Origin of the sequence: Caballeronia sp. LZ028, assembly GCF_031451415.1 — a bacterium.
Lineage (GTDB): Bacteria > Pseudomonadota > Gammaproteobacteria > Burkholderiales > Burkholderiaceae > Caballeronia > Caballeronia zhejiangensis.
In genome coordinates, this window is record NZ_JARUXN010000001.1 from 1,792,071 (window position 1) to 1,833,392 (window position 41,322).

Here is a 41,322-nt window from a genome sequence, read left to right on the forward strand (position 1 = left end):
ACGTGGATTCAAACCGTTGAAAACAGAGCCAATCACACATCAAAAACACGACATCTGTATTTAGCCGGTGGTACGACATTTCAATTTTGCTTTGACATTTGATGTTACGCCGAATTGGAATGTCGTGTTTTGGTCATCGCGCCGGGACCGACTCGAGCGAGTTTCCCCGCCGGCACGCCACCTATAATCGAACGAGACGCGCCGCTATTTTTCAAAAATTGTCGGATTATCAACGCATTAATCAAGAATCCGAAATTTTTGTGAAAAGGCTTGCCGCCTGCGCGCCCGACGCTTCGGCGCACGCAATAATGCCGCCACCTGACTCGGCAAGCTCCCATGATCGACAGTTACCAACAGTTCCATTCCAGCCTGTATGCAGGCGAAATCGAGGCATGTTTCCGTTTTCTCGATGGTCGCTTCGCCGCCGACGGACACACCTCGGAGTACCTGCACGCGCGCGCGCTCGCGCATCTGCGAGGGGGCGAATTTCTGCGCGCCGTCGATATCGGCTGCGAGCTCACGCGCCGATCGAACACCTTCGGCTTCCAGCTTCACAGCCTGTGCGACGCGTGCGCGCATCTCGGATTGAAGGAAGTCGCGCTCAGCATGATCGAGTACGTGGGATGCAAGCCCGATGTCGCACCGATCTTCGCATTCCTGTGGCGCGTCTACGGCTGGCATTATCTCGGCTGCGACGACCGGGTTCTGGAACTGAGCCCGGAAGGCGTCGACGAACATTCCGCCTATGTCCTCGGACATCATCAGGGACGCAGCGCGATGCGCCTGAACGGCATCGCGAGCGGCGTCGAACTGTTGCATCGCTATTGGTCATCGCACGAAGCGCGCCGCGTGCTGTTTCCCGATGTCGATATCGAGCATTACTGGTGCGGACAGCGGGTCCTGCCGGCGCATCTGACGATGACGTCGATCGCGTCGGGCCACGGCGATCAAGTCAACTGGGTGCGCTACGCCGGCGCGCTTCAGGCGCTGGGCGTGCAGATCGCCTACGCCGACGGCTCGGACCGGAACTATCGCTTCGCGATGCCCGACGCCGAATCCGCCCGAGACGCCGAAGCCATGCGCGAGGCCGGCTTCGCCGTCGCAACGGACGGCGCGCTGTGGACCGATCCTTTCGCGCTCTTTACCGCGCTTTTCCCGGTGCTCGGTTATGCGTCGTCGGCACGCTATATCGAGCCCGCCGATCCTTGCGCCGCCGATGCAATCGTCGATGAGATCCGCCAGCGCGCGCAGGGCCGGCGCTGCGTCGGCATTTTCTGGTCATCGTGCGAATCGGCGAACAATTTCGCCAGCCGCAGCCTCGCCCTGCCCGATCTCGTCCCGCTTTTCGACAGCACGCCCGACATCCACTGGGTCGTCATGCAGCGCGGCTTCGAGCGCAAGCGCTGGCTGAACGCCCCGCGTTCGAATGACCTCGACCGCTTCACCACCCTCGCCTCCGACGTCACGCTGACGCAAAGCGTGAGCATCATCGACAGGCTCGATGCGTTCGTCGGCAATGATGGCGCGCTGTCGCACATCGCGGGGGCGCTCGGCAAGCCGTGCTACTTGTTTCTCAATCAGGTCGCGGAATGGCGTTACGAGCGCGATCCGCATGTCACGCCCTGGTATGCCTCGATGCGCCTGGTTCGCGCCCGCGGCCTCGGCGACTGGAACGATGTCGTGCGCAACCTGCAGGCGCTTCTGACGGCGCAAGCGCGCTGACGCGCTACACGATACGCAGTGCGAGTGTCTGCGGAATCTCGCTACGCCGCGTGAGCGCGCACGTCGGTGCATCGTGGCGCGGGCCGCGCACATAGCTTTCGAGCTGGTCGATGGCGAACTGCTGCTCCTCGATCAGATGCCGCACCATATCGCCGATCGAAATCATCCCGACGAGCCGGCCGCCCTCGATCACCGGCAGATGGCGAATCCGCTGCCGCGTCATTAGCGTCATGCATTCGTCGGCGCTCGTTCCGAGGCTGACCGACATCACCGGCGCGGTCATGATCTCGCATACGGTGGTCGTCCGCGAGACTTTGTCCTGCAGGATCACCTTGCGCGCATAGTCGCGTTCGGTGACGATGCCGCACACCGCGTCGCCCACCACGACGACGAGCGCGCCCACTTCCGCCCGCGACATCAGCGCGATCGCTTCGTACACGCTCGCCTCCGCGTCGATGGTGTGAACCGTCGTGTCGCGCTTTGCCTTCAGGACTTGCTTAACCGTTGACATTTGCCGTTCTCCTTGCTGTTTTGCCGCCGAATTACTGCCGATGCGCGTGACGCTCGCCGATCAGTCGAAGTCGAACAGATCGCCGAGAAAGGATTTTTTGCGCCGCGCATGTTCGCGCTTGCCGCGCGAATCGCCGTAGTGGTAACCGTCCTGCCGATGCGTGCGGCGCTCGCGATCGTGTCCACGCTCGTCCCATTCGTCGCGCCCGGACGCTTGCGCCTCCGCGACCGACGCCTGCGCCGCGCGCCGGATGATCTGATCGAGCTCGCCGCGGTCGAGCCACACGCCGCGACAGTGCGGGCAATAGTCGATTTCGATGCCCTCGCGCACGGTCATCAGTAGTTCGGTCGCGGGACATACCGGGCATTTCATGTCGGTTCCTTTCTGATTGCTTTCAATGAAAACAATCTAGCGGAATGGTACGCGTCGAAAAATAGGAGATTTTGAGCGCGTCACTTCGGGAAAACCGAACCGGATGATGCCCTCGCACCGAATTGGTGCGCCCGTGAAGGTCTTGATCGGAGCGACTTGCGATCCATCTCAAAACCCCGCAAGCTTTCGCCTTGACGTGACGCGCACGCACGCGCGTCGGAACCGCACAACAAAGGCGACACCATGTCCGACAAATCGATGAGCGAAGAACGCCACGGCGCCGAAACCGGCGACCTGCTGTACCTGCTGCAAGGCGCCGACGACTTCAGCCGTTTCGTGTTCCCCGACAGCGAAGCGCTGTTCAAGAGCCTCGCGCGCCAGCAGGCGCCGCATACGCTCTTCATTACCTGCGCGGACTCGCGCGTATCGCCGGAAATGATCACGCAGACGCGCCCCGGCGAGCTTTTCGTGTGCCGCAACATCGGCAACATCGTGCCGGCTTATGGCGAGATGCTCGGCGGCGTGTCGGCGGTGGTGGAATTCGCGGTGCTCGCGCTCAACGTCCGGCAGATCGTGATTTGCGGCCACTCGGATTGCGGCGCGATGAAAGGTCTCGCGTCAGGCGCGGCCATCGCCGATGAAATGCCGACGGTTCACGCATGGCTGCGCAACGCCGAAGCCGCGCGCAGCGTCGTGATGGCGCGCAAGCTGGAAGAAGAACGCATCGTCCAGGCGATGGTCGAGGAGAACATCCGCCTGCAACTGACGCATCTGCGCACGCATCCGGCGGTCGCGGGCCGGCTCGCGCTCGGCAAGCTGCAGGTGCAGGGCTGGGTGTACGACATCGGGCGCGGCAAGGTGTCGATCTACGACGAGGCCGACAGCAAGTTCGAGTCGCTCGAAGAAGCGCGTCTGCGCCTGTTGCGCAAGGACGGGCGTTGACATCGGCACGCCCGGCTTCGCGGCGAGGCGTTGCATAGCGCTTGCTACCGTGATTGATGCCCTCTTTCTCCGAGTGAAAACGTCATGCCTGTCTACGATTACGAATGCGCGGATTGCGGCGCGTTCGAAGCCGTCCGCCGCATCGCCGAGCGCGACGATCCCGCGGCCTGTCCACAATGCGGCGCGACCGCTGCGCGCGTGACGATCGGCGCGCCGAGCGTGGGCGGTTCGAGCGCATCCGCCGGCGCCGCCGAAGAAGCCGGCAGTTACGGCATGAGGCATCGCGGCGGCTGCCTCTGCTGCGGATAGCGCGCTTTGTACCGCGCGCGGGCACGGTCATTGCAAAGTCACCTCCCGTACGCCCCGCGCAGCGCGGGCGTATCATGCAAGACGACGTGCGCGGCGCGCAAGGCCGCACGCAGTCGTAGGCATCGACATCGCGAGCGCGTCGTTGCAAGTCTCGCGATGATCGCGCTCAACCGTGTTCCGAACGAAAAACAGGAGGTGATAAGGATGACGATAGAGTTCAGCGGGCGCCGTCATGTCGTGGCGGCAGCGCGTGTCGCGTTCGAGGCGAAGGTGGACGGCCGCGAGGTGTGGTGCAGCATTTCCCTCGATGCGCTCAACGATCACTTCGGCAATAGCGGGACGTCGTCGCACGATCTCCTCTCCGCGTTCGAAGGCGGACGCGTGCAAATCGAAGACGCCGCCCGGCGCGCGCTCGAGCGCAACGGCGGCCAGTCGGTCGAACTGGAAACCAACGATTTCAAGGCATCGCGAGCGGTGTAGGTCTCAAGCGGCGGGCGGCGGCGCAGTGCACCGCCCGCATCAGTGGACGTAGAAACACTTCAATACGTCGAACATCCACCAGACCGGGCACGGCGTTCTGCAAAAGCCGTCGTAGCCCGCGGCGTGCAATGCATCGCGCGGATCCTGCTTGGCATCGGCGGCGAGCGCAATCAGCAACTCCACTTCGCCCTCCGTCCGATCGACGGTCAGCGCTTCGCGCAGCGTGCGCGCCGGCGCGTGGTCGTGCGCGTCGCCGATGAGCGTATCCACGAACAACACCTGCGGCCGCCAGTTGCGGATGAATTGCGACGCGGCCGCCGCATCGCCGATCTGCACGGCCTCGAAACCGCGCATCGCGAGGAGCAGCGCGAACGAATCGCCGACGTTCGATTCCGAATGCACGATCAAGACGCGCCGCGGACTGGCGAGCGCCATCGTCAGCGGATTCCAGATTTCGCACCGGTCGGTGCAGAGGTCGTACGATCGTTCTTCCATGTCGGTCCGGCACGGCGATAAGCCTCTGCCGATATCAGCAACCCAGCAAGGTTGAGGCCCGCCGCGCTTCAGCGTGCGGCCAGCAGACCGACGATGAGCCCGCCGACCGCCGCCAGCGCGATCGATTTCCAGGGATTGTCGTGCACGTAATCGTCCGTGCCCTCCTTCGCCTGCCTGTACTGCGTCGCGATGATGTCCTGCGCGCCCGCCAGCACGTCGCGCGCGCGCCGCGGCATCGGTCGCGACGGATGGTACTGACTGCCCTGTCCCGCGGCGTGCGTCGCGGCGGGCTGCGCGAGCACCGTCGGACTGTCGCCGCCTTCGAGCACATCGCCGTGCACGTGATACGGCGAATACCTTGCGGGCTTGTGCGCCTCGCCCGGCGTGAGCGGCGTCACGCTCGCGGCCTGTCCGTGCGCCATGCCGGGCGCGAGCGCCGCGTCCATCGCGCTCGCGACCGTGCGGCGCGAGAGCGGCGGATCGGCCGGATCGCCCCGGTCGCCGTTTTGCATCGACTGAATCGTGGATGCGTTGCCGTTTGCATTGTCCATGGCTTCTCTCCCGTTGACTGCGTCCATCGCGCTGCAAGAACCATCGTCCATCTTTCGATCATGCAAGAGTCGCACCGATCGGGCCTGCCAGCAACCTCGGCGTCGGCGGTCGGTCGAGCCGCGCGGCGCTTGGCAATTTTTCTCACATAACGGTGAGAAATGCTCGTTTGCGGCGGCATCGGCGCGCGCCTACGATGCGGGATTCCGGGAGCTGTGCGAGCGGGTGAATCGCGCCGCATCTTTCGTTTCACGCCGCGCCGAAACGTCGGCACGACGCACGCCGATACGATGGTTTCGCTCCCGACTTCTATCGCCAAGCCGCCATGAATCCCGTCAATCTCGCTCAACTGTTCGTTCTCGCCGCGCTCTGGGGCGGCTCGTTCCTGTTCATCCGCGTCGGCGTGACCGATCTCGGCGTCGCGCCGCTGATGGCGTTGCGCGTGGGCATCGGCGCGCTGTTTCTGCTTCTGATGCTCGCGCTGCGCGGCAAGGCGCGGCCAGCCTTCTCGACGATGCGCGAACGCGCGTGGCCGCTCCTCGTCGTCGGCGTCCTCAATTCCGCCGCGCCGTTTTGTCTCTTCGCGTATGCCGAGCTGACGCTGTCGGCGGGCGTCACGTCGGTCATCAACGCGACGACGCCGCTCTGGGGCGCGATCGTCGCGTATCTGTGGTTGAGCGACCGGCTGACGCGCATGCGCGTGGCGGGACTTGCGATCGGCTTCGCGGGCGTGCTCGCGCTCGTCTGGGATCAGATGTTCGCGCACGACGCGAGCGCCGCCGCCGCCTCCCCGATGGCGACCGCGCTGGCCGCACTCGCCGCGCTCGCCGCATCGGCTTCTTACGGCGTCGCCGCGAGTTACACGAAAAAGCATCTGATGGGCGTCGATTCGCTGACGGTCGCCGCCGGCACGATGAGCGCGGCGACGATCGTGCTTCTGCCCTTCGCGCTCTTTTTCTGGCCGGCCGGCGCCGTATCGTTGCACGCGTGGGGCGCGGTGCTCGGGCTGGGCGTCGCGTGCACGGGCCTCGCCTACATGATGTTCTTCCATCTGATCGCGGTCGCCGGGCCGGCACGCGCGATCACCGTCACGTTCCTGATTCCGATCTTCGGGATTCTGTGGGGCGCGCTCTTTCTCGCCGAGCGCGTGTCGATGGGCATGGCGGCCGCCTGCGCGATCGTGCTGGTCGGCACGGCGCTCGCGACGGGCGTGATCAAGCGCGTGCCGCTCGTCGGCGCGCGCCGGTCTCAATGCGTGAAGGAAAGCAAAGCGTGATCGGCTAATGCCAGTGACGCGCGAGCGGCCCTTCCTCTCCGGCGACGGGATCGCTTCGCGGGAACGGCAGTTCTTCCATCGCGATGCGTTCCTGCTCGCTGATCGCTTCGCGGCGGATATCCCATTGCTGCCCCGGCGGATAAGCCCCGACGACCTGAAAGCGCCGTCCGGCCGTCAGCAGGCAATGGCCGGTGCCGGCAGGCAGGACGAGCGCGTCGCCGGCGCTGACTGCGATCACGCGGCCATGCGGGCCGCCGAGAATCAGTTCGGCGTCGCCCGATGCGACACCGAGCGCCTCATGCGCGGTCGAATGGAAGTGATGATAGTCGAAGACACTGTCGCGCCACTGCGGCGGCCAGCCGTTCTGCGCGAAAAGCGCTTCGAAGCGCTCGGCGCAATCGGTGGCTTTGGGGTCGATCGCGCCGCGCCACACCAGGACGGGCAGCCGCGTGTTATTTGGCACCCAGCCGTTCGGCGGCAGCATGAAATGCTCGCAGCGGGCGTGTTGCGACAGCAAGCTTGCAGTTTGCTCGGTCATGTTGCGCTTTCTCCGAAAGAGTCAGAGAAATCGCAGCAACGCACGTTCCAGTCGGAATGGACCGCGCGTCAGCGGCCGTGCCAGTGACCGCCGCCGCCGCTCGAGAAGCCGATGCCGAGCGACACCGATGGCGCCGCGTAGTAGCCCGGTCCATACGCATAGCCATAGGCAGGCGCGTAGCCATAAGCGGGCGCGGGCGCATAGCCATAAGGCGGCGCATAAACGCAGCCGCCGAGCCCCGCCGCCGCCACGAGCGCGACGGGCACGATCAGCGAGCGCGCGAGGCGCGACCGGGTTCGAGTTCGAGTTGAATTTTTCATGATGATGCCCCGTTGCCGCCGGCTTCCGGCTTACCAGTGCCGATAGCCGTAATAGCCGCCGTGATGCGCGTACCAGTCGCGGCGTCCCCAGTAGCGATAGCCATCCCAGTAGCGGTCGCCGTGCCAACCCACGACGATCGCCGGCGCGGGCGCAACCATGACCGGCGCGGGCTGATAGGCGACGGGCGGAGGCGGCGGCGCGTACATGGGCGGCGGAGGCGGCGCATAGACGGGCGCGGGCGCGACGTACACCGGCGCCGCATAAACCGGCGCAACCGGAACCCCTAGATTGATGCCCAGGCTCACGCCCGCCACGGCGGCTTCGCAAGCGAGTCCCGCCGACAACGCGATACCGATCCCGACCAAGCCCTTGATGTTCATTTCGTCCTCGTCTGAGAAGGCCGACAAGCAGACCGCGATGCGATCCTGGATTCATATGCAGCCATGAATCCATCGTAGCCGCGCCGCGTGCGGGCTGCGTTACAACGCCTGTAACAGATGTGAATCCTGAAACGAATGTGCGAAAGCCGATGCGACGCCGCTTCGCCCGCGCAGGTTGCGCGCTGTTGCGCCGACGTGGGATAGTTCCGGCTTCGTCAAACGGATGCCTGGACGATGGACTTGTTGCGGAGCATGAGAATCTTTGCGCGCGTGGCTGAAGCGGCCAGCTTCACCGTCGCGGCGCAGCAGATGGACATCACGACGGCGCAGGCCTCGCGCGCGGTCACCGAACTCGAAACGCATCTGCGCACGCGGCTTCTGAATCGCACGACGCGCCGCGTCGCCCTCACCGATGCCGGCAACCGTTATCTCACGCGCTGCAAGGAAGTGCTCGAACTCGTCGATCTCTCCGAGGCCGAGGCGAGCAACGCCCAGGTTTCGCCGACGGGCGTGCTGCGCATGCATGCCCCGATCACCTTCGGCCAGCACTACGTGGTGCCCGCGCTCACGCGCTATCTCGAGCAGCATCCGCAGGTGCGCGTCGAGCTTACGCTTTCGCAACATATCCCCGACATGCTCGACGAAGGCTTCGACGTCTTCCTGCAAGTCACCACGTCCGCACTGCCCGACTCCGCGCTCGTCTCCACGAAAATCTGCTCGATGCCGAGCGTGCTGTGCGCGTCGCCGGGCTATCTCAAACGGGCGGGCACGCCCCAGCGCATCGGCGATCTGAAGAACCACGCGTGCCTGCAACTCGTGACGACGTTTTTCCCCGTCGACCGATGGGTCTTCGAAGGCCCGCGCGGCCACGTCGAAGTGGAGCTCGACCCGGGCCGCCTGCGCGTCAATTCCGCCGATGCGCTCGCGGTCGCGCTGTCGAACGGTCTCGGCATCGCGCCGCTGCCGATGCTCGCCGCGCTGCCGTGGCTCGACAGCGGCGCGCTCGTGCGCGTGCTGCCCGAGTGCGAACTTCAGACAATGACCATCTACGCGATGTACGCGTCCCGCCAGTATCTCGATGCGAAGATCCGCACGTGGGTCACGTTCCTGCGCGAGTTCGTCGAAGAGACGCTCGCGAGCCAGGCCGCGTGATCGTCGGATAAAACGCCGCGTTCCTAATACGAATGGCGAAGAACAGCGCGTATGCGAAGGTTCTCTAAACGCGTAGTTGCAAGCATGCTTCGGAACACTAAACTGCTTGATGGTGCGCCTGCATCTCGTCACGACGATGCGCCGCAACAGAAAGGAGTCGGCCGACATGAACAAGACTCTGCGCGCGAGCACCGCGTTCCCCGCGCGATGGCTCTGCATCGCCACGCTCATCGTCATGGCGTGCATGTCCGCGCGCGCGGAACCGAGCGGCGCGCGCGTCGTCGCCGGTTCCGGCTCGGTGACGAGCGCGGGCGCCAGCACGATCATTCAGCAGAATAGCGGCCGCCTCGCCATCGACTGGAATTCGTTCAGCACGCGCCCTGGCGAAGCGGTCACGTTCAATCAGCCGGGCGCGAATTCGATCGCGCTGAACCGCGTCGTCGGACCGCGCCCGACGGCCTTCTTCGGCAAGCTCGACGCGAACGGCCAGGTGTTCATCGTCAATCCGAACGGCGTGATCTTCGGGCCGGGCGCGCAGGTGAACGTCGGTGGATTGCTGGCATCGACGCTCAATCTGTCGACAAGCGATTTCATGAGCGGCCACTACACCTTTTCGGGCGACGGGCGCTGGCATCGGCATCATCATCACGAGGACGGCGCGGCGGTCGTCAATCTCGGCACGCTCACGAGCGCGCCCGGCGGTTATGTCGCGCTGATCGGCGCGCGCGCGATCAACGCCGGCACGATCGACTCGCCCGGCGGTTTCGCGGCGCTCGCGGCGGGCGAGCGCATCGCGGTCACGCTCGGCGATCACAGCATGATCGGCTTGTCGGTGGAGCGCGGCGCGTTGCGTGCGCTCGCCGCCAATCACGGTCTGATTCAGGCCGATGGCGGTCAGGCCTGGCTCGTCGCGAGCGCCGAGGACGCGCTCCTCGCCAATGTCGTGAACAACACGGGCGTCATCCGCGCGAGAAGCGCCGTGAACCAGAACGGCGTGATCCGCCTCGTCGCGGACAAAGGCGTCGTGCAGGCCGGCGGCACGCTCGACGCATCCGCGCCGGATGGCGGCAACGGCGGCGCCATCGAAACGGCGGGCACGCAGGTGCGCGTCGCGCCGGACGCGCAGGTCACGACGGCGGCGGCATCGGGACAAACCGGAACGTGGCGCATTGCAAGCGACTTCGCCGCGCTCGTCGGCGGCGGCGATGCATTCGGACAGCGCTTCGGCACGATTCAGGGCGCGACGCTTTCGCGCGTGCTCGAATCGACCAATGTGTCGATCAGCGCCGCGTCGCCGGCGGGCTTTGCGCCGTTCGGCCTCGTGCTGATCGACGGCCCGGTCGCGTGGAGCGGCGTCAACACGCTTTCGCTCGCGGCGCAGAGCGCTATCCGCGTCGACGCGTCGATCAGCGCGCCGCGCGGCACGCTCGCGATGACGACCGCCGGCACCGCGACACAACAGGCGCCCATCCAGGCGGCCAATGTCGCCCTGCAAGGCGGCGCGGGCGCGTACCGGCTGACGAACGCGGGCAATCGCATCGGCACGCTGGCGGCGAACGCCGGTTCCGTCGACATCGCCGATAGCGCGCCGCTCACGATCGGCCGCGTCGCGGGTTTGTCGGGCGTTTCGGCGAGCGGCGCGGTCACGCTCACGGCGCCCGCGCTCACGCTCGCCGCGCCCATTGCGAGCCGCGCGAGCGGCACGGCGATCACGCTCGCCGCGGCGACCTTCGTGAACCGCGCGGGAGCGAACGCGCTTTCCGCGCCGAACGGCCGCTGGCTCGTCTACTCCGACGCACCCGAGGCCGACGCCTTCGGCGGACTGCAAAGCGGCAATCTCGCGCTCTGGGGCGATGCCTACACCGGCGGCGCCGATGCGCGCGCGGCATCGGCATCGGGCAACCGGTTCGCGTTCAATGCGCGGCAGCAGGTCACGTTGACGGCGATCAACATCGACGTGCCGTTCGAGACGCCGCGCACGCTCGGTCCGAACGACGTGACGATCGCGCTGCGCTACAACGGCGCGAACTACGGCAACGCATTCGCCGACAGCCCGGCGAACCACGAGCCGTTCGTCTTCACGGTGACGAGCACCGGCGCGACGCCGGGCGCGGCGATCGGCACGTACGCGATCACGGTCACGGCGACGGGCGGCCCGACCGGCTACACGATCACGACGCAAGGCGGCACGCTGCGCATCGCGGGCACGCCGCCGCCTGCGCCGCCGTCCGTCCCCGTACAGCCGGTGATGCCGCAAGAACCGGAAACGCCCGTCACGACCGTCGCGGCGCTGCCCGGCATTCTCGATTCCGTACGTACCGACGCGGCCAATCCCGCGCCGCTCTACAACGCGACGCCGGGCCGTCAGCCGGAGTCCGCGCCGCTCGTGCAGCAGCGCACCGATTCGACGAGCGACGGCAGCCGTCTGCCGGACGACGCATGGCCCGGTCACGTATGCCGCATGTGAGGCCCAGGCGCGTGCGACGCTTCGGGCCCCGCGAACGACGCCACAGCGTCGCGTCGCGCCGGCTCGCCGTGCTCATCGCGACGCTCGTCGCGGCGACGGCGCGCGACATGCGCGAAACGCACGCCCAGACGCTGCCGAACGCGGGCAGCATCCTGCGCGAACAGCAGCAGCAAGCGCCCGCGCCCGTCCCGCCTTCCGATCTGCGTCTGAACGTGACGCCCGCGCCCGAACCGCCGCCCGTCTCCGGCGAAACAGGAGGCATCCGCTTCGAAGTGAAAGGTTTCGCGTTCACCGGCAACACGCTTTTCCCGACGGCGGAACTGCTCGACGCCGTGCGGCCGTTCATCGGTGCGGGGCGTTCGCTCGACGGTCTCGAAAGCGCCGCCGATCGCGTGAGCGCGTTCTATCGGCGGCACGGCTATCTGGTCGCGCGCGCCTATGTGCCGCCGCAGCAGATCGATGACGGCATCGTGCGTATCGCGGTGAGCGAGGGACGTTACGGTCGCATCGACATCGACAACCAGTCGCGCACGCGCGACCCCGTCATCGCGCGATTTTTCGGCGCGCTCAAACCGGGCGACGTGATCGACGAGCGCGCCCTCACCCGCGCCACGTTGCTCGCGCAGGACGCGGCCGGCACGACGGGCGCGAACGCGACGATCTCGCCGGGCCTTCTTCCCGGCACCTCCGACATGACGCTCGCCGTGCCGACCGCGCGGCCCGTCTCCGGCAGCGTGCAGGCCGACAACTACGGCCAGACGACGACCGGCACCGCGCGTCTCATCGGCGCGCTGCAATGGAACAATCCGCTCGGCATCGGCGATCAGTTGGGCGCGCGGCTGCTCGGCTCGATCACCGGGCAGTTCTACGGCAACATCGGCTACACGGTGCCGGTCGGCGGCAGCGGGTTCGCGTGGGGCGTCGGCTACACGCGCTCGACGTATTCGGTCGGCGGTCAGTTCGACGAACTCGACGCCTACGGCAGCGCCAATGTCTTCTCGACGTTCCTGAGCTACGCGCTGCTGCGCTCGCCGTCGGCGAACGTATTCGCGACGCTCGGCTACGACCACAAGCTGCTGTCGGATCACCTCGGCGCGTTCGATTCCGTCAGCGACAAGACGAGCGATGTCGGCCGGCTCGGGCTCTCGGGCAATCTGACGCTCGAAAAGAGCATCACGACGTTCGACACGGCTATCCAGCAAGGCAACCTGCGCTATAAGACGCCGCAGCCGGAACAGATCGCCGCGCAGATCGCCGGTGCGTTCACGAAGTTCGTGTTCGCCGTGACGCACACGCAGGTGATCGGCGATCAGGCCAACGGCACGCAGCTCTACCTTTCGCTCAACGGCCAGGCGACTTCGCGCAATCTCGATTCGTCCGAGCAGATCTCGCTCGGCGGCCCGTATGCCGTGCGCGCCTATGCGACCGGCGACGCGCCCGTCGACGAAGCGTATATCGCGACCATCGAACTACGGCAGACGATCAGGCAATCGCTCGTGCCGGTGCTCGTGACGCTATCGGGCTTCATCGATACCGCCGACGGGAAAATCGCCGCGCATCCGGTCGCGCCGGGCAGCGATCACGTCCGGCTTTCCGGGCTGGGCGTCGGCGCGACGTTCGCCGCGCCGCACGACTTTCTGCTGTCGATGTCGTACGCGCACACGCTCGGCTACGTGCCTTCGACGCTCGGCACCGGACACGCGAACCGCTTCTGGATCGCGCTCACGAAGTCCTTCTGAGACCGAACATGACGCGCGCCCGACACCTTCTTCTCTTCCTCTTCCTGGCGATGACCGCGCGCGCGGCGTGCGCCGAAGCGGTCGCGACGATCACCGCGCTCGTCGGCAATGTCGCGATTCAATCGGCGGGCGGCGCGCAACGCGTGGCGGCGGTCGGCGGCGACATCGACAACGGCGACACCGTGCAGACCGGCGTCGGCTCGGAAATCGTGATGATCTTCACCGACAAGCAGCGTGTGTATCTGAAGCCCGGCTCGGTGTTTCGCGTCGACGATTTTCATTACGCGGCGAACGCGCCGCAGGAAGACCGCAGCTTTCTGTCGCTCGTGAAAGGCGGATTGCGCGCGCTCGACGGGCTCGTCGCGAAGGAAGGCAAGCCGGAGAACTATCGCGTGAAGACGCCGACGTCGACCATCGGCATACGCGGCACCGAATATTCCGTCACCGATTGCGCGAATCTCGAACCGGGCGCGAACGCGGATTGCAAGGGCGATCAGATCGTCGTCTACGATGGTCAGATCGTCGTCATCAATCAGGTCGACAGGCAGATCGTGCGCGCGGGCGAAGGCGCGATCGTCGTGAGTCCGCGGCTGCCGTTCGGCGTGCTGCCGGCATCGCGCGTGACGCCGGTGGTGCCGTCGGCGGCGTGCCGTTAGCGAGCCCACGATGAGCGAAAACACGAGCCGCGATACGGACGTCATGCGCGCAGCGCAGTTGCACGCGGCGCTCATGTCTTTCGGCGTCGATGCGCACGCGCGCGTGCTGGCGGCGCGGCTCGTCGTCGCGAACGAGCAGATCCGGGCCGCGCAATGAGGGTGCGAGAACCGCTCGCGTTCACGTTCAAACGCTCGGGCGCGCGCTGGGCGCTCGGGCTCGCGATCGTCGTCGCGCTCGCGGGACATGCGCTGTCGCGCTACGACATCCGCTTCATCGATTCGCTCGACGCGATGATCTACGACGCGAAAGTGCGTCTCTTCATGCCGCGCACGACGGACGCGCGCATCGCGATTCTCGATGTCGACGAGAAAAGCCTCGCCGAACTGGGCCGCTGGCCGTGGGATCGCGCGCGCATGGCGGCGCTCGTCGATACGCTGTTTTCGCGCGAGCGCATCGCGGTGCTCGGCTTCGACATGGTGTTCGCGGAAGCCGACGCGAGTTCGGGCCTTGCCGTGCTCGACGAACTCGCGCGCGGCCCGCTCGCCGAGGACGCCGCGTACCGCAAGACGCTCGATGCGCTTGCTCCGCGCCTCGATTACGACCGCCGTTTCGCCGATGCCCTTGCCGGTCATCCCGTCGTGCTCGGCTTTTACTTTTCGAATCGCGATGCATCGAGCGGCGCGATTCCATCGCCCTTGATGAGCGAGCGCGCGTTCGGCGCGCATCCGCTCATGCTCTTCGACTGGACGAGCTACGGCGGCAATCTGCCCGCGCTGCAACAGGCGGCGAAGCGCGCCGGATACTTCAATCCCGTGATCGATTTCGACGGCTCCGTGCGCCGCGTGCCGCTCATCGCGGCCTATCGCGACGGCGTGTACGGCGCGCTGTCGCTCGAAGTGATCCGCGCGCTGTTCGGCGACGCCGCGGTGACACCGGTCTTCGACGACGCAACCGATCCCGCCGCGCCGCTCGCGGGACTCGCGCTCACGACGCCGCGCGGCACGCGCACGATTCCCGTCGATGAAAACGGCGCGGCGCTCGTGCCCTATCGCGGCCCGACCGGCAGCGTCCCGTATTACTCCATCGCCGACGTGCTCGGAGAGCGCATTCCCGCCAACGCGCTCGCGGGCAAGATCGCGCTCGTCGGCACGACGGCGCCGGGCCTGATGGATCAGCGCACGACGCCCGTCGGCGAGGTTTATCCGGGCGTCGAGGTGAACGCGAATCTGATCGGCGGCATGCTCGACGATACGATCCGCTTCGAACCCCCGTTCGCGTCGGCGTTGCAGGCGTCGATGCTCGCGCTCATCGGACTCGCGATGATCTTCCTCTGGCCGTGGCACATGCCCGCGCGCGCGACGATCTTCACCGCGATGTTGCTCGCGCTCGTCGTCGCGGCGGATCTCTTCGCGTTCGCGCGGCTTCGCTGGTCGATCCCGGTGGCGTCGCCGCTGCTCGCCGCGCTCGCGCTCTACGTGCTCAACATGTCGTACGGCTACTTCGTCGAGGCGCGCGCGAAACGCCATTTCACCGCGCTGTTCGGGCAATACGTGCCGCCCGAGCTCGTCGAGGAAATGAGCCGTCATCCGGAGGACTACAGCATGGCCGGGCGGCGCGCCGAGTTGACCGTGCTGTTCTGCGACGTGCTCGGCTTCACGGCCATCGCGGAGACGCTGGAGCCGGAAGCGCTCGCGCGTCTGATGAACGAGTATCTCGGCACGATGACCGAAGTGATCCGCGCGCATCGCGGCACGCTCGACAAGTACATCGGCGATGCGATCATGGGTTTCTGGGGTGCGCCCGTCGACGATCCGGATCACGCGCGCAACGCCGTCGCGGCGGCGCTCGGCATGCGCGCGGCGCTCGTCGAGCTGAACCGCACGCTCACGGCGCGCGGCTGGCCGACGCTGTGGATCGGCATCGGCATCAATACGGGGCCGATGACCGTCGGCGACATGGGCTCGCACGTGCGCCGCGCCTACACCGTGATGGGCGATGCCGTGAATGTCGCGGCGCGGCTCGAAGGCCTCACGCGGCGCTTCGATATCGACATCATCGTGGGCGAAGCGACGCGCGAACGGGTGACGGATATCGCGTTCCGCGAGATCGATCGCGTGCGCGTGAAAGGACGCGTCGCGCCGATTGCGGTGTTCGAGCCGCAGCCCGCGCACGAACACGGCGATGCGCTCACGCGCTGGCACGCGGCGCTCGCGCACTATCGCGCGCGCGAGTGGGACGAAGCGCAAACGCTACTCGCGACGCTCGCGGCGCAGTATCCTGAGCGACAGGTGTACGCGATGTATCGCAGGCGCATCGATGCGCTGCGCGGCATTGCGTTGCCCGAGGACTGGGATTGCGTAAGCGAATTCGACACGAAATGAATCATCATGAACGTTCGGGTACTCGGCTGTAGCGGCGCGATCAGGAGCGGCGGCGACGATGCGGGCGATCGCGGCGGCACGACGGCGCTGCTCGTCGACGGCGACATCATGATCGATGCCGGCACGGGCGTCGCCGTGCTCACCGACGACGAACTCGCGCGTATCGATCATGTGTTTCTCACGCACTCGCATCTGGATCACATTGCGTATCTGCCGCTCATGATCGATGCCGTAGGCGACGCGCGCGATAGGCCGCTCGTCGTTCACGCGAGCCGCGCGACGCTCGACATACTTCAGGCGCACATCTTCAACAATCTGATCTGGCCGGACTTCACGCGCATTCCTTCGCCCGATGCGCCGGGCGTGCGCTTCGAAGCGCTGGAGGTCGGCGAATGCTTCATGCTGAACGGGCGCACCGTGACGGCATTGCCCGCGCGGCATACGGTGCCGTCGATGGGGCTGGCGGTGTCGAACGCAACGGCGTGCATCGCGTTCAGCGGCGATACGACGAGCAATCCCGAGTTCTGGGCCGCCGTGTGCGCGTTGCCGGGACTGCGCCATGTGATCGTCGAGACCGCGTATCCGGATGCGCAGATCGCGTTGGCGCGTGCGGCGCATCACTATTGCCCGAAGCTCATCGCCGATGATCTGCGTGGCCGCGCGATGAAAGCCGAATTGCTGATTTCGCATCTGAAACCGCCGCACGGCGCGCAGATTCTGGAAGAACTGCGCGCCGCGTTGCCCGATGTGTCGCTGCGTGCGTTGCGCGCGGGCGAAGTGCTGACGTTGTGATGTTCAACGCGAACCCGCTGCCGCACGACGCTCGATGCTGATCGGCGTGACGTTCGCCGGCGCCGATGTAACCGCGGCCGGCAGCAACTCGCCTCGCACGATCGCCCGCACCGTTCCCGCGATCATGAGACCGATCACCACGTTGGCCACGACGAACGCAGCCGGTGCGATCCACGTCATCGGGCCGGCGGCGCCGCGTTCGAGCATGCGAATAGCCATCGTCGGCAATGCTGCGGCACCGAAGCTGAAGGCCCAGTACGAAGGCGTGAACGCGCGTTGGCGAATCCAGGGCACGAGGCGCGCGAGCATCAGCGCCTGATAGAGACCGTAGCCGAGCAGCATGTATGCGAACGTATCGGGTACGCCGTGCGTGATCGCGAGATACGACACGCCTCCGACGACCGGCGGCGCAAGCTGGATGCCGAGCGTAGGGCGCAATGCTTCGGGCAGCGGTTCATGCACGGCGGCGCGATGCAGCACGATCGATTCGATCGCGAGCCACGAGAACACGCCCGCGCCGAACAGCAACATGCCGATTTGCGTGAAACCGAGCCCGGCCGCCGCCGTCGCCGCGACGAAGCTGGGCGCGACCGTCGGAAGGTAGATGGCGGGCGTCGTCAGCTCGGGCTTGCGGCCGCCCTGCCAGAACCGGCCATGCAGATACGCGCCGAGCGCGAGCGAACTCGCGACGCCGATCGCGAAGAGCGCGATCGCGAGCGGCCGCGAATAAGGCTGCACGGCTTGTGCGACGAGCATCGCCGATACCGGCACGAGCGCCGCGAACGAAGACTGCACCGGATGACGCATTTCCGCGATGGCCGCATCGCGCTGGACGAGCCACTTGCGCCCGTATGCGACGAGCACCGCGATCCAGACGACGAGCGCGCCCGCCGTCAGCCATGCGGGCACCGCATCGGGAATCGCCCACACGCGAGCCGCCGCGCGCCATGCGCCCGCGAGCGCGAGCCCGCCGACCGCGATGCCGAAGAACGCAGCCGGCATCGGCGCGCGATTGTTCGTACCATTGTTGCTGTTCATTGCCCTTCTCCTTGATTTGCGTCGTTGGAGAAAGGTTAGTGGCGACGGCCTTCCGCGCGAATGCCGCAGCGTCTCATTGCGCTGCGCGCGCGTCTCAATCAGTCGCCGCCGCGCAGCTTCACCGCGATTTCGTGCCAGTCCTCTACCGCGTGTTTCAGCTCGCGGCACAGTCTCGGATCGAGCGCATCGAGACGCGACCACAGACGATCGAGCGTCTTCTCACGGGCTTCGTACACGGCGACCGCCGCGACTCTGCTCGCGCCCGACAGACGCGCCTCGGCATCGGCGCATTCCATGTAGAGATGCGCGAGATGCGGATCGGCAAGTTCGACGGGACGCAGGTGAACGGCAGTGAAGCGTGACTTCATGGTGGTTTCCCCGGCTCTTCTTGTTATCGGCGCGCGCTTTCGCATCGCGGTTGCGCGACAGTATGAAGGGCCGGGAAATGCGCCGACAAGCTAAAACGCGTGCGTTCTGTGCGCTATGAAGCGATAGACGTGTTCGGCGTCGCTCACCTCGCGACGAACGCATCGATATGCCGCGCGAGCTCGCTCGGATACCGGAACATCAGCGCGTGTCCCGCGTCGCTGACCACATCGAGCGTCGCGCGCGGAATCATCTGTTCGAGACGGCGCGCGTTGGTATCGGCAAGCACATCGTCGTTCGCGCCCGCGATGAAAAGAAAACGCGACGCGCCAACGGCAGCGGGGAATAATAGGCGGCGAATTGCGCGCGTTCAACAAGAGCTTAAGAACAAGGAGTTAAAGCAGATGAATCGATTCTTCCGCTTGTGCCTTCTTCCCGCCGCTGCATTCGCGCTCGTCGCGTGCAGCACTCCTGTCGAGTTTTCGGCGAGCGCGAATCCGCCTTCATGGAATAACGACGGCGATGCCGATTTCAGCGGCATGGACAACGCGATGTCCGCATGCAAGGGCGCCGCGGAAAGAGCCGGCGCGGGCCGTTGCACGCAGGTGCGCGCCTACGAGGCGTGCATGAAGGACAAGGGCTACATCACCGTGCTCGGGCCGGAGAATCCGCCGAACTGCGGCCAGCCCGATTGGGAACAGGACGTACGAAAGTGGCTCGAATAAAGCGCTATTTTCGGTTTGCCATGCGCATGAAGAGCACGTACAGGAGCGCGCCCGCCACCGCGCCGATCAGCCAGCCGAGATTGTTCGGCGGCAGGAGCTTGAAGAACTGCGTCGACAGTTCCCAGCCGACCGAGATCACGCCCGATACGATCAGCGCCGCGAGCCCGACCTTGTTCCATCCGCCGTCGTAATAGAAGCGTCCGCCGGGCTGCATCGAATACAGTTCGGCGGTCCTCACCTGCTCGCGCTTCACGAGATAATAGTCGGACATCATCACGCCGTACATCGGCGCGAGCACGGCGCCGAACACGGACACGAAGATCGTGATCGCCTTCGGGCTGTCGACGAAGATCCACGGACACACGAGCACCGCGAGTATCGACGCGATCAGGCCGCCCTTCTTGAAGTCCACATGCTTCGGAAACAGATTGGCGATGTCGTACGCGGGCGACACGAAGTTCGCGACGATATTGATGCCCATCGTCGCGATGACGAACGTGACGCTGCCGATCGCCACCCACACCTTGTTCTCGATGCGCGATACGATTTCGACCGGGTCCATGATCATCGTGCCGAACACTTTCTCGCTGCCCGCCGTGACGATCACCGTGATGATTGCAAACGCAACGAAGTTGAACGGCAGCCCGAGGAAGTTGCCGATCTTCATCTGCCGCTCGCTTTTCGCGAAGCGCGAGAAGTCGCCGAAATTCAGCAGCAGCGCGGCGAAATAGCTCACGACGAGCAGGATCGCGTTGATCATCGCGTGAAGTTGCTCGTCGCCGGTCAGCACCTTGCCCGAGAGCGTGAGATTCAGGCTGCCGAGACCCGCGCGATAGAGAATCCATCCCATCAGCACGAACATCACGACATACACGGCCGGCCCGCAAAAGTCGATGAACTTGCGGATGATCTCCATGCCGCGCTGAAAGATGACGAGCTGCAGCAGCCACATGAAGAGGAAGCTGACCCAGCCGAGCATGTCGAGCCTGAGAAAGCTCGTATCGCGCCACGCGGCGACAGACGGCACGAAGAGCAGCAGCAAGGTCGCGACGGCCTTCGACGCGAAATACGTCTGCACGCCGTACCACACGATGCCGACCACGCCGCGAATCAGCGCGGCGAGATTCGCGCCCATCACGCCCATCGAGACGCGCGCCATCACCGGGAAAGGAATGCCGTGTCTCAAGCTCGGCTTGCCGACCCAGTTCATCAGCACATACACGATGAGAATGCCGATGGTCAGCGCGAGCAGCACCTGCCAGCCCGAGATGCCGAGCAGAAAGAGACTCGCGGCGAAGGTGTAGCCGCCGACGCTGTGCACGTCCGACATCCACATCGCGAAGATGCTGTAGCCGTTCCAGGTGCGCTTCGCGCGCGGCACGGGCGCGAGGTCGTGGTTGTAGAGGCGCTCGTCGGCGTTGACGATTTCGGCATCGGCACCGAGCGCGGCGGCGTCGGCGGCGGAGGTTGCGTGGGATGCGGCCATCATGTCCTCCAGTGCCTTCGGCGGGCTCGAGTTATGAACCTAGATTAATGCATCAAAAAGCGAAAATGAAACGGCATGCGCGTTGCGTTGCGACGCATTAAAGTCGTCGGTGCGCCTGCCGTTATGCTGGCCATGAGAAAAAAACGCCTTCACTCCCGGGATATGAACAACGCCTTCGCCGCCGCAGCCGAGGCGCTCGCGCTCTTCTGCCGGCTACGTAACGTCGATGCCGCCGACCTGAGCGCGTGCGAAGTCGATGTCTTCCTCAATCTCGCATTCGAGGAAGCCGCGCAGCAAGCAGCCGCACGCATCGAGGCGCGCCGGACAGGCTGAAGCGTGCGGACCTTCGCTACGGGTGCGGATCTTGCTCGTCCACAAAGGATGGCCAGCGATCGCGCCGCGGAGGTTCCATGTCGAAGATTCTCGGCCCTGTGCTGGGCCCGCAGGTGAGAAGCGTGGCGCGTCATCCGTTCGGCTTTGCGATGCGCACGTTCAAGGCTTTTCGCGCCAATCAGGGCCTGCTGCTCGCGGGCGCGGTCGCGTATTACGCGCTGCTTTCCATCGTCCCGCTGCTGATCCTGATCGTGATCGTGCTGTCGAAATTCGTCGGGCAACAGCAATTGCTCGACACGCTCGCGCATCTGCTCGAATGGCTCGTGCCGGGCCAGGCGCACGCCGTCGTGGGCGAGCTCGCGAATTTTCTTGCGCATCGCGCGGTGCTCGGCTGGCTGCTGCTCGTCACGATGATCTTCTTCAGTTCGCTTGCCTTCACGGTGCTCGAGAACGCGATGTCGGTGATCTTCGTGCATCGCGTCGCGGTCAGGCGGCGGCATTTTCTGCTCTCGGCGCTCCTGCCTTACTGCTACATCCTGTTTCTCGGCGTCGGCATGCTGATCGTCACGCTCGTGTCGAACGGCCTTCAGGCGATGGGCAGCAACAGCGTCGACCTGCTCGGCGTCGAGGTGTCGCTCAGGGGCGTGTCGCGGCTTTTGCTGTATCTGCTCGGCGTCGCGGGCGAGATCTTCGTGCTGACGTCGATCTATCTCGTGATGCCTGTCGGCCGGCCTTCGCTGCGGCTCGCGCTGCTCGGCAGCGTGACGGCCGCCGTGCTCTGGGAAATCACGCGGCATGTGCTCGTCTGGTACTTCGCGACGCTCTCGCAGGTGAGCGTCGTTTACGGATCGCTGACGACGTCGATCGTCGTGCTCTTCAGCCTCGAAGCGCTCGCGACGCTGCTTCTATTCGGCGCGCAGGTCATCTCCGAATTCGAGCGCTTCGGCTCCGAGGCCGATGCGCCGCCGCAGCCCTTCACCACCGGTTGAACGCGCCGCAGCATGTCTTCGCGACGCGCGTGCGCTACAGTGATGCGCCCTCAGTCCAGCGCCGCCGATGTCGACACCCACACGCTCGCACGGCACGCGCATCGCGCTCTTCACCGTCGTCGCGATGATCGCGTTCGCCGGCAACTCGCTGCTGTGCCGCCTCGCGCTCAGGGGCGCGCGCATCGACGCGGCGAGTTTCACGCTCGTACGCGTCGCGTCGGCGGCGCTCGTGTTGTGGATCATCCTGCTCGCGCGCGGCGCGCCCGGCGACGACACGCGACGCGCCGGAAGCTGGGTATCGGCATTCGCGCTGATCGTGTATGCGGCGGCGTTCTCCTTCGCGTACGTTCGGCTCGCGGCGGGCACCGGCGCGCTGCTGCTCTTCGGCGCGGTGCAGGCGACGATGATCGGCTACGGCATCGCGACCGGCGAGCGTCTCGCCGCGGCGCAATGGCTCGGCCTGCTGCTCGCGCTCGCCGGTCTCGTGTGGCTCGTGCTGCCGGGACTCGCGGCGCCCGATCCGGCGTCGTCCGCACTGATGATCGCGGCGGGCATCGGTTGGGGCGTCTATTCATTGCGCGGACGGGGCCAGTCCGATCCCGTCGCCGCGACGGCCGGCAATTTCCTGCGCGCGCTGCCGTTCGCGATCGCGGTGTCGGCGCTCGCGCTCGCGTTTGCGGGTACGGACGCGGATGTCTCGGGCCTGGCCTACGCGATGACCTCGGGTGCGTTGACCTCGGGGCTCGGCTATGTCGTCTGGTACGCGGCGTTGAAAGGATTGAAGCCCGCGACGGCGGCCACGGTGCAACTGAGCGTGCCGCTCATCACGGCGGCGGGCGGCGTGCTGCTGCTCGGCGAAACGCTGACGATGCGGCTCGCGGCCAGCGCGGTCGCGATTCTCGGCGGCATCGCGCTCGTCGTGTCGTCGAAGCCCCGATGACGAACTGTGGCGCGCGTTCCACACGCAAACGGCTGCCATGCGCGTATGTGCGGCACCTCACATACGCGCGGGAACTTCCTCTGAAGAATGATGCATGCACCGCACTTCAAATCGGGGCAGGAACGGGAAATGCTGACGTACTGGCCGAAGTTGCTTCGCCGTCGCGACGCGCAATGAGGTGAAATCGCCGTGCAACGGTGCGCCGGACCGTGCCACGGCAGGCGCGCCGCGCATCGGCGCAAGGATCCGGAGCGTCGTTCCAACGCCTCCTCGCCGCCCCTGATTGTGGCGATATGTGGCGCGAGTTACATTGTTTGGCAAAAAAGGGCCGGCGGCAGATGCTGAACCGGCAACCGGCTGTTACGTCCGACGAAGCCGCATCGCGTTTGATTGTTCATATGATGGGACGCGCGAGGTGAAGCATCGGGCCGGACGCGCGCTGTACGTCCGCGCTGGTCCGCTGTCTGACGAATAGGTTCTGGAGAGCGCTGTCATGCCTCAGCACGCAAAGCTACCCGAAGAGAGCATCGCGGAACGCGCAAGTCCTGCGAATGATCCCACTGTCACTCACTTGCCCGAGACTGCAATCGATTACGACGACGAACCCGGCCCCATGCGCGCGCCGCTGCGCTTCGGGCGTCTCGCGCTGTGGATGGCGTCGGCGAGCGCGCTTGGCATCGGCGTGCTCGGCACGGTCGCGTACGGCATGTGGTTCAACCACGATCAGCGCGTCTATGCCGAGGCGATGGCGAGCGCGCGCCGCACGCTCGGCATCGATCAGCCGGTGATCACCGCGCAGACGCAATCGGGCGGCGCCGTCGAAACGCCCCTGACCGCCGCGCCCGGCAGCGCGATTCCGTACTCGTCGAACGACGGTCCGACGGCCGCGCCCATCGACATGGCATCGCTCGCGGACAACGCACCCACCGCCGATCCCGCCGACGAAACCACCGTCGCCAACGCTGGCGCTGACGGCTCGGGCGCGGCCGCCGCCGCGGCGCTCGCGACGGCTTCCGCGCAACCTTTGGCGCAACAGGCGCAACGCCGCGGCACGCCGTCCGCGACGCAGCGTGCGGCCGTCGATCGGAGCAATCGCGCCGATCAGTACGCGCAGGCACGCAGGCATCAGGCGCGCGCGAACGCAAGGCAGCAGTCCGAAGGCGGACTGTTCGCGCGCGTGGGCGCGTTCTTCCATCGAGTGAGCTATCGACACAATGTTCCGACCCGTCAGCGAGAGGAGTATTCACGTCCCTGAGGAGACGCTGGCGAGCCGTGCGCGGCACGCGATCATGCGCTTGCGCCTGCGCGTGCCCGGCCCCGCGCCGCTCGCTGGCGCGGCCTTGCTGTGTCTGCTGATCGGGCTGCTGTTCCTGGCGTTGCAGGTGCGCGCGATCTTTTCGGCGCAACTGCAGCAGGAGTACGTCGGGCTCGTGCTCGAAGCGGTCGAGCGCGCCGATACCGCCCGCGCGACCGCGCTTTCCCTGCAGAACACGCCCGCGAGCGATACGCAGCGCCAGGCCGCGTATCGCGAGGCGCGCATCGAATTGGCCGGGCGGCTCGCGGCGCTGCATGCGCTGGTGTCGTCGAGTCCGATGTCGGCGCCGTCGCTGCCTTCCGCCGTGCTCTCGCCTTCCGCCGCGCTCGGCGAGGCCAGCTCCGCGCTCGATTCGGCCTACGCCTGGTGGCGCGCGGAGCGCGATCGCACGAGCGCGGACGTGCGCGAGCGCATCCTGAGCGTGTCGCATACGCTGATCGCGTTGTCGGCGATCGTATTCGGCGTGCTCATCACCGCGCTCGGCATGTATGCAAAACGCAATCGGCAACTTCTCGGGATTTCGAATGAATTCGAGCAGGCGTCGCTGCACGATCCGATGACGGGCCTGCCCAACCGGCGCAAGCTCTTCGCGGCGCTGGAAGAAGCGGCGAATGCGCTCGCGAGCCGCGCGCGCGGGGCGTCGCGCATCGCGGTGCTGTATATCGATCTCGATGGCTTCAAGCGCGTCAACGACACGCACGGCCACCGCATCGGCGATGAGTTTCTGATTGCGGTGTCGCGGCGTTTTCGTCAGGCGGTGCGCGGCGGCGATCTGGTCGCGCGTATCGGCGGCGACGAATTCGCGTTGCTCGTGCGCGAGTTTTCGAGCGATGGCGAGCTCGCGGTGATCGCGCAGAGAATCATCGCGTGCGTCGCGGAAACCGACGCGCAGATGGGCTTGTCGATCGTGCGCGCGAGCGTCGGCATCGCGAGTTTTCCGGATCGTGTCGACGATTACTGGCGGCTCGTCGCCGCTGCCGACGACACGATGTACACCGTCAAGCGCAACGGCAAGAACGGCTACGCGTTCGCGTCGGCGCCGTCCGCCTGACGCTCGTTCCTACGCGGCGGCGCGCAGGTCTTCTTCGCCGCCCAGCGCCTCAGTCAGCGCCGACAGCATGCGCGCGAGTTCGCCTGTCATCAGGATGAAGTCGGATTCGAAGCGCTCGTCGTCGTTCGACGCGGTCGGATCGGCGGCTTCCTTGATGACGTCGAGCGCGCTCACGCGCTTCAATGTGAGCGATGGCGTCAGCACGTACGACACGCGATCGTCCCACGTCATCGCAAGACGCATGCACTGCTTGCCCGCTTCGATATGGCGGCGCATGTCTTCCGTTTCGAGCGCGTGACCGACGTAGCGGACGGTCGCGTTGCCTTCGCCGGTCGAGCGCAGTTCCGTATCGCGATCGAGCGTGAAGCCCGCGGGCGCGTCGCCGGAAAGCAGCCATTCGGTCATCGCCGAAACGGGCGAGCGCGCCGTGCGGACGCTCGCGAGCGGCAGATCGGTGACGGACTTCACCAGCAAGCCGATGATGTCGTCGCACAGCGTCGCCGACGACGAATCGATCGCGAGCCAGCCGTTCACCGGATCGATCCACACGCGCGTATCGCGGCGGATGCTGAAGGCGCGCGGCAGGAGTTCGTCGGTGATCTGTTCCTTGAGCTCTTTCATCTGCTTGCGGCCGGGTTTGAAGCCCTGCTGCTCTTCGAGCTCGGCGGCGCGTTCCTTCACGAACTGCGTGACGACGGATGCGGGCAGCAGCTTCTTTTCCGCGCGATAGACGATGAGCATCTGACGGTTCGCCGTGTAGACGAGATCATCGTCGCCGCGCGGCGAGACCCAGCCGCGCCGCTCGTTCTCGATGCTCGACGCCGCGGTGAACGCGAGCGGCGCGAGCCATTGCTGCATCTGCTGCGGCGTGACGGACCAGTGTGCGGGAAGACGGTGAAGCTGAAGATTCTTGAACCACATGGCGCGGGATTTCGATGTAGTCGGAAAGGGGCGCCATTCTATACGAGTGCGCGTCAGTCGTTCGCGCGCCATTTTTGCGGCACGATCCGCCATTGCAGATTCACGCCCGCCGCGGCGAGCAGGATCAGCGCCGCGCCGGCCACTTGCAGCCACGCGAGCCGTTGCCCGAACGCGAGCCAGTCGACGACGATCGCCACCACCGGATAGATGAACGACAGCGCGCCCGTCGTCGCGGTCGGCAGCTTCTGGATCGCGCCGTACAGCAACACGTACATCAGTCCCGTGTTGACGACGCCGAGCACGACGAGATCGGTCCAGCCGCCGATCGTCGCGGGCGTCGCATCGAAGCGCGCGAACGGCGCGAGCATCGCGATGCCGAATAACACATGCAGCATCGCGATCAGATGCGGCGGCGTGCCCGCGAGGCGCTTCGTGACGATCGACGATATCGCGTACAGAAAAGCCGCGCCGAGCGCATACGCAATGCCTTCGAGATACTGCCCCGGCATCGCGAGCACGGACGGCTCGACCCGCACCACCATCACGAGGCCGATGAACGCGACGCCGAGCCATGCGATCGTCGATACCGACACGCGCTCGCGCAACACGAGCGCGCCCAACGCGACCAGCATGAAGGGCTGCGTGTTGTAAACGGTCGTCGCCATCGAGATCGACGCGCGCGAATACGCGGCGAAAAGCAACAGCCAGTTGCCGACGATCGCCACGCTGCCGAGCGCGACGAGGCCGATCATGCGCCACGAGAAATAGCGCCTCTTCAAGAAGCCGAGCGCCGCGCACACGGCGATGAGCGTCGCGCCTCCGAACACGCAGCGGAAGAACACCACGTTCCAGGGCGTCTGCCCCGACGACACCACGAGCCAGCCGATCGTGCCCGACATCAGCATCGCGAGCGACATCTCGATCGCGCCGCGACGCAGTTCATTCGCACGCGATGCGCCGCCAAGCCGCGCATCGATTCTTTCGCTATTCATTTTGCGCCCGTCATGCAAGTTTCGATGGCTTCAAGTCTATCGATGCGCATCGCTCGAAACCATGCCTAAAATTAGGCTCACGCATCTTTCGACCTTTGAATCGAAGGCCATCATGGGAAAACACCTGAGCAACCCGCCGCAAGCGGGCATCGACGCAATCGATCGCGAACTCATCGCCGTGCTTGCGAGCGATGGACGCATCGCCGTGAGCGAGCTTGCGAAGCGCGTCGGCCTGTCGGCGCCGAGCACCGCCGAGCGCATGCGGCGCCTCGAGACGCAAGGCGTGATTCGCGGCTTCACCGTCGATATCGATCCGCGCGCGCTCGGCTACACGCTGCAGGCGATCGTGCGCGTGCAGCCGCTGCCGGGGCAATTGCATCTCGTCGAAGAAGCGATAAGGCGCATTCCCGAGTTCGTCGAATGCGACAAGGTGACGGGCGACGATTGCTTCGTATGCCGCCTCTATCTGCGCTCGATCGAGCATCTCGACGACATCCTTGCGCGCGTCACCGAGCGCGCCGCGACGAGCACGGCCATCATCAAGGCAACGCCGATCGAAAGACGCCTGCCGCCGCTCGGCTGATCGCTGCGCGTTTTTACCTGCAGAAGAACGGGGTTACACTTGAGTCGCCTGAAACCGCATCACAGCTATGCGCGCGAGGAGCGAACATGAGTGACTTCGACGCCAACCGCACCTTCCGCGGACTTCCGCTGACACCCGAGCAAGATGCCGAAGTGCGGCATTACATCAAGAAGAAAAAGCAGCGCGACGAGCCGTGGGACACGCCGGAACTCGAGGCGATGCTGCAGGACATGCTGGAGCCGCCAGGCGACGAAGACGGCCCCGCCGACGACGAAACCGACGAGGAAACGCGTTCGGCGGCAGAGCGCGCGTCCGCGTTCATCGACGAAGGCATGGACCCGATCGAGAACAGCGAGGAATGGCACGCCGCGATGGAAGCCGAAGCGATGAAAGGGCCACGACGCTAAGGCGTTTCTCGCGCCGCGCAAAAAAGAAAGCGCCGGTCGATGCCGGCGCTTCATCCCTCCACTTCGCGCTTCACACTTCGCGCTTCACACTTCGCATCTCACTGCACGTTCAATGCCTGTGCCGCCAGTCGCGCGGCGGATGCGTATCCAGCCAACGCGCTTTCGGAGTATGGATATGCGGATGCCGGTGATGCATCACGATTACCACCGCGACGCATAGCACCAGGACGAGTCCCGCCATCAGGCTGATCATTGGCTCGGCCATCGCTACCTCCTTTCTTCGACAGGCGATGCCTGTATTTTAGGCGCTGTTTCGCGCGACGAATCACGCCCCGCGCGCACATGCTTCGCATGAAAGCAGCTAAGTCATCGAAAGCATGACGTGTTCCCATGTCCTATAGTGCTTTAGCACGTTTGGTTTGAAGATCCACGAAATCAACCGGGAGACGCAGATGGCGACGTGGAAACCCGATCCGAGCTTCTATCCTTCCCCGCGGCTCGCAGCGAAAGCGCCGCGCGAAACGCTGGCTTATGTCGCGACGTTCGATCCCGAGCGCAAGTCGCCGGACAAGATCGCCGTCGTCGATGTCGATCCGGATTCGCCGGACTATACGAAGATCGTCGGCGAAATCGCGATGCCCGATGTCGGCGACGAGTTGCATCACTTCGGTTGGAACGCATGCTCGTCGTGCCTGTGCCCGAATGCGCCGCATCCGCACATGGAGCGGCGCTATCTCGTCGTGCCGGGGCTGCGTTCGTCGCGCGTGCATATCATCGACACGAAGCCCGATCCGAAGAAGCCGGTGATCGTGAAGACGATCGAGCCCGCGGAACTCGCGGAAAAGACCGGCTATACGCGGCCGCATACCGTGCATTGCGGGCCGGGCGGCATCTATATCACCGCGCTCGGCAACGCCGAAGGCAAGGCGCCCGGCGGCGTGCTGATGCTCGATCAGCAGAGCTTCGATCCGCTCGGCCGATGGGAAGTCGATCGCGGACCGCAACAGCTCGCGTACGACGGCTGGTGGCATCTCGGCTACGACACGATGGTCACGAGCGAATGGGGCACGCCCGACACCTTCGAGGAAGGCCTCGTGCCCGATCTGCTGCTCGGCGCGAAGTACGGGCGCAAGCTGCATTTCTGGGACTTCACGAAGCGCAAGCACATTCAGGAGATCGATTTCGGCGACGAATATCAGCTCGTCTTCGAACTGCGTCCCGCGCACGATCCGACCAAGGCATATGGTTTCGTGAACTGCGTGATCAGTCTGAAGGATCTGTCGTCGTCGATCTGGACCTGGTATCGCGACAAGGACACGTGGGCGGTGAAAAAGATCATCGACATTCCCGCCGAACCCGCCGATGCCGACAAGCTGCCGCCGTTATTGAAGGGCTTCAATGCGGTGCCGCCGCTCGTCTCCGATATCGATCTGTCGATGGACGACCGCTTTCTGTACGTGTCGTGCTGGGGCACCGGCGACATGCTGCAATACGACGTCTCCGATCCCTTCGCGCCGAAACTGACGGGCAAGGTGCGTATCGGCGGCGTGGTCGCGCGCGCGACGCATCCGGGCGCGAAGAACGGCGCGCTGAATGGCGGCCCGCAGATGGTCGAAGTGAGCCGCGACGGCCGCCGCGTCTACTTCACGAATTCGCTGTACGGCGCGGTCGATGCGCAGTTCTATCCCGAAGGCATCGACGGCTGGATGGTGAAGCTCGATGCCGATCCCAACGGCGGCCTCGCCGTCGACGACAAGTTTTTCATCGACTGGCCCAAGGGACATCGGCCGCATCAGATCCGGCTGCAAGGGGGCGATTGCTCGTCGGATTCGTACTGCTATCCCTGATCCGCCGCGAGACACTTCGCATGGACGCCGCATCGCCCGCGCTCCTCCTCACCGCCGCGGGCCTCGGCGCGTTTCACGGTCTCAATCCCGCGATGGGATGGCTCTTCGCCGTCGCGCTCGGCCTGTATGCGCGAAGCCGCCGCGTCGCGCTCGTATCGCTCGTGCCGATCGCGCTCGGCCACGCGGCGTCGGTCGCGCTCGTGCTCGCGGGCGCGCTCACGCTCGGCGCGGCGATCGGCCATGACCTGCTCGCACGCGGCTGCGGAGCGCTGCTGATCGGCTGGGGCGTGTGGAGCGCGTGGCGCGGGCATCGCGGACGCCCGACCGTCGGCATGCGTACCGGGCTGGCCGGTCTAGCGTTATGGTCCTTCATGATGTCGAGCGCGCACGGCGCAGGTTTGATGCTGGTGCCGGCGCTCTTGCCGTTGTGCACGGGCGCGATGCCAAAGACGGCTTTCGAAGCCAGCGCACTCGCGTTGACCGTGCATACCGGCGCGATGCTCGCCGTCATCGCGACGATCTCCATGTTCGCGATGTCCCTTCAGGAACGCGGCGGACTCGGCTTTCTACGCAGCGGATGGATCAACGTCGACTGGATCTGGAGCGCGGCATTGATCGCGTGCGGCTTATTTCTGTTCGTCTGACGCGGAGTCCTGCACGCCGAATTGCATTTTGCATACGTTATGCGCGATGGCATTTTGCATGCATCGCGCATAGCACAGAATTCAATCGCGGCGCGACACTTCCTCCGGACTCGGCAATTCGGCGGTGGTCCACCCTCCGCCCAGCGCCTTCACGAGAGCGACGCTCGCCGCCATGCGGCGCCGCTCGATACGCACCGCCGTGCGTTGATCCGACAGCACGATTGCCTGCGTCACCACCACGCTCAGATACGTGATCGCGCCGTTCTCGTAGCGATTGCTGACCTTGCCGAGCGCGCGCTGGGCGGCATCGACGGCATCGCGTTGTGCTTCGCTTTCGCGGCGCAGCACTTCCAGCGCATTCAGGTTGTCTTCCACTTGCCCGAACGCGGTCAGCACGGTTTGCCGATAATCGGCGACCTTCTCGTCGTAGTCAGCGCGCGCCGCATCGCGAGCCGCCGCGCGACCGCCGAAGTCCAGCACCGTGAATGCGAGCTGTGGCCCGAGCGACCAGAATCGGCTCGGCGCTTCGAGCCATGAGCTGAAGCGCGTCGCCTCGAGACCGCCCGTCGCGGCGAGCAGAAGGTTCGGAAAGAACGCCGCCGTCGCCACGCCGACGCGCGCATTCGCCTCGGCCACGCGCCGCTCCGCCGCCGCGATATCCGGCCTGCGCTCGAGCAACGCGGACGGCACGCCGGGCGGCAGCACCGCGAGCGCCGCCGACGGATGCGGCGAATGCGCTTCGTTGAGCGGCGCGACATCGAGCGTAAAACTCGACGGACTCTCGCCGACGAGAATCGCGATCGCATTGACGAGGCTCGTTCGCGTGGTCTCCAGATCGATGAATTGTGCCTGCGTCGCGCGCAGTTGCTCTTCGGCCTGCGCGACATCCGATTCCGCCGCGACGCCGCCCGCAAAACGATCGCGTGTAAGCGCGAGCGCCTTCTCATAGGCTTGCAGCGTCGCCTGCAACAGCCGTTCTTCTTCGACGATGCCGCGCAAATCGAAGTAGTCGGTCGCGAGTTCGGCCTGCATCGACAGAATCGCGCTGTGCAGATCCGCGGCGCTCGCCTGCGCTTCTGCGCGGCCACCTTCGACAGCACGCGAGATGCGGCCCCAGAGATCCGGCTCCCACGAGATCTGTGCGTCGATCAGATAGTCGGGCACGGTCACGCCCGCGCTCGATTTGTACAGGACGTTCGACGATACCCGCGACTGATTGAATGCGGCATTCGCCGTGATGGTCGGAAAGTACGCCGAACGCGCCTGCGCGGCCGCCGCACGCGCTCCACGAAAACGCGCGGCGGCCGCGGCCACGGTCTGATTCGCTGTCGCGACACGTTCTTCGAGCGCGTTCAATTGCGGATCGCCATAGACTTCCCACCACGGCGCGCGCGGCTTCGCATCGGCGGGCTGCGCAGGCTTCCATTCTTGCGATGCCGACGCAGGCGCATCGAGCGGCATCTGCGACTTGTACGCAGCAGGCGTAGAAGTTTCGGGCCGCACGTAATCCGGCCCGACGGCGCAGCCGCCCAATGCCGCGATAGTTAGCGATGCAACTAATTCGAGCGATGCGCGCCTCATCACGACTCGCTTCCTTCAGCCTTCGCTGCACCACCGCTCGCGGCGTCGCTCGAACCCGCGCGGCCGATACGCACCGCCGCGCCATCGATGATCGAATCGGGCGGATTGACGATCACGCGCTCATCGCCATTCAATCCGGAGACGATCGACACACGCGTGCCGTAGTCGGTGCCGAGCGTGATCGGCAGAAGCTTCACGCGGTTGTTCGCATCGACGCTCGCGGCATGCACGCCATCCGGACGGAACAACAGCGCATTGCCGGGCAGCGTGTATGAAGGACTCGCGCTCGTGAGACGAAAGCGCACTTGCGCATACGCGCCCGCAAGCAATTCGCCCGCCGGATTCTTCACATCGACTTCGACGCGCATCGTGCGCGCGACGGGATCGACCGCGCCCGCGGTACGCACCGTGACGCCGTCGAACTTGCGATTGCGCTCTTCGTTGAGCAGCAACTCCGCGGGCAAACCCACCGTGATCATCCGCGCATACGCTTGCGGCACATCGACGAACACACGCAACGTCGACGCATCCTGAATGTGGAAGAGCTCGCGGCCGGCGGCGCCGCTGCCGGCGTCGATCAACTGACCGACATCGGTGTTGCGCGCGGTGACGACGCCATCGAAGGGTGCATAGATCTTCTGGAACGACACGAGTTGTTCGAGCCGCGACACGTTCGCCTGCGCCGCGTTCAGCGCCGCTTCCTTCGCGAGCATGTCGCCGTTCTTTTCATCGGTCTCCTGGCGCGACACCGAGTTGTTCTTCAGCATCTGCGCCCAGCGCTCAGCGGTCGTCTTCGCAAGCAGATAGTTCGCGCGCGCGGTTTGCGCATCGGCACGCGCCTGACGAAGCTGATCGTTGATTTCGGGCGCATCGATCTCCGCGAGCAACTGGCCCTTCTTCACCTTCGTGCCGATATCGACGGTCCAGCGCTTCAGATACCCATTGGTGCGCGCGAAGATCGGCGCATCGGAGAACGCGCGGATATCGCCTGCGAGCACGAGATCCTGCGAGGCCTTCATGCGCGTCGGCTTGATGACCTCGACCGTCTGCAAGCCGTGCTCGTTCGCATCGCGTTCGAGTTCCGCGTGCGCAGCGCGGCGCGACAGGATTCCCTGCGCGATGAGCGCGACGACGACCACGAGCGCGATCACGAGCCATAAGCGCCCTCGCCGCCTGTTGCCCGATCGTTGCGACAACTGCTCTTCCATTCTTGCTCCGCCCGCTGTTCGATTGTTTTATTGCGCCGCTTTCCGTGCCGCCGCGCCCGGTCCCTTGCCGCGTGCTTCCATGCGCCGATAGACGATCGAAAACACGACCGGCACGAAGAACAGCGTTGCGATGGTGCCGACCATCAGGCCGCCGATCACCGCCCGCCCGAGCGGCGCATTCTGCTCGCCGCCTTCACCGAGCCCGATCGCCATCGGCACCATGCCGATCATCATCGCGAGCGCGGTCATCAGCACCGGCCTGAAACGCGTATAGCCCGCTTCCAGCGCGGAGCGCACTGCGTCGCCATGTTCGGCGAGCGCGGCGCGCGCGAAGCTCACCACGAGAATGCTGTTTGCCGTCGCGATGCCTATGCACATGATCGCGCCGGTCAATGCGGGAATCGACAACGTCGTATGCGTCAGGAACAACATCCACACGATGCCCGCGAGCGCGCCCGGCAATGCGGTGATGATGATGAACGGATCGAGCCACGACTGGAAGTTCACGACGATCAGCAAGTACACCAGCACGACCGCGAGAATGAGGCCGAATGCGAGACCCGAAAACGATCCGTTCATCGTCTCGACCTGGCCGCGCATTTCGATCGTCGAGCCTTTGGGCAACTCGCCGCGCGCTTCGTCGATGATGCGTTGCACGTCGTCCGCCACTGCGCCGAGATCGCGCCGCTCGGTGGTCGCATAGAGATTGATGGTGGTCTGCGCGTTGTAGTGATAGACGACCGCATCGCGCGCGCTGCGCGAAAGCGTTGCGAGCGCGCCGAGAATATTGGTCTTGCCGCTCGACGATGTCACCGGAATGTTCGCCACCGATTGCAGCGAGTTCATGTCGTATTGCGGCGCCGTCGTGATGACGTTATAGCTCACGCCATTCACCGGATTGAGCCAGAACGTGGGCGTCGTCTGCTGACTGCCCGACAGCGTGACGAGCAAGTTGTTCGCGACATCGCGCTGCGTGAAGCCCGCTTGCAACGCCTTCGTGCGATCGACCTCGACGTTGATCGCAGGCAGATCGGATGGCTGCTGGATGCGCGCATCGACGAGACCCGGCACGCGGCGAATCTTTTCCAGCATGCGATTCGCCAGCGCGCGATTGCCGCGCACATCGCGTCCGGTGATCGCTATATCGATCGGCGCGGGCACGCCGAAGTTGAGAATCTGACTCACGATATCGGCGGGCAGGAATGAAAACGTCACGCCGGGAAACTCCTGCGGCAGGCGCTTTCGCAACTCGTGGATATAGCCTTCTGTCGGCGCGTGATCTTCGTTGAGGCTGATGAGCACGTCGGCATCGGCGGAACTGACCGTGCCCGTGTTGTTGTACGAGAGATTGATACCCGATACCGGCAAGCCCATGTTGTCGATGATCGAGCGAATCTCGCCGCGCGGAATCAGTTGCCTGATGCGTGCATCGACGCGATCCGTCAGCGCCGCCGTTTCCTCGATGCGCGTGCCCGTCTTCGCGCGCATATGCAGCGCGATCACGCCTGAATCGATCGACGGAAAGAAGTCGCGCCCGAGGAACGGCGCAAGCCCGAGCGACAGCAGGCAGCACAGCAGAAACAACGAAGCGAAGCGGCCCGGTTGCGCGAGCTGCGCTTCGAGAAAGCGTCGATAGCGATGGCGCACGGACTCGAAATGACGCTCGAATGCGAGATGAATCCGCACGAACGGATTGCGCGAGCCTTTCATCGATTCGACATCGCCGCCCATGTGCTCGTGATGACGCAACAGATACTTCGCAAGCGTCGGGATCAGCGTGCGCGAGAAGAAGTACGACGCGAGCATCGCGAACACGACGGCTTCGGCCATCGGCACGAACAGGTAATGCGCGACGCCCGTCAGCAGGAACATCGGAATGAACACGATGCAGATAGAGAGCGTCGACACGAGCGTCGGCACGGCGATCTGCTGCGCGCCATCGAGAATCGCATGCTCCAGTTCCTTGCCCTGCTCCAGATTCTGGCTGATGTTTTCGATTGCAACTGTCGCGTCGTCAACGAGGATACCGACCGCGAGCGCGAGGCCGCCGAGCGTCATGATGTTGATCGTCTGCCCGATCGCGGAGAGCGCGACGATCGACGTCAGCATCGAAAGCGGTATCGAGATCGCGATGATGAGCGTCGCACGCCAGCTTCCCAGAAACAGCAGCACCATCAGCGCAGTCAGGCCCGCTGCGATCACCGCTTCACGCAGCACGCCCGACACCGACGCGCGCACGAAGAGCGATTGATCCGCAACGGGCTCGATCTTCAGCGACTCGGGCACCATGCCGCGCAAGGTGGGCAACAGGTTCTTCACGCGCGCGACGATATCGAGCGTCGATGCATTGCCGCTCTTGTTGATCGTGAGTAAGGAAGCGCGGGTGCCGTCCACCCGCACGATATTGGTTTGCGGCTGGAAGCCGTCGCGCACATGCGCGACGTCCTTGATATAGATCGTGCCGCCAGGACCGGTGCGGATCGGTATGTCGTTGAGTCCTTCGATCGAGCCCGGACTCGCGTTCAGGCCGACCGAGTATTCCGTTGCGCCGATCTTCGTCGTGCCCGTCGGCAGAATCAGATTCTGCGCGCTGATTGCATTGACCACGTCGGTCGGCGCGAGGTTCTTCGCCTGCAGCTTGCGCGAATCGATATCGACCATGATCTGCCGCTGCTTGCCGCCATAAGGCAATGGCACCGAAGCGCCTTGCACGGTCGCGAGCTGCGTCTTCAGAAAGCTATTGCCGAAGTCGTAGAGCTGCTGTTCGCTGAGTTCCGACGACGACAACGCGAGCCGCAGAATCGGCACCGTCGATGCATTGAAGCGCAAGATATTCGGCGGCGTGATGCCGGGCGGCAGCGAGCGCAATTGCGTTTGCGAGAGCGCGGTAATCTCGGCGATAGCTTCATCGACATTCGCATTAGGCTGAAAGTAGATGCGAATGACCGCAATGCCCGGCAGCGATTCCGACTCGATGTGCTCGATGTCGTTGACCGCCACCGACAACCCGCGCTCGTAATTGAGCGTGATGCGGCGCTCCATTTGATCGGGCGGCAGGCCCGTATAAGACCAGATGACGCTGACAACGGGAATATCGATATTCGGAAAGATATCGGTCGGCGTCCGCACGATGACGAGCGGACCGATGATCAGCAAGAGCAACGACAGGACGATGAATGTGTACGGGCGCTTCAGCGCGAGTCTGACAATCCACATCTAGGTTTGGCCTGCCCCGTTCGTTGTTCGTTATTCGAATGCTATGCGACGACACTGCGCCCGCAGACGCAAATGCACTCGATACGATGACACAACTGAAGCTTACAAAACAATTTTCGCAAACGGTTGCGAGGGTTTTTGCGGAATGATTTCTGCAGAAGAATGCGGGGCCGCACCGAAAACGGAACGCGCGTTCCAATTGTTGGAAATGAATTGCGCCTCGCAGAGCGCGAGGCGCTTGGCGATGCGGAAAGTTATGCCGCTACGGGACGAAGATCGAGTACGCGCTTGGCCTTGCCGGTTGCCGTCGTCGGCAGTTCGCCGGAATCGAGCACGCGCACTTGCGTCGATACGCCGACCATCGTCTTGACGCGATGCTGAAGTTCGCGCGAGAGACCGGCGCGGTCGCTCTCGTTCAGCGTTGCGCAGACTTCCGGGCGTGCTTCGACTGAGACGGACAGCGAATCCATGTGGCCGTCGCGCGACACGCACAACTGATACTGGCCGCTCAGGCGCGGAATCGCAAGGATCAACTCTTCGATCTGGCTCGGGAACACATTGACGCCGCGAATGATGAGCATGTCATCCGAGCGGCCCGTGATCTTCGCGAGGCGACGCATCGAGCGCGCGCTCGGCGGCAGCAACGAAGTGAGATCGCGCGTGCGGTAACGGATCATCGGCATCGCTTCCTTCGTGAGCGAAGTGAAGACCAGTTCGCCCGTGCTGCCTTCCGGAAGCACTTCGCCCGTCACGGGATCGATAATCTCGGGATAGAAATGATCTTCCCAGATCGTCGGGCCATCCTTCGTCTCGATACATTCACACGCAACGCCCGGACCCATGATTTCCGAGAGGCCGTAGATGTCGAGTGCCTGTATGCCCGCACGCGTTTCGATCTCGCTGCGCAATCCCTGGCTCCATGGCTCGGCGCCGAAGATGCCGATCTTGAGCGACGTGTTCGCCGGGTCCATGCCCTGCCGTGTCATTTCATCGAGCAGATTCAGCATGTACGACGGCGTGACGAGAATGATCTTCGGCGCGAAATCGCGGATCAGTTGAACCTGCTTCTCGGTCTGACCGCCTGACATCGGCACCACCATGCAGCCCAGACGTTCGGCGCCGTAGTGAATGCCGAGACCGCCGGTGAAGAGACCATAGCCGAACGCATTGTGCAGCGTGTCGCCTCTGCGCCCACCAGCAGCTCTGATTGAACGCGCCGTGACGTTGGCCCACGTGTCGATGTCTTTCGCGGTATAGCCGACCACCGTCGGCTTGCCCGTCGTGCCGCTCGATGCATGCACGCGCACGACCTGATCGCGCGGCACGGCGAAGAGCCCGAAGGGATAGTTGTCGCGTAGGTCGGTTTTCGTCGTGGTCGGGAAACGCGCGAGATCGGATAGCTCGCGCAGGTCGTCTGGATGCACGCCCGCAGCGTCGAAAGCACGGCGATAGTGTGCGACGTTTTCATAGGCGTGACGCAACGTCCACTTCAGGCGTTCGAGTTGCAGTGCCTGAAGCTCGTCCCGGCTCGCGCGCTCGATCGGTTCCAGTTCGCTTTGCTGTGCAATGGATTGAACCACGGTTGTCTCCTGCATGAATGCTCGATGAATGAATGATGCGTCTTCGCTTCAGTGAAAGCGCTGGCCCGAATAACGCAATGCCGCGATGAGCGGCGATGCGCGATAACGGTCTTCGCCGTAATGCGCAGCGAGATGAAGCAGCACGTCGTGAACGCGGCCGATGCCGATGCGTTCGCCCCACGCGAGCGGTCCGAGCGGATAGTTCACGCCCTTCTCCATCGCGAGGTCGAGATCGGCGCTCGTGCAAACGCCTTGATTCACGGCGTCGGCCGCTTCGTTGACGAGCATCGCGACGGTTCGCATCACGGTCATGCCGGCGACATCGTTCAATGGCACGACTGCATAACCGGCTTGCGCCAATGCGCCGGCTGCCGCAGCGTAGGCTTCGCCGGAGCATTGACGCGCGTGCGTGAGCGCCACGCTTTGCGCGTTCGCATAGTCGAGCGCGAGATCGACCAGCACGATGTTGTCGATGCCGAGCGCATGCGCGCGTTCCGTCGCCGTGCGTCCATCGGTAAGGAAAAGATACGCATCATCGATTTGTGCGATCAGCCCGGGCATGTCGTTTCTAGCGACGCTCGCCGGCGCGATGCGCGCTTGCAGGCGTTCGTATAAAGGCACGCTTTCTCCGAGCACGATCTTCGAAGGCGTATGAGCATTCGTTTCGATGCGCGCGACAGGCTTCGTGGCATCAGCGCCATAGTCATAAAAGCCACGGCCGGTCTTGCGACCAAGAAAGCCCGCGTTCACCAATTCCTGTTGAATCAGCGAAGGCGTGAAGCGCGGATCGTTGAAGTACGCGTTGAACACCGATTGCGTCACGGCGAAATTCACGTCGTGGCCGATCAAGTCCATCAACTCGAATGGACCCATTCTGAAGCCGCCCGAATCGCGCATGACGGCATCGATGGAAGCGGCGTCAGCGCCCTGCTCGTTGAGCACGCGCAAGCCTTCCGCATAGAACGGCCGAGCCACGCGATTGACGATGAATCCCGGCGTCGATTTTGCATGTACCGGCGTCTTGCCCCATGCCGCGGCTGTGGCATGCACGGTTTGTGCGACCGCATCGGATGTTGCGAGTCCGTGCACGACTTCGACGAGGGCCATGAGCGGTGCCGGATTGAAGAAGTGCATCCCGACCACGCGCGACGGATGCTTCAAGGGCGCCGCGATCGCCGTGATCGAAATGGATGACGTGTTGGTCGCGAGCATGCACTCGTGCGTCACGATGCTTTCGAGCTCGATGAACAGCGCGCGCTTGAGCTCGAGACGTTCCGCAATGGCTTCGATGACAAGCGATGCCGTGCGCAAGTCAGCGAGACTCGTAACGACGCGCACGCGATCGATGGCTTGCTGTCCTGCGGACTCTTCGAGCTTCTTCTTGTCGATCAGGCGCTGCACGTTCGCCGCGATTGCATTGCGCGCCTTGTCGAGCGCTTTCGCATCGAGATCGTAAAGCAGCACGGTGTGCCCCGCGAGCGCTGCGGCCTGGGCAATGCCTGCGCCCATCGCGCCGGCGCCGATCACGCCGACGATCGCCGATGTCTGAATGGCCTGTGTCATGTCGCCAGGTCCCTCAGACGCGCTCGATTGCGATCGCGATGCCCTGACCCACGCCGATGCACATCGTGCATAGCGCATAGCGCCCGTTGCGGCGCTCGAGTTCGTACATTGCGGTGGTGACGAGGCGCGCACCCGATGCGCCGAGCGGATGACCGAGCGCGATGGCGCCGCCATTCGGATTCACGCGCGGATCGTCCTCGGCAAGGCCCAGTTGACGAAGCACCGCGATGCCTTGCGATGCGAAGGCCTCGTTGAGTTCGATGACGTCGAACTGATCGAGCGTGAGGCCTGTACGTGCAAGCAGCTTCTTCGTCGCGGGCGCGGGACCGATGCCCATGATGCGCGGCTCGACACCCACCGTCGCCATGCCGATGATGCGCGCTCGCGGCGTGAGTCCATGACGCCTCGCAGCATCCTCGTTCGCGATGATGAGCGCGCATGCGCCATCGTTTACGCCCGATGCGTTGCCCGCGGTCACGCTGCCGTCGGGACGCACGACGCCCTTCAGCTTCGCGAGCGATTCGAGCGAGGTCTCGCGCGGATGCTCGTCGCGATCGATCGCGATCGCTTCGCCCTTCTTTTGCGGCACATTCACCGCGACGATTTCCTGTGCGAGCGTGCCATCGGCCTGTGCGCGTGCCGCACGCTGCTGGCTGCGCAGCGCGAAGCGATCTTGCGCATCGCGCGAAATGTTGAAATCGACCGCGACGTTCTCCGCGGTCTCCGGCATCGAGTCGACGCCATATCGCACACGCATCGCGCGATTGATGAAACGCCAGCCGATGGTCGTATCGAAGATATCAGCCGAACGCGAGAATGCGCTCGATGCTTTACCCATCACGAAAGGCGCACGCGTCATGCTCTCGACGCCACCCGCAAGATACAGCGAACCGTCGCCGGCCTTGATCGCGCGCGCGGCACTGCCGACCGCGTCCATGCCCGAGCCGCACAGACGGTTGATCGTCGAGCCCGGCACGTCGATAGGCAAACCCGCGAGCAAGCTCGACATGCGCGCGACGTTGCGGTTATCTTCGCCAGCCTGATTCGCGCAGCCGTAGATCACATCGTCGATCTGCGTCCAGTCCACCGACGCGTTGCGCTTCATGAGCGCGGTGATGGGCACGGCGCCGAGATCGTCGGCGCGGACGTCCTTGAAAACGCCGCCGTAGCGGCCGAATGGAGTACGAATCGCGTCGCAAATGAAGGCTTCAGTCATGACAAGTCTCGATGTGGAGAATGATCGATCGCAGCGAAGCCGCGCAATAGTTGCATTGCTAACGACTTCGGCGCTTGAATAGATTTGGAATCGCTTCGGCTTCACGCGCATCGTTGCGATGCGCGACTTTCTAATGAATCGGGACGTCGCTTACCGCTCGTCGAAGCTCACAACCACGCGCTCGCTCACCGGATGGCACTGGCAGGTCAGCACGAAACCCTCATCGATCTCGTGTTGT

The 41,322-nt window shown here is 64.7% G+C and carries 42 protein-coding genes; 22 read left to right on the top strand and 20 right to left on the bottom strand.

What is annotated here, in order from left to right; genetic code table 11:
* Window positions 1-336: 336 nt before the first annotated feature.
* A complete protein-coding gene (locus tag QCE58_RS08520; protein ID WP_250521121.1) occupies window positions 337-1,722 on the top strand; it encodes a glycosyltransferase family 9 protein in 1,386 nt (461 codons plus the stop codon).
* 4 nt (window positions 1,723-1,726) lie between these two features.
* Here the strand turns inward: QCE58_RS08520 and QCE58_RS08525 are convergent, their stop codons facing one another.
* Together QCE58_RS08525 and QCE58_RS08530 are read right to left on the bottom strand one after the other, a co-directional pair.
* On the bottom strand, window positions 1,727-2,233 hold the full coding sequence (locus QCE58_RS08525; protein ID WP_008349614.1) for a CBS domain-containing protein: 507 nt from the start codon (window positions 2,231-2,233) through the stop codon (window positions 1,727-1,729).
* Window positions 2,234-2,293: 60 nt separating this feature from the next.
* Window positions 2,294-2,605, bottom strand: a complete 312-nt coding sequence (locus QCE58_RS08530) for a zf-TFIIB domain-containing protein (protein WP_250460365.1) — start codon at window positions 2,603-2,605, stop codon at window positions 2,294-2,296.
* Between the two features lie 243 nt (window positions 2,606-2,848).
* Between QCE58_RS08530 and QCE58_RS08535 the strand changes: the two genes are divergently transcribed.
* From QCE58_RS08535 to QCE58_RS08545, 3 genes are all read left to right on the top strand, one after another.
* Window positions 2,849-3,547, top strand: a complete 699-nt coding sequence (locus QCE58_RS08535) for a carbonic anhydrase (RefSeq protein ID WP_008349610.1) — start codon at window positions 2,849-2,851, stop codon at window positions 3,545-3,547.
* 84 nt (window positions 3,548-3,631) lie between these two features.
* On the top strand, window positions 3,632-3,856 hold the full coding sequence (locus QCE58_RS08540; RefSeq protein ID WP_008349608.1) for a zinc ribbon domain-containing protein: 225 nt from the start codon (window positions 3,632-3,634) through the stop codon (window positions 3,854-3,856).
* A gap of 204 nt (window positions 3,857-4,060) precedes the next feature.
* Entirely contained in the window at window positions 4,061-4,336 is a 276-nt protein-coding gene (locus QCE58_RS08545) for a DUF1488 domain-containing protein (protein ID WP_008349606.1), read from the top strand.
* A 39-nt stretch (window positions 4,337-4,375) separates the two neighbouring features.
* On the opposite strand, the gene QCE58_RS08550 is transcribed toward QCE58_RS08545, so the two are convergent.
* Together QCE58_RS08550 and QCE58_RS08555 are read right to left on the bottom strand one after the other, a co-directional pair.
* The gene (locus tag QCE58_RS08550) at window positions 4,376-4,831 is read right to left on the bottom strand and encodes a response regulator (RefSeq protein WP_008349604.1); all 456 of its coding nucleotides are present in this window, start codon (window positions 4,829-4,831) and stop codon (window positions 4,376-4,378) included.
* Between the two features lie 68 nt (window positions 4,832-4,899).
* Entirely contained in the window at window positions 4,900-5,382 is a 483-nt protein-coding gene (locus tag QCE58_RS08555; RefSeq protein WP_244808089.1) for a YqjD family protein, read from the bottom strand.
* A gap of 323 nt (window positions 5,383-5,705) precedes the next feature.
* Between QCE58_RS08555 and QCE58_RS08560 the strand changes: the two genes are divergently transcribed.
* On the top strand, window positions 5,706-6,656 hold the full coding sequence (locus QCE58_RS08560; protein ID WP_250434725.1) for a DMT family transporter: 951 nt from the start codon (window positions 5,706-5,708) through the stop codon (window positions 6,654-6,656).
* A gap of 4 nt (window positions 6,657-6,660) precedes the next feature.
* On the opposite strand, the gene QCE58_RS08565 is transcribed toward QCE58_RS08560, so the two are convergent.
* The 3 genes from QCE58_RS08565 to QCE58_RS08575 all read right to left on the bottom strand — a co-directional run bounded on the left by QCE58_RS08565 (window position 6,661) and on the right by QCE58_RS08575 (window position 7,895).
* The gene (locus tag QCE58_RS08565) at window positions 6,661-7,194 is read right to left on the bottom strand and encodes a cupin domain-containing protein (protein WP_250434726.1); all 534 of its coding nucleotides are present in this window, start codon (window positions 7,192-7,194) and stop codon (window positions 6,661-6,663) included.
* 68 nt (window positions 7,195-7,262) lie between these two features.
* The gene (locus QCE58_RS08570; protein ID WP_235366340.1) at window positions 7,263-7,514 is read right to left on the bottom strand and encodes a hypothetical protein; all 252 of its coding nucleotides are present in this window, start codon (window positions 7,512-7,514) and stop codon (window positions 7,263-7,265) included.
* A gap of 30 nt (window positions 7,515-7,544) precedes the next feature.
* Window positions 7,545-7,895, bottom strand: coding sequence for a hypothetical protein (locus tag QCE58_RS08575; protein ID WP_008349595.1), 351 nt, complete (start codon window positions 7,893-7,895; stop codon window positions 7,545-7,547).
* A 234-nt stretch (window positions 7,896-8,129) separates the two neighbouring features.
* Here QCE58_RS08575 and QCE58_RS08580 point away from each other — a divergent pair, with 234 nt between their 5' ends.
* From QCE58_RS08580 to QCE58_RS08610, 7 genes are all read left to right on the top strand, one after another.
* On the top strand, window positions 8,130-9,047 hold the full coding sequence (locus tag QCE58_RS08580) for a LysR family transcriptional regulator (protein ID WP_250502141.1): 918 nt from the start codon (window positions 8,130-8,132) through the stop codon (window positions 9,045-9,047).
* Window positions 9,048-9,213: 166 nt separating this feature from the next.
* Entirely contained in the window at window positions 9,214-11,514 is a 2,301-nt protein-coding gene (locus QCE58_RS08585; RefSeq protein ID WP_250521122.1) for a filamentous hemagglutinin N-terminal domain-containing protein, read from the top strand.
* Between the two features lie 11 nt (window positions 11,515-11,525).
* A complete protein-coding gene (locus QCE58_RS08590; protein ID WP_250521123.1) occupies window positions 11,526-13,253 on the top strand; it encodes a ShlB/FhaC/HecB family hemolysin secretion/activation protein in 1,728 nt (575 codons plus the stop codon).
* Between the two features lie 8 nt (window positions 13,254-13,261).
* The gene (locus QCE58_RS08595) at window positions 13,262-13,909 is read left to right on the top strand and encodes a FecR domain-containing protein (protein ID WP_008349588.1); all 648 of its coding nucleotides are present in this window, start codon (window positions 13,262-13,264) and stop codon (window positions 13,907-13,909) included.
* A 10-nt stretch (window positions 13,910-13,919) separates the two neighbouring features.
* Window positions 13,920-14,066, top strand: a complete 147-nt coding sequence (locus QCE58_RS08600; RefSeq protein ID WP_160297415.1) for a hypothetical protein — start codon at window positions 13,920-13,922, stop codon at window positions 14,064-14,066.
* Entirely contained in the window at window positions 14,063-16,291 is a 2,229-nt protein-coding gene (locus QCE58_RS08605; RefSeq protein ID WP_250521124.1) for a CHASE2 domain-containing protein, read from the top strand. Before QCE58_RS08600 ends, QCE58_RS08605 begins: the two co-directional genes overlap by 4 nt.
* A gap of 6 nt (window positions 16,292-16,297) precedes the next feature.
* On the top strand, window positions 16,298-17,083 hold the full coding sequence (locus QCE58_RS08610) for a 3',5'-cyclic-nucleotide phosphodiesterase (protein ID WP_008349584.1): 786 nt from the start codon (window positions 16,298-16,300) through the stop codon (window positions 17,081-17,083).
* A 3-nt stretch (window positions 17,084-17,086) separates the two neighbouring features.
* Here QCE58_RS08610 and tehA read toward each other — a convergent pair whose 3' ends face one another.
* The 3 genes from tehA to QCE58_RS08625 form a co-directional block, all read right to left on the bottom strand.
* On the bottom strand, window positions 17,087-18,121 hold the full coding sequence (gene tehA / locus QCE58_RS08615) for a dicarboxylate transporter/tellurite-resistance protein TehA (protein WP_250434733.1): 1,035 nt from the start codon (window positions 18,119-18,121) through the stop codon (window positions 17,087-17,089).
* A 98-nt stretch (window positions 18,122-18,219) separates the two neighbouring features.
* Window positions 18,220-18,489, bottom strand: a complete 270-nt coding sequence (locus QCE58_RS08620; protein WP_008349582.1) for a hypothetical protein — start codon at window positions 18,487-18,489, stop codon at window positions 18,220-18,222.
* Between the two features lie 143 nt (window positions 18,490-18,632).
* Entirely contained in the window at window positions 18,633-18,776 is a 144-nt protein-coding gene (locus QCE58_RS08625) for an alpha/beta fold hydrolase (protein WP_250521125.1), read from the bottom strand.
* 115 nt (window positions 18,777-18,891) lie between these two features.
* On the opposite strand from QCE58_RS08625, the gene QCE58_RS08630 reads away from it, so the two are divergent.
* Window positions 18,892-19,212 carry a hypothetical protein gene (locus tag QCE58_RS08630; RefSeq protein ID WP_250521126.1) on the top strand — a complete coding sequence of 107 codons (321 nt, stop codon included), beginning with the start codon at window positions 18,892-18,894 and terminating at the stop codon, window positions 19,210-19,212.
* Window positions 19,213-19,216: 4 nt separating this feature from the next.
* On the opposite strand, the gene QCE58_RS08635 is transcribed toward QCE58_RS08630, so the two are convergent.
* Complete coding sequence (locus tag QCE58_RS08635; RefSeq protein ID WP_175983162.1) at window positions 19,217-20,698, bottom strand: NCS1 family nucleobase:cation symporter-1; 1,482 nt, start codon at window positions 20,696-20,698, stop codon at window positions 19,217-19,219.
* A 75-nt stretch (window positions 20,699-20,773) separates the two neighbouring features.
* On the opposite strand from QCE58_RS08635, the gene QCE58_RS08640 reads away from it, so the two are divergent.
* The 5 genes from QCE58_RS08640 (at window position 20,774) to QCE58_RS08660 (ending at window position 25,326) form a co-directional block, all read left to right on the top strand.
* Window positions 20,774-21,031 (top strand): hypothetical protein, encoded by a 258-nt coding sequence (locus QCE58_RS08640; RefSeq protein WP_175983152.1) that lies wholly within the window; start codon window positions 20,774-20,776, stop codon window positions 21,029-21,031.
* Window positions 21,032-21,108: 77 nt separating this feature from the next.
* The gene (locus tag QCE58_RS08645; RefSeq protein ID WP_008349578.1) at window positions 21,109-22,020 is read left to right on the top strand and encodes a YihY/virulence factor BrkB family protein; all 912 of its coding nucleotides are present in this window, start codon (window positions 21,109-21,111) and stop codon (window positions 22,018-22,020) included.
* 67 nt (window positions 22,021-22,087) lie between these two features.
* Window positions 22,088-22,960, top strand: coding sequence for a DMT family transporter (locus QCE58_RS08650; RefSeq protein WP_034474200.1), 873 nt, complete (start codon window positions 22,088-22,090; stop codon window positions 22,958-22,960).
* A 493-nt stretch (window positions 22,961-23,453) separates the two neighbouring features.
* Window positions 23,454-24,215, top strand: coding sequence for a hypothetical protein (locus QCE58_RS08655; protein WP_250439767.1), 762 nt, complete (start codon window positions 23,454-23,456; stop codon window positions 24,213-24,215).
* A 34-nt stretch (window positions 24,216-24,249) separates the two neighbouring features.
* The gene (locus QCE58_RS08660) at window positions 24,250-25,326 is read left to right on the top strand and encodes a GGDEF domain-containing protein (protein ID WP_250521127.1); all 1,077 of its coding nucleotides are present in this window, start codon (window positions 24,250-24,252) and stop codon (window positions 25,324-25,326) included.
* A 9-nt stretch (window positions 25,327-25,335) separates the two neighbouring features.
* Here QCE58_RS08660 and QCE58_RS08665 read toward each other — a convergent pair whose 3' ends face one another.
* Together QCE58_RS08665 and QCE58_RS08670 are read right to left on the bottom strand one after the other, a co-directional pair.
* Entirely contained in the window at window positions 25,336-26,247 is a 912-nt protein-coding gene (locus QCE58_RS08665) for a recombination-associated protein RdgC (RefSeq protein ID WP_033537178.1), read from the bottom strand.
* A 53-nt stretch (window positions 26,248-26,300) separates the two neighbouring features.
* Complete coding sequence (locus QCE58_RS08670) at window positions 26,301-27,239, bottom strand: DMT family transporter (RefSeq protein WP_034474193.1); 939 nt, start codon at window positions 27,237-27,239, stop codon at window positions 26,301-26,303.
* A 112-nt stretch (window positions 27,240-27,351) separates the two neighbouring features.
* Here QCE58_RS08670 and QCE58_RS08675 point away from each other — a divergent pair, with 112 nt between their 5' ends.
* Window positions 27,352-27,822 (top strand): Lrp/AsnC family transcriptional regulator, encoded by a 471-nt coding sequence (locus QCE58_RS08675; protein ID WP_250434736.1) that lies wholly within the window; start codon window positions 27,352-27,354, stop codon window positions 27,820-27,822.
* Between the two features lie 86 nt (window positions 27,823-27,908).
* On the top strand, window positions 27,909-28,229 hold the full coding sequence (locus tag QCE58_RS08680) for a hypothetical protein (RefSeq protein ID WP_008349571.1): 321 nt from the start codon (window positions 27,909-27,911) through the stop codon (window positions 28,227-28,229).
* 109 nt (window positions 28,230-28,338) lie between these two features.
* Here the strand turns inward: QCE58_RS08680 and QCE58_RS08685 are convergent, their stop codons facing one another.
* The gene (locus tag QCE58_RS08685) at window positions 28,339-28,494 is read right to left on the bottom strand and encodes a hypothetical protein (RefSeq protein WP_167354197.1); all 156 of its coding nucleotides are present in this window, start codon (window positions 28,492-28,494) and stop codon (window positions 28,339-28,341) included.
* Between the two features lie 187 nt (window positions 28,495-28,681).
* Between QCE58_RS08685 and QCE58_RS08690 the strand changes: the two genes are divergently transcribed.
* Both QCE58_RS08690 and QCE58_RS08695 read left to right on the top strand, forming a co-directional pair.
* On the top strand, window positions 28,682-30,076 hold the full coding sequence (locus tag QCE58_RS08690; protein WP_008349569.1) for a selenium-binding family protein: 1,395 nt from the start codon (window positions 28,682-28,684) through the stop codon (window positions 30,074-30,076).
* A 20-nt stretch (window positions 30,077-30,096) separates the two neighbouring features.
* Window positions 30,097-30,720 (top strand): hypothetical protein, encoded by a 624-nt coding sequence (locus tag QCE58_RS08695; RefSeq protein WP_008349566.1) that lies wholly within the window; start codon window positions 30,097-30,099, stop codon window positions 30,718-30,720.
* A gap of 81 nt (window positions 30,721-30,801) precedes the next feature.
* Here the strand turns inward: QCE58_RS08695 and QCE58_RS08700 are convergent, their stop codons facing one another.
* From QCE58_RS08700 to pcaF, 6 genes are all read right to left on the bottom strand, one after another.
* Window positions 30,802-32,301, bottom strand: coding sequence for an efflux transporter outer membrane subunit (locus QCE58_RS08700; RefSeq protein ID WP_008349565.1), 1,500 nt, complete (start codon window positions 32,299-32,301; stop codon window positions 30,802-30,804).
* Entirely contained in the window at window positions 32,301-33,509 is a 1,209-nt protein-coding gene (locus QCE58_RS08705) for an efflux RND transporter periplasmic adaptor subunit (protein WP_008349563.1), read from the bottom strand. Before QCE58_RS08705 ends, QCE58_RS08700 begins: the two co-directional genes overlap by 1 nt.
* A 27-nt stretch (window positions 33,510-33,536) precedes the next feature.
* The gene (locus tag QCE58_RS08710; RefSeq protein ID WP_250521128.1) at window positions 33,537-36,725 is read right to left on the bottom strand and encodes an efflux RND transporter permease subunit; all 3,189 of its coding nucleotides are present in this window, start codon (window positions 36,723-36,725) and stop codon (window positions 33,537-33,539) included.
* Window positions 36,726-36,979: 254 nt separating this feature from the next.
* Complete coding sequence (gene paaK, locus QCE58_RS08715) at window positions 36,980-38,320, bottom strand: phenylacetate--CoA ligase PaaK (RefSeq protein WP_008349558.1); 1,341 nt, start codon at window positions 38,318-38,320, stop codon at window positions 36,980-36,982.
* Window positions 38,321-38,353: 33 nt separating this feature from the next.
* Window positions 38,354-39,868 carry a 3-hydroxyacyl-CoA dehydrogenase gene (locus tag QCE58_RS08720; protein ID WP_250521129.1) on the bottom strand — a complete coding sequence of 505 codons (1,515 nt, stop codon included), beginning with the start codon at window positions 39,866-39,868 and terminating at the stop codon, window positions 38,354-38,356.
* Between the two features lie 13 nt (window positions 39,869-39,881).
* A complete protein-coding gene (gene pcaF / locus QCE58_RS08725; RefSeq protein WP_250521130.1) occupies window positions 39,882-41,084 on the bottom strand; it encodes a 3-oxoadipyl-CoA thiolase in 1,203 nt (400 codons plus the stop codon).
* Window positions 41,085-41,322 lie beyond the last annotated feature (238 nt).

Bases quoted from the DNA above. Each gene is read 5' to 3' on its own strand.
- QCE58_RS08530 (WP_250460365.1), bottom strand. From the start codon at position 2,605: ATGAAATGCCCGGTATGTCCCGCGACCGAACTACTGATGACCGTGCGC.
- QCE58_RS08640 (WP_175983152.1), top strand. From the start codon at position 20,774: ATGCGCGTTGCGTTGCGACGCATTAAAGTCGTCGGTGCGCCTGCCGTT.
- QCE58_RS08600 (WP_160297415.1), top strand. From the start codon at position 13,920: ATGAGCGAAAACACGAGCCGCGATACGGACGTCATGCGCGCAGCGCAG.
- QCE58_RS08525 (WP_008349614.1), bottom strand. From the start codon at position 2,233: ATGTCAACGGTTAAGCAAGTCCTGAAGGCAAAGCGCGACACGACGGTT.
- QCE58_RS08555 (WP_244808089.1), bottom strand. From the start codon at position 5,382: ATGGACAATGCAAACGGCAACGCATCCACGATTCAGTCGATGCAAAAC.
- QCE58_RS08670 (WP_034474193.1), bottom strand. From the start codon at position 27,239: ATGAATAGCGAAAGAATCGATGCGCGGCTTGGCGGCGCATCGCGTGCG.
- QCE58_RS08570 (WP_235366340.1), bottom strand. From the start codon at position 7,514: ATGAAAAATTCAACTCGAACTCGAACCCGGTCGCGCCTCGCGCGCTCG.
- paaK (WP_008349558.1), bottom strand. From the start codon at position 38,320: ATGCAGGAGACAACCGTGGTTCAATCCATTGCACAGCAAAGCGAACTG.
- QCE58_RS08565 (WP_250434726.1), bottom strand. From the start codon at position 7,194: ATGACCGAGCAAACTGCAAGCTTGCTGTCGCAACACGCCCGCTGCGAG.
- QCE58_RS08535 (WP_008349610.1), top strand. From the start codon at position 2,849: ATGTCCGACAAATCGATGAGCGAAGAACGCCACGGCGCCGAAACCGGC.
- QCE58_RS08610 (WP_008349584.1), top strand. From the start codon at position 16,298: ATGAACGTTCGGGTACTCGGCTGTAGCGGCGCGATCAGGAGCGGCGGC.
- QCE58_RS08540 (WP_008349608.1), top strand. From the start codon at position 3,632: ATGCCTGTCTACGATTACGAATGCGCGGATTGCGGCGCGTTCGAAGCC.
- QCE58_RS08585 (WP_250521122.1), top strand. From the start codon at position 9,214: ATGAACAAGACTCTGCGCGCGAGCACCGCGTTCCCCGCGCGATGGCTC.
- QCE58_RS08635 (WP_175983162.1), bottom strand. From the start codon at position 20,698: ATGGCCGCATCCCACGCAACCTCCGCCGCCGACGCCGCCGCGCTCGGT.
- QCE58_RS08660 (WP_250521127.1), top strand. From the start codon at position 24,250: ATGCGCTTGCGCCTGCGCGTGCCCGGCCCCGCGCCGCTCGCTGGCGCG.
- QCE58_RS08685 (WP_167354197.1), bottom strand. From the start codon at position 28,494: ATGGCCGAGCCAATGATCAGCCTGATGGCGGGACTCGTCCTGGTGCTA.
- QCE58_RS08705 (WP_008349563.1), bottom strand. From the start codon at position 33,509: ATGGAAGAGCAGTTGTCGCAACGATCGGGCAACAGGCGGCGAGGGCGC.
- QCE58_RS08630 (WP_250521126.1), top strand. From the start codon at position 18,892: ATGAATCGATTCTTCCGCTTGTGCCTTCTTCCCGCCGCTGCATTCGCG.
- tehA (WP_250434733.1), bottom strand. From the start codon at position 18,121: ATGAACAGCAACAATGGTACGAACAATCGCGCGCCGATGCCGGCTGCG.
- QCE58_RS08655 (WP_250439767.1), top strand. From the start codon at position 23,454: ATGCCTCAGCACGCAAAGCTACCCGAAGAGAGCATCGCGGAACGCGCA.
- QCE58_RS08645 (WP_008349578.1), top strand. From the start codon at position 21,109: ATGTCGAAGATTCTCGGCCCTGTGCTGGGCCCGCAGGTGAGAAGCGTG.
- QCE58_RS08695 (WP_008349566.1), top strand. From the start codon at position 30,097: ATGGACGCCGCATCGCCCGCGCTCCTCCTCACCGCCGCGGGCCTCGGC.
- QCE58_RS08560 (WP_250434725.1), top strand. From the start codon at position 5,706: ATGAATCCCGTCAATCTCGCTCAACTGTTCGTTCTCGCCGCGCTCTGG.
- pcaF (WP_250521130.1), bottom strand. From the start codon at position 41,084: ATGACTGAAGCCTTCATTTGCGACGCGATTCGTACTCCATTCGGCCGC.
- QCE58_RS08700 (WP_008349565.1), bottom strand. From the start codon at position 32,301: ATGAGGCGCGCATCGCTCGAATTAGTTGCATCGCTAACTATCGCGGCA.
- QCE58_RS08620 (WP_008349582.1), bottom strand. From the start codon at position 18,489: ATGAAGTCACGCTTCACTGCCGTTCACCTGCGTCCCGTCGAACTTGCC.
- QCE58_RS08545 (WP_008349606.1), top strand. From the start codon at position 4,061: ATGACGATAGAGTTCAGCGGGCGCCGTCATGTCGTGGCGGCAGCGCGT.
- QCE58_RS08665 (WP_033537178.1), bottom strand. From the start codon at position 26,247: ATGTGGTTCAAGAATCTTCAGCTTCACCGTCTTCCCGCACACTGGTCC.
- QCE58_RS08675 (WP_250434736.1), top strand. From the start codon at position 27,352: ATGGGAAAACACCTGAGCAACCCGCCGCAAGCGGGCATCGACGCAATC.
- QCE58_RS08550 (WP_008349604.1), bottom strand. From the start codon at position 4,831: ATGGAAGAACGATCGTACGACCTCTGCACCGACCGGTGCGAAATCTGG.
- QCE58_RS08580 (WP_250502141.1), top strand. From the start codon at position 8,130: ATGGACTTGTTGCGGAGCATGAGAATCTTTGCGCGCGTGGCTGAAGCG.
- QCE58_RS08605 (WP_250521124.1), top strand. From the start codon at position 14,063: ATGAGGGTGCGAGAACCGCTCGCGTTCACGTTCAAACGCTCGGGCGCG.
- QCE58_RS08720 (WP_250521129.1), bottom strand. From the start codon at position 39,868: ATGACACAGGCCATTCAGACATCGGCGATCGTCGGCGTGATCGGCGCC.
- QCE58_RS08650 (WP_034474200.1), top strand. From the start codon at position 22,088: ATGTCGACACCCACACGCTCGCACGGCACGCGCATCGCGCTCTTCACC.
- QCE58_RS08575 (WP_008349595.1), bottom strand. From the start codon at position 7,895: ATGAACATCAAGGGCTTGGTCGGGATCGGTATCGCGTTGTCGGCGGGA.
- QCE58_RS08680 (WP_008349571.1), top strand. From the start codon at position 27,909: ATGAGTGACTTCGACGCCAACCGCACCTTCCGCGGACTTCCGCTGACA.
- QCE58_RS08520 (WP_250521121.1), top strand. From the start codon at position 337: ATGATCGACAGTTACCAACAGTTCCATTCCAGCCTGTATGCAGGCGAA.
- QCE58_RS08595 (WP_008349588.1), top strand. From the start codon at position 13,262: ATGACGCGCGCCCGACACCTTCTTCTCTTCCTCTTCCTGGCGATGACC.
- QCE58_RS08710 (WP_250521128.1), bottom strand. From the start codon at position 36,725: ATGTGGATTGTCAGACTCGCGCTGAAGCGCCCGTACACATTCATCGTC.
- QCE58_RS08690 (WP_008349569.1), top strand. From the start codon at position 28,682: ATGGCGACGTGGAAACCCGATCCGAGCTTCTATCCTTCCCCGCGGCTC.